This window comes from Dyadobacter sp. BE31 (genome assembly GCF_031457695.1).
In the GTDB taxonomy this organism is placed as follows: Bacteria; Bacteroidota; Bacteroidia; order Cytophagales; family Spirosomataceae; genus Dyadobacter.
Genome location: NZ_JAVDXA010000002.1, coordinates 749,727 through 807,397, shown reverse-complemented (window position 1 = coordinate 807,397; position 57,671 = coordinate 749,727). Strand labels below are relative to the sequence as shown.

Sequence of the window (57,671 nt, the reverse complement as noted above, 5' to 3'; positions counted from 1 at the left end):
GTGTCGTTTCAGGCTAAAAAACGGGAGCAGGAGGCATATCTGCAATGGCAGACCAGCTCCGAAACCAACAGTGACCGCTTCGAGGTCGAGCGCAGCAGCGACGGCAGGCACTGGCACTACCTCGGCGGGGTGGCGGCCAAAGGCAACGAAGCAACCATTACCGACTACTCCTATACCGACGCCCTTCCACTAGCCGGTACCAATATGTACCGGCTTAAAATGATTGATCGGGAAGTGAACGGTCGGGCCGGGGACGGTCGGGCCCCTTTCTCATACAGCCGCATTGCCGTGCTGCATTTTGACGGGGAAAAGATGGCAGTCTATCCAAACCCTGTCATCGATGTCCCGGTGGTTCATTTAAAAGGATTGAAACCCGAAAACATCCGGAACATCAGGGTGTTCGATACGCGTGGAACACTTTTGGTAAGACCTGTTATGCAGCATGGCGGCATCGACATCCGTGGACTGGCGCCCGGAACTTACACGGTTGAAATCGAAACGACCGGCGGCAACCGGCAAAGCGTTCAACTCGCAGTGACGCAATAATTTTAAAAACGGCAATACTCAACGTTCATAAGGCAGGGGCAAGCAGGATTGAATTCAGACAAATGTTTCAGATATTCGCCGGTGACTTATTTCACCGGCCATCTGACTCAGCTGGTACGGATCAATCTACGCTTGTCCTTTTTCATTCCTATGTCCACAAATCTCTGGCTGGCTGCTGTTAAACGCATTCTGGCATTGTCGCAAACCGGCCTGGCCTTCCAACCCGGCGAATACGACCGCGAACGTTACGAGGAAATCCGGCAGATCAGCCTCGACCTGCTCGCCCACATCAGCAATGCGCCCGTAGAACAGATTATCAGCCTGCTGCCCCACGAGATAGGCTATGTGACGCCGAAGGTCGATATCCGCGCCGTGATTTTCCGGGGCACCGATGAAATATTAATGGTGCAGGAAAAAATCGACAACGACCGCTGGACATTGCCCGGCGGCTGGGCGGATGTGGGCTACACGCCGTTTCAAGTGGCGGTAAAAGAAGTATTCGAGGAAACCGGCCTGCACGTGGAAGCCGTACGGCTGCTGGCGGTATTGGATAAAAGCAAACACGACCACCCCGAGGAGCCCTGGTATGTTTACAAATTCTTCATCCTATGCCGCATTACCGGCGGCGAAATCCTGGAACAAACCAACGAAACTTCCGGAGTGGGCTGGGTGAAGTTCGATCAATTGTCCGGATTGGATTTGTCGGTTAACCGGGTTACCTATTCGCAGATCGCCCAGCTGCTTCCCTTTGCGGCCGATCCGGGTTTGCCGGTTTTATGTGACTGAAAGGTGATGAAACATTTCCTGAAAACCTTGAAGCAAATTTAAAAACGGCCTCTTTTTAAATTAATATAAAAACCTCAAAAACAAATAGTTAAATACAAATCCGTTCCATTTAAAATTTAAAAACATTTGGTACGGATTCGAAAATAGTTTGCCCGGAGAGCCGGTAGCTTCGTCAGAAATTAATTCAACAATCATGACAAGCAAAAAGGTAATCTTCTGGGCATTCACAGTCGCGCTGGGCGGTTTTTTATTCGGTTTTGATACGGCGGTCATTTCGGGCGCGGAGAAATCGATCCAGCAGCTGTGGGGCCTCACTACGGTGCAGCACGGGTTCACAGTTTCCATCGCATTGATCGGCACCGTCCTCGGATCGCTCACAGGCGCTATCCCCTCCGAGCGTTACGGGCGTAAGTACACGCTCTTCGCTATCGCTGTCCTTTACCTGCTGTCATCGATCGGCTCGGCACTCGCCTCCGACTGGATTTCCTTTCTCATTTTCCGCTTCCTCGGCGGCATCGGCGTCGGCATTTCGTCGGTTACCGCTCCATTATATATATCCGAAATTTCCCCTGCCAATTCGCGCGGGCGGCTGGTAGCGATGTTCCAGTTTAATGTGGTACTGGGCATTCTGATCGCCTACCTGTCCAACTTCCTGCTGGTAGGCATGGGCGACAACGACTGGCGCTGGATGCTGGGTGTGCAGGCCGTTCCTTCATTGATTTTCCTGGTGGCCATCCTTTTTGTACCCGAAAGCCCCCGCTGGCTCATCGTGAAACGCGGTCGGGTGGAAGAAGCTCGGCAGATCTTGTCCATCGCCAATGGCGGCATCGACGTGAGCGGCATTGTATCCGACATTCAGAATTCGGCTAGCGCGAGCACCCAGTCTAACAGCAGCGCTTCCATTTTTTCATCCCAATACAAATTACCGCTCGTACTGGCGCTGCTTTTTGCCTTTTTCAACCAGGTTTCGGGCATCAACGCGATCATCTATTACGCGCCGCGCATTTTTGAAATGGCCGGGTTGGGCAAAAGTTCGGCACTATTGTCGTCCGCCGGTGTGGGCCTGGTCAATTTCTGCTTCACGTTCATTGCCATTAACCTCATCGACCGTTTCGGTCGCCGCACGCTGATGTTCATCGGTTCGTTCGGGCTGATCGCCACTTTGGGGCTGGTAGCGCAGGCATTTTACAGCGGTAACCTGGGCGGATACGCGGTGCCGGTGTACCTGTTCATTTACATTGCCTTCTTCGCATTGTCGCAAGGCGCGGTAATATGGGTATTTATTTCTGAGATTTTCCCTAACCAGGTGCGCGCAGCGGGGCAGTCGATGGGCAGCTTCATGCACTGGCTGCTGGCGGCGGTAATCGCCTTCACATTCCCGTACATCGCCGAAACGCTCGGCGGCGGCAACACCTTCATGATCTTCTGCGGTATGATGGTACTCCAACTGCTGTTCGTCTGGAAGCTCATGCCCGAAACGAAGGGCACCTCCCTCGAACAGATCGAAAAGACATTAATCCTTCACTAAAATCTCCACTTTAAACGATTACATATGACACCGAAACTGACTGTTTTTGGAGAAGTGCTCTGGGACGTGCTGCCCGATGCACGCCTGGCGGGCGGGGCTACCATGAACGTCGCCGCACACCTGCAGCGCTACGGCATGGACGTGGCCTTCATCAGCCGCGTCGGACACGACGAGCTGGGCGCGGAGCTGCTCACATTCATGGCGCAGCATGGCCTCGATACCCAATGGGTGCAAACCGGCGAAACGCATTTGACCGGCATTGCCAAAGCCAACGTGTCGGACAGCAACGAGGTTACCTACAAAATCCTGCACCCCGTGGCCTGGGACTACATTCAGTTCGACGCGGCCGCTGCACAGCAGGTTGCTGAAAGCGATTTCTTCGTGTACGGCACGCTCGCCGCACGTGACCGCACCTCGCGCGAGACGCTCCTGCGCTACCTAACCCCTGCGCCAGTCCGCGTATTCGACGTGAACCTGCGCCCGCCGCATTACTCGCGCGAGCAAGTACTGGAACTGCTTGGCTTTGCCAGCATTGTCAAAATGAACGAGCATGAGCTCCGCGAGGTAACTGGCTGGCTTACGACCTTCGAAAACGAAAAACAGGCCATGGCGTACATCCTCGACCGCTTCAAACTCGATATGTTCGTGCTCACGTGCGGAGCGGAAGGCGCCATGGTGCTTACCGGCAGCGGGGAATTCCACCAGCATCCGGGATTTACGGTGGAAGTGGCCGATACCATCGGCAGCGGCGACGCATTCCTCGGCGCATTCCTCTACCAGACCGCCACGGGTCATCCGCTTGCCGAATCCCTCGAATTTGCCTGCGCCGCCGGTGCATTCGTAGCCGGTAAGGCCGGTGCATTGCCCACGTTCAGCGAAACCGACATTCAGGAGTTTATTCACGCACAGCGGCTGCTGCCTATAATCCACTGATTACCAATTCACGCTCTTTAATCGAAAACATTATGAGAAAAATTTTACTGCTGGTGGCCCTCGCGGTCGCCTGCGTGGTGCAACTGCCCGCTCACGCGCAAAACAGGGCACAGATCAAGGGCGTCGTCAAGAGTACCGACGGCGAGCCGCTTCCCGGTGTGAATGTTCTTGAAAAAGGGACTTCCAATGGTGCCGTTACCGATGTTTCGGGTGCTTACACTGTATCGCCTGCTGCAAATGCGACATTGGTATTCTCCTACATTGGAATGCAAACGAAAGAAGTAGCCGTAGGCAACCAGACGACCATTAACGTTACCCTCGATTACGACCAGAAAAGCCTCAACGAGGTGGTAGTAGTGGGTTATACTTCTTCCAAAAAAGAGGACCTCACCGGCGCCATTGCCGTGGTGGATATGGCGCCCTTGAAAAACATCAGCTCCGGTAATCCGATGCAGGCATTACAGGGTCGCGTGCCGGGTTTGTACATCGAAAAAACCGGCTCGCCGAATGGTACCAACTCCCGGATCCTCATCCGCGGCGCCAACACCCTCGGCAATACCGATCCGCTCTACATCATCGACGGCGTGCCTACCAAGCGGCCGGAGGTGTTCCAGGGGCTGAACCCGAACTCGATCGAGTCGATCCAGGTGCTGAAAGATGCTTCGGCATCGTCCATTTACGGATCGCGGGCTTCCAACGGGGTGATTATCATTACCACCAAAAACGGCGCAAATAGCAACGGCAAGATCAATATCGACTTCAATACCAGCATTTCGACGCAATCGGAGAAGTATGCGCGATTCAAAATGCTGAATGCGGTGGATCGCGGGCGTGCATTGTGGCAGGCATCGGTGAACGATAAAGTGAATCCCGAGGATGGCTACGGCGCATTGTACCAGTTCGACTGGAATAAGGATTTCACGAACCCCATATTAAATGGTGTAAAAGTACAGCCGCTCGTGGGAGGCAACGCCAACATGCCCGCAGGCGATACCGACTGGCAGAAGGTAATGTACAAAACCGGCATCGTGACCAACAACGAGCTTACGATTTCGGGCGGCAATGGTACTTCTTCATTGCAGATTAATTTGGGTTATTACAAAAACACCGGAATGCTCCGCTATACCGACTACGACAAGATCAGCGGGCGCATCAACGGCCTTACCAGCGCATTCGACGGTAAACTGAAAATCGGGGCGAACATGCAGCTTGCCTCTTCCAACGAAACCCTCGCTTCCACGGACATCGGCGGCGCGGCTACACCCGGCCTGGCGGTTACTCTGGCGCCTACCATTCCGGTGTATGCCAAGGACGGTTCCTGGGGCGGTGCCATCGGCTCGGGCTACTCCGACCGCAATAACCCGCTCCACATGCAGGAGATCAACAAGTGGGACAATGCACACCGGCTTACGCTGTTCGGTAATGTGTTTGTGGAAATCCAGCCATTCAAAAACTTCTTCCTCAAAACCAGTCTCGGTGCCGATAATGCGGCCTACCGCTTCAAAAACATTGAACAATCCTTCGAAGAAGGCTCATTCGGCCGTGCTAATAACAGCCTGACGATCGACCAGAACCGCTACCTGAGCATTACCTGGTCCAACACCGCCCGTTACAACCTCGACCTAGGCAACAACCATTTCAAGTTCCTGGCGGGTATCGAAGCCATTAAAAACGACTCCGATTTTGAAATAGCCAGAAAAGAAGGCTTTGCCGTGCAAACCAAGGAGTATTTTGTATTGAATGCAGGTACTGGCAATACTAACGTGACCGGTTCCGGCTCCGGCAGCAGGCTGCTTTCGCAGTTTGCCCGCATCGATTATGGCTTCTCGGACCGCTACCTGGCCGCAATCACCATCCGTCGTGACGGCTCTTCCCGCTTCGGCTCCGCGAATGCTTACGGTATTTTCCCGGCGGCTTCGGTGGGCTGGCGCATCGATAAGGAGCAGTTCTTCAAAGGCGTAACCAAGATAAGCAATCTGAAACTGCGGGCCGGGGTCGGCAGAGTTGGTAACCAGGAGATCGGTGACCTCGCCCGCTTTGGATTGTACGATACCCGCTACGGTGCGCGGCAATCGCAGTTCCCGAACGGCCATAACAGCTTTTTCGACCAGTTCTATAACATCGGTACCGCCTACGACCTCAACGGCGCCAACACCGGCAACCTGCCTTCCGGCTTCGTATCGATCCAGGGTGCGAACCCTAATTTGAAGTGGGAAACTACCGATGAAGCCAACTTCGGGCTCGATTTCGGGCTGTTCGACGGCATGATCCAGGGCTCGTTCGACTACTTTACCCGCAAAACCAGCGATATCCTGATCACCCCGCCGGTAGCTTCGGCCGTGGGCGAAGGGCAGCTGCGGGTATTGAATGGCGCGGCCAAGTCAAACAGAGGTTTTGAATTCTCGGCAGGCTACTACGCTCGGCCAAAAGGCGATTTCACCTACAATGTGATGGCCGGTGTGAGCCGCTTCCGCGACAAGATCACCGCCCTGCCCGAGGAAGTGCGTGCAGCCTACCCGGGTAATGCGATCCAAACGATCCTCGGCCATTCCCAGTTCGATTTGTTCGGTTATAAAACCAATGGTCTCTTCCAGAACCAGGCCGAAGTGGACGCCGCTCCCACGCAGGTGGGCGCAGGCCCGGGCCGCATCCGCTATGTGGACACGAACGGCGACAACCGCATCGACGACCTCGACCGTGTCTTTTTCGGCACTACTTTGCCGGCATTTGAATATAATTTGAAAGTGGAGGCATTCTACAAGTCGTTCGACTTCTCGATCTTCGGATCGGGCATCGCAGGCCGGAAGGGTTTCGATATTTATACCTTCTATAACAACTTCATCCGCGGCCGCGAGAATGTAGGCCCGGGCGTATTCGATGCCTGGTCGCCGACCAACACGGGTTCCAAAATCCCTGCCTTGTCGCTTTCCGATGCCAACAACGAGACGCGTTCTTCGGATTATTTCAATGTAAACACTTCCTATTTCAAACTGCGCAACATCCAGCTGGGCTACGCGCTAAGTTCGGAACTGATCCAGAAAATCAAACTGCAACGCGTGCGGATGTACCTGATGGCCGAAAACCTGTTCCTCATCAAATCGAAGCAGTTTAGCGGTCCTGATCCGGAGCGGACAGACATTAATGCCATCCCGATCCCCCGGACATTCACATTTGGTTTGAACATTTCTTTCTAATCCTGAAAAAGCGCATTGTTATGAAAAGCAAATACATATTCGGTCTGATCGCCAGCGGCACGTTGCTGATCACCACCTCCTGTAACGATTTCCTCGACTACCAGCCCCAGGGGCTGCTGTCGTCGGAGAATATCAAATCGGCCTCCGCAGCGGAATCGCTCGTGACGGCGGCCTATGCCGGCATCGGCAACGACGAAATGATCGGCCCCATGACGAGCATGTGGGTGTACGGCAGCGTACGCTCGGATGACGCCTACAAGGGCGGCGGCGGCGTGTCCGACGTGGCGGAAATAGATTTTTACGAGCACTACAACCTCACCCGCCCCGACTTCGGCTGGATGCACCCCTACACATGGGAGAATTTTTACAAAGCCATTTCCCGCGCCAATGCCGCGCTCACGAGCCTCAATTCGTTGACCGACGCGGAGTTTCCGCTCCGTGCTACCCGCATTGCCGAAATGCGCTTCCTCCGGGGGCACTCGCATTTTATGCTCAAAATGTTGTTCAAGAATGTGCCTTACATCGATGAAAAACTGTCGAGCGACGACATTCTGAAAGAGTCGAACGTACGGTATAACAACGACGAGCTTTGGAATAAAATCGGGGAAGATTTTCAGTTTGCGGTCGACAACCTGCCGCAAAAACAGGCGCAGATCGGGCGGGCCAATAAGCTCTCAGCCTCCGCTTACCTGGCGAAATTGCGCCTTTTCCAGGCCTATGAGCAGGATGCCAACCACAAAGTGACGGGCATTAACAAAAATCGCTTGCAGGAAGTGGTAACCCTCACCCAGGCCGTCATCGCATCCGGCCAGTACAGCCTGCAACCCGATTTCGCCGAGAATTTCATTGCTGAAACCGAGAACGGCCCCGAATCCATTTTCGCAATCCAGTACTCGATCAACGATGGTACCGCGGCTGGCCGCCTTAGCTACGTGACCGGCCTAAATTACCCGCACGGCGCACCGCAATACGGCTGCTGCGGCTTCCACCAGCCGAGCCAGAACCTGGCTAATGCCTACCGCACCGATGCGAATGGCTTGCCGCTGTTCGAGACATTCAATGACAAAAATGTGGATTTCAACAGCGAAACCGTCGATCCGCGCGTGGACCACACCATCGGTATCGACGGCCACCCTTACAAATACGACGCCACCAAGCCATTCAGCAACAGCTGGGTGCGCGACCCGGGTGTGTATGGATTTTTTCATACGATGAAAGAACAGCAGTTGGCTACCAGTTCGTCGTATCATAAAGAAGGACCGTTTATCGGAAGCTCCAAGAATATTGACATTATCCGCTACGACGACGTGTTATTAATGCAAGCCGAAGCGTATATTGAACTTGGACAGCATGCGCTGGCGTTGCCGCTCATCAACCAGATCCGCAAACGCGCGGCGGCGAGCACCGGACGGTTGAAAAAGACGGATGGGACATTGCCTTCTAAATACAATATCAAAGAATACAGTGCATCCGGCTGGACGCAGGATTACGCCAGAAAGGCGCTCCGCTGGGAAAGAAGGCTCGAATTTGCAACCGAAAGCCCCCGTTTCTTCGACCTCGTACGCTGGGGCATTGCCGAGCAAACGCTGAATGCTTATCTTGAAAAGGAGAAAGTAAGAAGGCCATTCCTCGCGACGGCGAAATTCACTGCTGGAAGAGATGAATACCTACCCATTCCGCAGCGGGAGATCAGCTTTACGAAGGGGCTTTATGTTCAGAATCCTGGTTACTAAATTTAAATATGAAAAAAATCTCACTACTCGCCGCACTGCTACTCGCTTACGTCGCAAACGCCCAGGACGTCCCTGAAAAGTACCGTCCCCAGTTCCATTTCTCTCCGAAAGCGCACTGGATGAACGATCCTAACGGGATGCTGTTTCACAACGGCACTTACCATTTGTTCTACCAATATTACCCCGAGGCCAAAATATGGGGCCCCATGCACTGGGGCCATGCCACGAGCAAGGATATGGTGCATTGGAAAGAACAGCCCATTGCACTCTATCCCGACAACCTCGGCTACATTTTCTCCGGCAGCGCTGTGGCCGATGTGAACAATACCTCCGGGTTCGGGAAGGACGGCAAAACACCGCTGGTAGCGATTTTTACACACCATAACCCTGTTTTAGAAAAGCAAAAAACCGGCCGCCACGAGTACCAGAGCATTGCATACAGCCTCGACGACGGTGTTACCTGGACCAAATACAGCGGCAACCCGGTGCTCCCCAACCCGGGCATCACCGATTTCCGCGACCCGAAAGTGCGCTGGTATGAGCCTCAGAAAAAGTGGATCATGACGCTCGCAACCAAAGACCGCATTACGTTCTACTCCTCCCCCGACCTCAAAAGCTGGTCGAAAGAAAGCGAGTTCGGGGCCGATGCGGGCGCGCACGGAGGCGTGTGGGAGTGCCCCGACCTGCTCCCGCTCACGCACGAGGGCAAGCAGGTGTGGCTGCTGATCGTCAATATCAACCCGGGCGGCCCCAATAAGGGCTCTGCGGGGCAGTATTTCCTTGGCGATTTCGATGGAAAAACATTCACCGCGTATTCCAAAGAAACCAAATGGCTCGACTGGGGTGCCGATAATTATGCCGCCGTCACCTTCTCCAACACCGGCAACCGATCTCTGCTGATGGGCTGGATGAGCAACTGGCAATATGCCAATCAGGTACCTACCGACCCCTGGCGCAGCGCCAACACCATTTCCCGCGAACTGGGTCTCAAAACCGTGGGTAAGGAGCTGTACCTGACCTCCGTGCCGGCCAGGGAACTGGAAAGCATTAAGGGTGAAGGTTATTCCAAAAAGAACCTGACCGTGAAAGCACCGGTCGACCTGGCGCCTAAGGGCGGCAATGCATCGGGCTTATTCAGGCTCGACCTCAAAACCGCAACTGCCGGCGATTTTGAACTCGTGTTGTCCAACAAAACCGGCAATGAGCTCCTGATCGGCTACGACAAGGCAAGCAATCAATATTACATCGACCGCTCAAAATCAGGCAAAATCGATTTCGAAGCGGGTTTCGGGCAAAAACATACGGCACCGAGGTTATCCAAAGACGGTAAAATTGCCTTGACGCTCGTCGCTGATGTTGCATCCGTGGAGCTTTTCGCGGATGGCGGACTTACCGTGATGACGGATATTTTCTTCGCCGACACGCCGCTTTCCGATCTGACTATCAAGTCCGCAAAGGGCATTCAGGTGGAGGAAGTGCAGTACCATGTATTGAAACCCTCGATCGAGTAGCCACCAGGCCGTAAATAGAGCTGCCGTGGTAGTATCCCCGGCAGCTCTATTTTGTATTATATTTGAAATACAATTTATCCTATGAGATTCGCGCTGATCGCTTTCCTGTTGCTGACTTTGTTTGCGGGCTGTGCCGAAAAACAGGGAGATGCGTATGTCATCGGGTTCTCCCAATGCACCGGCGACGATGAATGGCGGCGTGCCATGCTCGACGGTATGCAGCGCGAGCTTGCATTTCATAACAATGCAAAACTAATTTTCAAGGATGCACATGCCAATAGCGCGGTGCAGGTGAAGCAGATCGAAGAACTGCTCCAAAGCGGCATTCAGCTGCTGATTGTTTCGCCCAACGAGTCTGACCCGCTTACCCCGGTGATTGAGAAGGCCTATCGAAAAGGTATTCCCGTAGTGGTGGTCGACAGGCGCACATCTTCGCCTTATTACACGGCTTACGTGGGCGGGGACAATTACCAGGTAGGCAAAACCGTGGGTGAATATGCCGCCACATTGCTGGGCGGCAAGGGCAAGATGATCGAAGTTACCGGCCTGCCCCGCTCCTCGCCTGCCTCCGACCGCCACCGCGGCCTCGTGGACGCGCTCGCCACCCGGCCGGGCATTCAGCGCGTGGCGACATTGAATGGCCAGTGGGAAAAGGATATTGCCAAAAAAGAACTTCGTAAAGCCCTTCCCAATTTCCCTGACCTCGACCTCATCTTTGCGCAGAATGAGGTAATGGCCAAAGGCGCGCGGGAGGTTTGCAACGAAATTTTCCCCGAACGCAAGATCCGCGTGATCGGCGTCGACGGGCTACCGGGGCAATTCGGGGATATTCAAATGGTGTACGACGGCCAGATTACCGCCACGGCACTTTACCCGACCGGTGGCGAGGAAGCCGCCAGGGTGGCGATGAATATTCTGCAAAAACAGCCCTACCAGAAAGAGAACCTGCTGCAAACCGCCATTATCGACTCGTCGAATGTGCGGATGATCAAAATGCAGACCGACAAGATGATCTCCCAGCAGAACGACATCGAACGCCAGCAGGCGCGGATCGACGAACAGCTGGAAATCTACCACACCCAGCGCGGGCTGCTGTACGTCATGACCGGCCTGTTCATCGTTTCGATCATTCTGGGCTCGGTTGCATTGTATTCGTTGATTGAGAACAAGAAGATCAACAAAGAGCTGAATTCCAAAAACACTGAAATCCTCATCCAACGCAACCGCATTCAGGACATCGCCGAAAAAGCACAGGAAGCGACCGAATCCAAATTCAGGTTTTTCACCAATATTTCACACGAATTCAGGACGCCGCTGACGCTCATTCTGGCGCCTGTGGAAGAGCTTTTAAAGCAAAAAAACGAGAGCGCGGCCGTTAAAAAGAACCTCTCCCTGGTCCAAAAGAATGCCAGGCGGCTGCTGTGGCTCGTCAACCAGCTCATGGATTTCCGCAAGATCGAGAGCGGCAAGATCCGCTTGCAGGTGACGGAAAACGACATTGTAGCGTTCATCAGCGAGTTGATGCTGCCATTTGAACAGGTGGCTAAAAAACGAAGGATCGATTTCCGGCTGATCACCCCACTTAGCCGGTTGAATGTCTGGTTTGACCGCGATATGATGGACAAAGTGTTGTTCAACCTGCTTTCGAATGCATTTAAGTTCACCGCCGACTGGGGGCATATCTACATTCATATCAGCCAATCGGCCGATGAAGTGACCTTCAAAGTACAAGATAACGGCTCAGGGCTCAGCGAGGCTGATATGGCAGGGGCATTTGAAATGTTTTATCAAGGGAAAAACTCCATTAAAGGTACCGGTCTCGGCTTACCGCTTTCGCGCGAGTTTGTGGAATTGCACCAGGGCACCATCGCCGCCGACGGCAAAAAAGGCGAAGGCGCCACATTCACCGTTACATTACCGCTCGGAAACGCCCATTTCCAGCAAGAAGACATTGCCGATCCCGCTGCCGGCACCATCGAAAAGTCGGTTGCCTGGACGGACACCGGAGCGGATACACCCGTTCAAACCGCGCTCACTGACCCCAAAGATCTCCCCACTGTGGTAGTGATCGAGGATAATGAAGATTTGCTCGGTTTCATGACAGCCCTTTTACAAAACCAATACGAGATTGTAACGGCTACCGACGGCAAGGCCGGGCTGGATCAATGCTTCGACACCGTCCCCGACCTGGTTATCTGCGACGTGATGCTGCCTAGCATGGACGGCTTGCAGATCACATCCACCCTCAAAGCCGATATGCGTACCTCACACATCCCCGTGATCCTGCTCACCGCCAAAAATACGCCTGAACAGCAGGTCGAGGGCATGCAGGCACGCGCGGACATGTACATGACCAAGCCATTCAGCCCCCAATTTTTACAGGAAAGCATGCGTAGCCTGCTGACCAACAGACAACTGCTGCAATCCGCACAAGTGGGTCGGAATATCGGAGACACCGAAACCGGGCTGTCCCGTCTCGATAAGAAGTTCGTCAACGAGCTGCGCGCGCTCATCGTTTCGCGCCTCGGCGACCCTACCCTCACCGTGGAATCCATCGGCAAGGAAATGGGCCTGTCGCGCGTGCAGCTTTTCCGCAAAACAAAAGCCCTGCTCGGCGGCGGCACCAACGACCTCATTCTTAACCTCCGCCTTGAAAAGGCCTGCACCCTGCTCCGCAACCCCGACCTCACCGTCGCAGAAATTGCCGACCAGACCGGATTTACCTCTCAGAGCTATTTTTCCACGGTTTTCAAAACCCGGTTTGGCGTATCGCCGAAGGATTGGCGGTTGGTGAAGAGTTGAGAAAGAATTAGAAAAGGCTCAAAAAAAGCGCAGAATCCGACCGTTGTCAGATCTGCGCTTTTCTTCAACTTCTATAAGTAACCGTTTACAGTCCCTTGGCTGGGATCTCGGTCAATGGCGGTACGTTGTTCTGGAAGCCGTTGTAACCTTTGTTCTGGTTGATCCGTCCCTGGGTGTTTCCATCGATTGCCGGTTGCGGAACTGGCCAGAGCACGTGGTATGGGCTCATGGTGTACTCGTCGGCATGCCGTGTTTTAACACCTTTGTTATAGAAATCGCTTTTCTCCATGATGCGGTCATAGAAATAGTTGTTCTCGGAGAAAGATGCCATGTTATAAATCTTACCGTTCGGTGCGGGTTTGCCGGTCATCGCGAAAATATACGCAACACGGGTCAGCTCGGTCTTGCGCGGCTCTTCGAAATACAACTCACGCGCACGCTCGTCGAGTACGGTACCGATGTTTACATCCGCAGGCTTGTAAGGATCGCAGTTGGCACGGGTGCGCACGGCATTGATATCCTTCGCAGCATTCACCATGTCGCCTTTCCAAGCATAGGCTTCCGCGCGGAGCAGGTAGGTTTCCGCCAAACGGAACACGTACCAGTCGGTGTTACCACCGTTTGGCTGTACTTTCAAAGGATCCTCGATGTACAGTTTATAGCTCGGCCAGTCGAACCAGCAGCGGATTGTGTCAATCGTCAGTAGCGCACCGGCGTCGTTCCTTAGTTGAAGGTGCTTGCCGTAGTACGGGTCGTTCAGCTTCGATTTCAAATCCGGGTGGTTGTAAAGAATATCCTCCATCCGGGTCCAGTTACCGGGAGCGTGGCGAAGGTCTTTTTTATCATCCCAAACACCTTCCTGCGAATAGTAGGTCGGGCGTACGCGACCGATGCCGCGACCAAGGGTAGTCACCTGATCGATCTCGATCTTTGCCACATCGCTGGTTCCGCGGTTTCCAGCCGGGGTAGTGATGTTGTTATGCCAGAACGGAACGGTATTACGCATCAGCTGAATACCGCCGTCGATGTTACCGTCGATGCTCACGCGGTCGATTACCATCATGAGGCCTTCCGTGTTGGCTCCGATGGACTTGTTGGCCGGGCGGTGCAAATCCCAGATCACATTGCGATCAGGATTGTTGACGTCCACCCCGAAGCGGGACGTCATGAGCTTGTGTGTTCCGCCGTCGATCACATTGCTGGCCGATTTGATGGCATCGTCGAACAAGCCGAGGGCGAGGTTCACTTTGGTCAGCAAATGGCTCACCGAACCTTTATTAACCGTCCCCTTATCCGTAACGGCAGGCACCCATTTTTCGGCAAATTCGAGGTCTTCCTTCATTTTTTTCAGGATCACCTCACGCTTGGTCGTTTGAAAATCCAGTTTCGGGCCCACGATCTCGTCCAGGATCAGCGGAACATCCCCGAATTGCTGCGTAAGCCGGTAGTACCGCGCCGCACGGTGGAAGTAAGCGGCTCCAAGCAATGCGTTTTTCTCGGCATCGTCCTTATAGTTGGTAGGCTGATTGATCCTTGAAATCACCACATTAGCATATTTCACCCCTTTAAAACCTTCGCTCCAGTACCAGCCTATTTTGTTGTAGTCGCCGCTGTTAAGCTGGGCATCCGGCGTAATCAGCAGGTTCAGGTTCTGTGCCGGCCCCGACTTGTCGGTGGTACCCTCCACGGCGATATCCGAGAAAATCGATTCGGTCACCATCGGAGGCGCGTCGCCGTACCATTCCAGGCGCATATTCCTTTCGCAGGCTACAATCGCCGCCCGTAAACCGCCGACGTCGTTGAACGTTTCGTCCGGGTTATAGAACGACAATGGTTCCGGCGCCAGCCAGCCATCCTTGCAGCTCACGACCGTCAATCCCATCAGCACGCAGGATACGGTCAGAATTCTTTTTGATTTTTGATATATGGTATTCATTTTGACTCGATTGGGATAATGGCTATTAAAGGGTAATATCGACGCCCATCGTAAAAATGCGCGGGCTCGGAACTGAATAGGTCAGGTTCTGATTCGTTGCACCGTTGGTACCGTTTTCAGGATCCCAGAATTTCCAGTTGGATATAAACCCGATATTTCTCACGTTGGCATAAAGGCGCAGGTTCTGGACCGAAATGCGCTGTACCAGGTTTTTCGGAATGGTATAGGCCACCGCAAAGCTCTCGAAACGCACGAAAGATTTGCTTTGATAAACGCTATACCCAGTGGCCGACCCCTCGCTCGAATAAAGTCTCGCCCATTCGTTGTTCCGGTTTTCGGCAGTCCAGTAAGGGAACACATAGGAGCTGCTGCGATCCGGGAAGCCCGGGCGGTTCTTCATCTGGTTGAATTCCCCTTTTTGCCCAACATAAGAATACACCATGAACGACACGTCGAAGTTCTTGAACAGGTTGAATTCGTTACGCAGCGTGAAACGTGCACGCGGGCTCTGATATCCCTGGAAGACCTTGTCGTCGTTGGTAAACTTGCCGTCGTTGTTCACGTCGAGGATCTTGTGGTCGCCCGGCTTCACGCCGTATCTTTTGGCTTCCTCGGCCTCTTCCACCTGCCACACGCCGATCACCTTGTAGTTCCAGATCTCGTCGATCGCATGCCCGATAAACCATTTGTTGGTAATATCGTCGGCCTCGCGCTCGCCCGTTACATTGCCGGCAGCATCTTTGATCGCCGTTTTATTGCCGTAAAGGTGTACAATCTTGTTACGGTTCATCTGCACGTTCAAGGTCGACCGCCACGAGAAATTGTCTCTCTTCATGTTGTTCGAGTTCAGGCTCAGTTCGAGACCCTTGTTGTCGATCTGGCCAAGGTTGTCGAGTACGAAATCAAAGCCGAGTACGTTCGGCAATGCACGTTTCACGAGCAGGTCGCGGGTGGACGACTTATACAATTCCAGGCTACCGTCGATCTTGTTATTGAAAAACCCGAAATCGATACCGAAGTTGAGTGAGTTGGTACGCTCCCATTTGAGGTTCGGGTTTTGCATGCGGTCAACATACAGCTGGCTCACCTGGTACACCGTTCCGCCGGAGTTCACGTGCAGGTACTTGCCGGTGGCGAGGTTAGCCAGTGCATCGTAGCGCCCGATGTCCCGGTTTCCGTTGCTACCGTACGACAAGCGCAGTTTACCGTAGTTCAGCCAGTTGATTTTAATGAAAGGCTCGTCGGTAAATACCCAGCCCAACGCCGCGGAAGCGAACGTCGCACGCGGGTTTTTCTGTCCGAATGCCGAATACCCGTCACGGCGCGTCGACAACGTCAGCATATAACGGTCTTTGAAAGTATAGTACAAACGGGCCATCAACGCGTCGGCGGTGCTGGTCTGGTCGTCGCTCCACATTACCGGCGCATTACCGGCGCTGATGTTGTGATAGCCCAGGAAGTCGTTTGGCGCAAACCCCTTGTTCGAAACGCTGTCGCTCCACGAGCGGTATCTTTCCCTGTTGGCAAGCAAGGTCACGTCGAAGCTGTGTTTTTCGGCAAATGTCTTGTTCCATTTCAGGATATTATCGATCTGCCAGCTGAAAAACCGTGAATCCGCACGCGACGCCCTGCCGCCTTCCGCTGCCCAATCCATACTTTTGGACGACTCGGCATTATAGCGGTGGTACACTTCATAACGCGGAGTGAAATTGGCCTGATAAGTAATGCCGAACGGCAATGCCACTTTCGCAAAAATCACATTGTTGATCGTGATCGACCCCTTATCGCGGTCGGTGAAACTGCGTGCATAGTAAGGGTGGTTACCGCCGCTGGCTTCGTCGTTGGGGCGCCACTTATACGTCCCGTCCGCATTAAATTCCGATCCCCACGGCGACAAATTCGGCGCGAGATCGATATTCACCGGCACCTGGCTTTCGTCGCGGTCGGCGAATTGGGTATTAAGGCCCACGGTCAGGAATTTGTTAACCTTTCCTTCGAGGTTTACACGGGCACGCACGGTGCTGTACGCGTCACCCACGACAATCCCCTGGTTGTTCAGGTAACCTAATGACATGTAGTACGATACCTTATCGTTTCTACCCGAAAGGCTCAGCGTATGGTCCTGACGGAAACCCTTCTGGAAGATTTTGGAATACCAGTCGACGCTCTTTCCATCCTTGTAATTTTGAATTTCGGCCGGCTGCATGTTCAATCGCTGCAACCAAACGGTAGTCGGGTCGCCCTTGTCTGCGCCAAGCCATTGGTCCAGGGTTACGCCCGCGGGTAGGTTGTTAGGATTGGTGAAGCGCCAGGGGTCGGTCGTTGCGTTGATGTTCCGCATTACCTCCTGCCGCCAGGAGATAAACCCATCGGGGCTTAGTACCGGCTGATTTTTAGCCACTTCCGCAAAACCGACGTTGCTATTGATATTGATGATCGTCTTTCCTTCCTTCCCTTTTTTGGTGGTAACGAGGATTACCCCGCTGGCGGCCTTCGCACCAAAAACCGCCGCCGAACTCGCATCTTTGAGGACGTCGATCGTCTCGATATCGTTCGGGTTAATGTCTTCTAATCCGCCATAGTAGATCGCCCCGTCGAGTACGACCAGCGGGCTGCTCCCTGCGCCGAGGGAGTTGGTTCCGCGTACGGCCACATTACCGCCGCCTTTTGCCGAGGCCGAAAAACCGACATTCATACCCGGAATATTTCCACGAAGCACATCCTGCACCGACTGCGGGTTTTCATTTTCGAGCTTCGTCGCATTCACCTGCGACACAGCGCCGGTTAAGTCACGCTTTTTCGCAGTACCATAGCCCACCACGACCACTTCATCGAGTGTCTTCTGATCACTGCCAAGTTCCACGTCGATAATGCTGGCATTACCGGCCTGTTTTTCCTGGGTAACAAAACCCACGGCCGAGAACACCAGCACATCGGTTTCGGATTTGATCTGAATCTGGAATTTTCCTTCCGCGTCCGTCGTGGTACCATTGGTAGTACCTTTCACAACGACCGTCACACCGGGGATCGGGGACTTATCGTCCTTGGCAAGCACCTGGCCTGTAATGGTCTTGTCCACACTGTGGCGGCCAACTTTGGTAAGTGGCCGGGCCAGGGACTCCGGGAACGCCGTAGCGGGCCGTAGCAACAAGAGCAGGCACCCCGCTGCACAAAAAAGAGACTGGGTAGATCCTCTTTTCATAGTTAGTAAGATTGGTTAAAATTGGGTTTAGCATCGCCTCTCTACGATGTTAAGATTTCATGACGGAATTGAATTTCTTCCACCCCGACACCAATTCGTCATATTTTTTCCAAAATGCTTACAAAATACTGATAATCAAGGCTTCACAAGTGTGTGCACGCAAACAGTAACTGCCTGTCTACCTTCTCAATCGAATCCGATACCCAGGCGGCAGCACGCGGCCAAAAAAAATCCTGAAAAACATGTTTTTTTGCCTATTTTGCCGCCCATTTAAACACATCTGTTATTAAAACCACTATGAAACGTTTCCTCTTTTCGCTCGCAGCCACATTATTTCTGTTTGCAGGAGCATCCAATGCATTTGCACAAGGCCTTTCGGTCGAAAGCCTGCTCGACAAGGCAGTATCACTGACACAAAAAGGGGACAAAGCCGGGACGGCTGATGCGCTTACCCAGGGGGTTTCTGCTTTGGAAAAAGAGGCCAAATCCTCCGACGGCAGCCTGAAAGACAAGCTGCTGGGCAAGGCGGGCGACCTCAAAAGCATGATCCCGCTGGCTTCGTCGGGCAAGCTCTCGGGTGGTACGCTGGGCAAGGTAGTTAACGCCGTAAAAATGCTGATCGGCGCCAATCGTATCAGCGGATTGCTCGGAAAAGGCGAATCGGGTCTGTTGGGCAACGCGGCAGGACTTACAAGCAGTCTCGGGCTGATCAAGGCGGGAAGCTCTATTTTGGGCGGTTCCAACGAAACCAAACTGAACGGATTGCTGGGCGAAGCTACCAAAACTGTTTCCGGACTAGACAAGAAGGGCCCGGCAGCCAAATTGGCGGCAGCGGCATCGTCGAAGCAACTGGGCAGCATCGTAAGCCTCGTTAGCTCGGCGCTCTAATATCAATGCTCAGTCGGCGTGAGCCGGGGGCCGAACGGCCTGACAATGTTCCGAATAGCGTTTACAGCTACCCGTCAACTTCTGGCGGGTAGCTTAGTTTTTAGCCACAATGGCACTCCGGTACACCTTCGGCGACATTTTATTGATCTTCTTAAAGCACCGGTTGAAATAGGAAATATTGGTATAACCGCATTCCAGCGCGATTTGCGTTACAGGCAAATCCGATTGCTGCAATAGCTTGCAGGCAAACCCGATACGCACCTCATTGAGGAAATCGGAGAAGGTACGGTTGGTCAGCGTTTTGAAAAAGCGGCAAAAAGAGTGCAGCTGCAAACCCGCTACCGACGCGGCCTGTTGCAGGGTAATATCTTCCTTGAAATTCTGCTGGATGAAATGCATCAGCTTCGGCACGCGGCCGGAGGTCTGGCTCGTGTAGTTGGCCATAGGGTCCGGGAGGTTGAGCCAAACGAGCTCCTCCGGGTCGACCAGTTGATCGAGAATTTGCAGGAACGACGCCAGCATGCCCACATGGCGGTTCTGCTGCGCGTGCATTTGCTTTAAAATATGGATAATGAGCTCCTTTTTCTCCCCGCAAATACGGATCCCCCGCTCCGACTCTCTGAAAAATTGTCTCAACTCCTGGGTGTCCGTGAGCGCACTCAAATGCTCGCAGATAAGCTCGGGATTAATGTAAAGCGCCAGTGAAATGGCTTCGGAAGCCGGTTCGTCCGGTTTGGATTCGCTGTACCAGACGTGGGGCACATTCGGGCCGACGAACGTGAGGTCGCCTTCCTCAAACCGCTCGATCGAATGGCCGATAATGCGGGTGCCCGAGCCGGAAACCACATACACCAGCTGGCATTCCTTATGGAAATGAAAATCGGTCGAAAAGTACGGTCTCACGATCTTCTTGACCACAAATGGCTTCTGCGAGGGCGCAAATTCCGGCAGCAAGGTGTAGGTCGCTTTCATAGGTTAGGGAGCTTAAAAAAGTTACGCAAACATAGTACTACAAGTTATCAATCCGCCATTAACTTACAGGACTTATCACGCATAATTTTGTACAAATTCAGCAGCAAACCAAGTAAGCAAAATATTGACATCCAAATTCTCCAAACCATTTTTAACATTATATTAAAATAAAACACCGATAAGTATCCCTTTTAAACACTATCACAAGCTTTTACCATTTCGCGTTACCAGCCAGGTCAACCCAAATCAACACTGGTATCATATTGACATCCCGCAAAACATGTACATTACCTCCATTGAAATAAAAGACAAGCGGTTCAATCTCCCCGACGGCGTCGGCTCGGACGCTACGCACACCACGCCGCAATATGCCTACGCCGTTTGCTGCCTGCGTACCGATTCCCCTGTGACGGGCATTGGCCTGGCATTCACTCTCGGCGCAGGCACCGATCTGGTTTGCAAAGCCATTGATTACATTTCTGTCGCATTGAAAGGCCGGGAAATCGAAGAACTGATGGCCGACTTCGGTAATGAATACCGGCGGATCGCCGATTCGCCCTCTCTTCGCTGGCTCGGGCCTCACAAGGGCGTGATACACCTTGCATTGGCGGCCGTCGTGAATGCGTGTTATGACCTCTGGGCTAAATCGCGGCAGGTACCGTTGTGGCAGCTTCTGCTCGATCTCACGCCCGCACAGCTTGTGAACACGCTCGATCTCAGCTATTTCGAAGAAGTCCTCACCCGCGACCAGGCCATTGCATTGCTCGAAAACCAATTGCCTGCCAGGAACGAACGTACCGGCGTACTTTCGACGGGTTACAAGGGTTACGACACATCGGTAGGCTGGTTCAACTATCCGGATGAAAAGATCGTCGCAAATACGCGCAAGGCGATGGACAACGGTTTCAATGCCATGAAACTCAAAGTGGGGTCCGACGATCCCGGGCGCGATATCCGCCGGGCGGCGCTCATCCGCCAGACCGCCGGCGACACCGCGACCATTATGGTCGATGCCAACCAGAAATGGAACCTGCCGCAGGCATTGTATGTGTGTGAAAAGCTTGGTGACATTAACCCTTTCTGGATTGAAGAGCCCACGCATCCTGACGATGTGATCGGCCACCAGGCCATAGCACGTGCTATTGCCCCTTTCAAGGTGGCTACGGGCGAGCATATTCCTAACAAAGTGATTTTCAAAAACTTTTTACAGGCCAAGGCAATGGATTTCTGCCAGGTCGATGCAGTGCGCGTCGGCGGCGTGTCGGAATTCCTCACGATCAGCCTGTTAGCGCGCCAAATGGGCGTTCCCGTGGTGCCGCATGTGGGTGATATGGGGCAGATCCACCAGCACCTGGTGCTGTTCAACCACATCGGTATGGGGCACGAGCATTTGTTTTTGGAGCATATTCCCCATTTGCGGCCGTATTTTGTACAACCCGCGGAGATTACCGGCGGCTATTATCAGGTACCGCAAGTGCCCGGCAGCAGCAGCGATTTGAAAGACTGACGCAAACAGGAACAGCATTATGAATCTGATCAATAAAACGATATTCATCACCGGCGGGGCCTCGGGCATCGGGCGCGAGTGCGTAACCGCCTACCTCCGTGCAGGCGCCCGCGTGAGCGTGCTCGACCGTAATGAAAATGCATTGAACGAGCTGAAAGCGCAGTTCAGCAGCGACGCGTTGCTTGTACTACCGGGTGACGTGCGGCAACAGGAGCATATCAAAACCGCCATCGAAAAAACGGTAGCCGCATTCGGCAGCCTGCATGTGATCCACAACAATGCCGGCATTGCCAGCCCATCGAAGCCGCTGCATGAAACTTCGGAGGATGAGTGGAACAGCCTTTTCGATATCAACCTGAAAAGTGTTTACTACACCACGAAATACGGCCTGGAATACCTCCGACAAACACGGGGCAATATCCTCAACACGAGCAGTATGGTGGGCGAAATCGGCCAGGACAACCATGCCGCGTATGTGGCAAGCAAGGGCGGCATGAGCGCACTGACGAAGGCCATGGCACTGGATTATGCTCCCCTGGGCATCCGCGTGAATGCGGTGTGCCCTGCGGGCGTGTGGACGCCCATGCTGCGGCAATGGGCAGGCGAGCAACCGAATGCGGGCGAAATAGCGCAGTACCTCGACGACATCCATCCGCTGGGCCATTGCCCGGAAGGTGACGTGATCGCCGATGTGGCCGTGTTCCTCGTTTCGGATGCGGCGCGGTTTGTAACAGGGTGTATTATGCCCGTGAGCGGCGGGGCCGAATTAGGTTATAGAAGATAAATATGGCAACAAAAAGAACCTGTATGGCCCTGGGCCTGGTCGACAACGCCGAGCTCATCGCGTCGTACGAGCACTATCACCAACCCGGAAACATCTGGCCCGAAATCCCGGCCGGTATCCGCGACGCGGGTATTTCGGATATGCAGATCTACCGCATCGGACCGCATTTGTTTATGATAGTCGAGCACGACGACAGTACCGATCTCCCAACCGCATTCAACAAAATGGCTACTCTGCCCCGGCAGGGCGAATGGGCCGCGTGGATGGGCACTTTCCAGCAAAAACTGCCCGAAGCCGCCGCCGACGAGCATTGGGCCACGATGAAACCTGTGTTTTTACTCAACGACCATTTGCAATGAAAAACAGCAAAGCCGTAGTGGTCCCGCTGCTGGTCGTGATGAGCCTGATGTTTATCTGGAACCTCAGCCGGAATATCAACGACGTACTGATACCGCATTTGAAACGTGCCTGCCAGCTCTCCGACTTCCAGTCGTCGCTGGTGCAATCGGCGTTTTTTGGCGGGTATTTTCTGCTGGCATTGCCGGTGGGGCAGTTTATCGGCCGGTTCGGTTACAAGGCGGGCATGGTCACCGGGCTCCTCACCGCGGCGGTGGGCGCGTTCCTGTTCTTCCCCGCTGCCGATACCCGGTATTACCCGCTGTTCCTGGCTGCATTGTTCATCATGGCGGCCGGATTCACCTTCCTGGAAGTGACCGCCACACCCTACATTTCCGTGCTCGGTGATCCGGAACGCGCTTCCAGCCGACTAAGCCTCGCCTCGGCCGTGGGCTCGGCGGGTGCAACGCTGGGGCCTTTCATAGGCAGCCGCTTTTTGCTGCATGCCACGGAAGTTACTCCGGAGACGGTCGCCGGGTTCGACGCCGTGCAGCTCGGCAGTTATCTGAATGCCGAAGCCCAGCTCGTCAAAACGCCCTATCTGAGCCTCGGCGGGTTGTTCCTGGCGATCGGAATGCTGTTGTATTTTATTAAACTACCCAAAATAGAAGGCGAAGACGGGCACGCCGGCAGCATTCGCGACATCCTGAAATTTCGCCATACCGTGCTCGGGGCGCTGGGTGTGTTCTGCTACCTCGGGGCCGAAGTGGGCATCGTGAGTTTTTTGATCCGCTACGCAAAGGCATCGGGCATTCCACGGCTTACCGAGCAAAGTGCGGCATTATTTATCACATTATATATGGCATTGGTGCTCACGGGACGGCTGGCAGGGGCATTTTTGCTTCGCAAGGCCAATCCACCAGTGATCCTCGCCTTCTGCTCGGTGGCGGCGCTGGTACTGGTGGGCATTTCCATGACGAGTACGGGTTATGTGTCGGTGTACGCATTGTCGCTGGTGGGGTTATTCACGTCCGTGATGTACCCTATCCTGTTCACGCTCAGTATTAAAAATTTAGGGATTTATACCAAAACAGGCTCCTCGCTGATCATCATGAGCATCGTAGGCGGGGCTGTGATACCACCGGTCATGGGACTGCTGTCCGATGGTTTTGGAATACAAAAAGCATTTGTCGTGCCTGTGCTGTGCTTCGCCTACCTCGTGTATTATGCACGCGCAGGCCACGTCATAGCGCACGCAAGCACAACACAGGTTTAAAGCATGGATTTGAATTTTAGGATGATGAAAAAAAACTTATTGACATTACTACTATTGGCAGCACTCGTCCTGCCGGGATTCTCTCAAACAGAAATACCCAAAGCACAGCGCCTGAAATGGTGGCAAGATGCAAAAATGGGCCTTTTTATACACTGGGGACCGGTTTCACGCATTGGCAAGGAAATCAGCTGGTCGCGGGAAGGATACGGCAAGGCTCAATACGACTCGCTTTACCGTGGCTTCAATCCTACCCGCTTCAATGCCAAAGAATGGGTGGCGCTTGCGAAGGCTTCGGGCATGAAATACATGGTACTCACCGCCAAGCATCACGACGGCTTCTCGCTTTTTGACACCAAAACCAATAACTACAACATCATGCACACGCCATTCGGCCGCGATGTGTGCAAAGAGCTCGCCCAGGCCGCGCACGAGGCTAATATGCCCATCGGCTGGTATTTTTCCGTGGCCGACTGGAAAGACCCCGATTGCCGTAACCCGCAAACCAACGGCGTGTTTGCCGAACGGGCACTGGAACAGGTACGCGAGCTGCTGAGCAACTACGGCAAGATCAGCCTGCTCTGGATCGATTACGAAGGCTGGCCGACGCCGGTTGAACCTAAAAAAGTATACGACCTCGCGCGCAAGCTCCAACCGGAAATCATCATCAACAACCGCCTCGAACCATTTACACCCGATGAGTCGCACGCCTATGTGGGCAAGTATGCGGACTATGCGACTCCCGAGGGCTTCGTAGCGGGCTATGGTAAGGTCCCCTGGGAGACCTGCACCAACATGGGCCACCAATGGGCGTGGCGGTTCGGCGACAAGCCCCGCGATTTGAAGGAATCGGTGCATACCTTGCTCCGGTGTGTGGGCGGAAATGGCAACCTGCTCTTCAACATCGGCCCCGACAGCACGGGCGTGTTCCCGGCCAATTTTGCTGCGAGGGCCCGCGAAATGGGCGACTGGATTGCGCAAAATCACACCGCCATTTACAATACCAAAGGTGGCGTGTTCACTCCCGCACCCGATTATGTAAGCTCCTATCGCGGGAAACAGGTGTTTGTGCATTTGCTGAATGCGGGCAAAACGACACTTGCATTACCGGCCATTCCAGCCAAAATACGAAGCGCGAAGTTGCTGGACGGCACGCCGGTTCAGTTCACCCAAACCAACAAGAGCATTAGCCTCACCTACCCTTCCGGAAAGATCGACCCGGTTGCCACCGTTGCCGTACTGACACTCGACAAAGACGCGTCGACCATCGCGCCGACCGTGCCTCTGCCCGTCACCGGCTCTCTCGCGTACGCACACAAAGCCACGGCTTCGAGCGCGGTGGGCCAGTTCTACCACGATCCCGCTGCTGCATTTGACGACAATCCGAAAACAGCCTGGAAGATCGGGCGCCGTAAAGACGTCGATTTCTCGAAATATTATGGCAAGAACCTGCATTACCAGTCGCCGGAAATTATGGCATTGTACGAACCGACCGGCTGGCTGGAAGTGGACCTGGGCAAGCCCGAGACCGTAGGCCGCATTAAGCTCGGCGAGTCCAAATACGGGCAATCGGAAATCAGGAAGTTTGAGGTGTTGTATTTAAAAGGAAATGAATGGGTTTCACTCGCGCAGGACACCAAAATGGGTGATTGGGACAAGACCGTAGCCCCTGTGAAAGCGCAAAAATTCAGGTTGGCTATTCAGGATTACCACGGCTATTTCGGAGTGAACGAGTTTCAACTATTCCCTCCGGCTCCCTAACCGGGGCATCCGGCCCTGAATGAAAAAAGCACACGTCTCTGATTGAAACGTGTGCTTTGATATCCTGGTCTGAAACCGTCAGGCCAGGATTTTTTGCAGGTTTTTATAACAAGTTTCCACGGTTTCGATGCCCGGTGCGAGATCGTATTCCACAAAGAAATATTTCAACCCGGCGATTTGCGCAGCTTCAAAAATCCGCTTGAACTCGACTACACCGGTTCCGACGGCGGTAATGGTCGAAAGGTCGGCTTTGATATCCTTCACGTGCCAGAGCGGGAAACGGCCCGGATGCTCCTTGAACAACGCGACGGGGTCCTTTTTGGCTTTGGTAGCCCAGGCCAGGTCGAGCTCCATTTTCACGAGGTCCTTATCGGTTTGGGACAACACGAGTTCATAAGGCGTTTTACCGCCGTCCACCGGGTCGAACTCGGTAGCATGGTTATGGTAGGCGAATTGCAGGCCCGCCTTTTTCGCGGCTTCCCCGGTTTTCTGAAACACTTCAATAGAGCTCTTGATCTCGTCGGTCGTGCCTACGGGCGTGCTCGCGCATACGAGGTAGCTCAGGCCGGCCGAAGCCGCGTCGTCCACCAATTCCTGATAATTGTCGCGGAGGTTTTTCATCGGCGGAATGGTAATGGGCTTGCCGTCGGAGCCGGTGGGCAGCTTGCGTCCGGGAGGCATTTTAAAGGGAGCGCCCAATGCGTGGTGCGCGCGCCAGGTCATGCCGAGGCCTTCCACCAATGCTTTGAACTCCTTCGGCTCATAGCCATAGTACTTGCCCCGCGTGCTGAATGCGGATTCGATTTCCTTGTACCCGATTTTGGCGATTTGCTCCAATGTACCTTTCGGGTCGGTATTCATTTTTTCAAAAACCGTAAAAAGCTGGATACCGGCCGGCTTTTCTGCGAGCGTTACGCCTGCCTGACGGGCCGCTTCGGCAAGCGAAGGCAGCATGAAAGTACCGGCAGCCAATGCGCCCGCGCGGGTAAGGAAGTCTCTTCTGTTTATGTTTTTACGCATTATTTCCTTGGTTTGAGGTTAATTTTTAAACTTGATTTTGGAAAAAGACATCAGCGGCTCGATCGGCTTGGCGTCTGCGTTCCGGAATACGAGGTAGATATCCTGCTTGCCGGTGGTAGGTTGCAGGCCAATGCGGACCGGCGGCTGGGCGAAGCGGTTACGCGGTGCCGCAGCAGGCGCTTTGGGAGCGGCAGCGGCTCCCGTAGAAGAGCCGCCAGCAGCAGGAGCCGCTTCTTTTTTGGCGCCATTTTCCAATTCAGCCATCATTTTAGCCATGTCCACCGGTTTGGCTACGGCCAGTTTTTGCTGGCCGATCAGCGTTCCGGTCGGTGAGCCGAGGCGGACTTCAATGGTACCTCCTACGCTGCCTTCGCGTTGCTGGGCAGCGGCATTCAATTCTAGGGAATCAATACCGGTGAGGTCGACGGACGGGAATGCGATATAGCTGTTTTCAAATGCGACTACGGCAAAACCTTGCCCTGCCACGCCCAATGCTTTGGTTTCAACACCTTTTGTAACCGGCGCTTCGGCTGCATTCAGTTCCGGGCTGCGAAGGACGATCATTTCCTCGGTGGTTTGGGCCGGAACAGATTTGGTTGTTCCAACCGGCCGATCGGTATAGGCCGCGCGGATAATCACGGAACCTTTGCCGTTATCCGTTTTCGGGATTTGCGGCGTGTATTTTCCTTCCAAAGGCAATGTCGAAAGCGTCTTTTCCGTGCTGTTGAGGATGTATTTCACGATAACCTCCACATCAGCCACCGGAAGTGCAGGGTGTGCGGCCATCGCTACTTCGCCCCAAACGCCCGATCCGCCTTCCCGTACCTTTTTCACGAGCTTATCCAACGCGCCGGGATCGGCTTTGTATTTGTTGGAAACGTCCGCAAATGAAGGCCCTACCGATTTGGTGTTCGGCTGGTGGCACACTTTGCAATCGCTTTTATTCATCAAGGCCTGAGCTACGGCAAATTGCGTGGTAGCGTCGACACTGCGCTGGCTTTGCGCAACTTCCGCATAATCGAAGCCCTCCGCGGTGTAATCGATGCTCACAGCTACCTGATTGGCCTTGATTTTGCCGTCGGCGGTACTGCCATCTTCCTTATCCGAAATGCCTACCGCATAGCCGATAGGTTTGTTTGGAAAGAAAAATGTGCTGTTACCATCCAGTTTGATCGCCACTTTCGGCGGCTCGTTGCCCGCGATAATGCGTACGGACTGGCTGTTGCTGGCACCTTTGGAGTCGGTCACCGTGAGCGTGGCGGTGTAAACGCCTGCCTTATCGAATTTCACCTTCGGGTTTTCGGTAGCGAATACCTTCGGAGCAATGCCCGGACTGGTTACTTTCCAGCTGTATTTCAATGCGTCGTTATCAAAATCCTTCGTGCCTTTGGAGGACAAAACGGTTTCAAACGGCACAGTTCCGCCTTTTTTCTCTGCCGACGCCGCTACCACCGGTTTACGGTTGCCGCCGTTGTATTCGATACGCACCAGCCGCGAGTTATCGCTTTTGCGGAACCAGTTGCTGCCGTATTCGAGGATGTACAAATCGCCATCCGGCCCGAATTTGATATCGATCGGTTGTACCGGGTGATAGCTCGGCAGCACACGCTCCATCGATTCATAATCGCCCTGTGCATTCATGGTAATAGCCATGATCCAACCGCGGGAGAAGTCGGCGGCGATCCATTTGTTCTCATAATAGGCCGGCCAGGGTCTTTTAGGTGCTTTGAAATCGGAACGGTGGTAAACCGGGCCGCCCGTCGCGCTGCGCGAGCCTGAGCCGACTAGCGGGAATTTCTCGGACACGCCATAAGGATAGTAAATGAAGCTCGGCGCCGTCGGGAACAGCTCTTTCAAACCGGTATTGTTCGGCGAAGTATTCACCAGATTTTTCGGGTCCTTTTTCTCCCCCGGTTTGTTATTGGCATAATCAAAAACCGGGAAGGCCTGATCGTTACCCACAAACCACGGCCAGCCGAAGTTACCCGGCTTGCGCGCCTGGTTCAGCTCGTCGTACCCTCTTGGCCCGATCTCGGAATCCTCGTTCGCATCGGGGCCCACTTCGCCCCAGTAAATGTAGCCTGTCTTACTGTCCACCGAAATGCGCCACGGGTTGCGGTGGCCCATTGAGTAGATCTCCGGGCGGGTTTTGGCGGTGCCTTTCGGGTAAAGGTTACCTTCCGGAATGGTGTAGGAACCATCCGCCTCAGGGTGAATGCGGAGGATTTTACCTCTCAGATCATTGGTATTACCCGCATGTCCCTGATCGTCCCAGCTTTCGCGCCCGGGGCGTTCGTCGGTTTGCGCGGCTTTGTCGTTACCGGTGTTGTTGCCGACCGTCAGGAAGAGGTTACCATCTTTATCCCAGGTCATGCCGCCGCCGGTGTGGCAGCATACTTCGCGCTGGGTGGTCACTTCGAGCATCACTTTCTTTGTACTTTCCACGAGCTGGTCATCCACAAGGTCCCAGCGGGCGAGAATGTGTTTTTTCTCGGTCGGATGGGCGTAGTAGAGGTAAATCCAGTGGTTTTTGGCAAAGTTCGGGTCTAGGGTAATGCCCATTAACCCTTCTTCCGCCTCACGGGAAACACCTTCCTTGCTCACATACTTGGTATTAACCGGAATGGTCGTGATCAGCTCGGTCGTTTTCGTCGACGGATTGTATTTTTTCAAAGCGCCTTTCCGCTCGATAATGTAGGAACTGCCGTCGGGCAACACTTCGAATGCCATCGGTTCGTCGAGGTTGTCGGCCAGGACCACCGGCGTAAAACGGCTTTCGTCAGGCTTGGTGACGGTGTCCTGTATCGTAAATGCAGCGAGGGCGGCGACCGTAATCAACTTGGCCGACCAGCGGACCGTAGAGATGAGGCTTTTGCGCGGGATAGGTTTGAGCATAGATATGTACATCAAAGTGAACCATTTAATATATGACTTTCATTGAATGCGCATCAAAAGCGGAAAGCAGGGGATTCCTCCCCCACCCTCCTTTTCATCCATCAGTATTAAAACTCGTAAGACAACGAGAGCCAAAAACTCCTCGGGAGAATTGTGCGTCCCGGCATCATTGTACCTTTTTCCACGGCGGCGAAGTTGCGGAACTGGTCGCCGCGCACATCACCTTCCGTCAACACTCTTGCATTGAGCAGGTTATCTACCCAGAAACGGGTATTGATCGCCTTGGTAAAATTGTAACCCGCACCACCTTTCATGAGCACATAGGCCGGCAGTTTATAGCTGTCGCTCGGAGACGTAAAACGCGATCCGATGTAGTTCCCTGCCAGGTAGATGTTGAACTTCTTGTAGTCGTAAGTGGCCGACAGTTCGGTATTGAAAACCGGGACACGCTCGGTACGCTTGCCTGTAAAGCTGTAAGTGGTATCGCCCAGGATCGCCATGATAGCCGAGTTCGTGTTGGTATTCGCCGTATAATCGGTGTATTTCGAATCCTGTAAGGTACCTGTCCAGCGGAGGCTCAGGGCCTTCGTCAGCTTGTAGGATGCCTCGAACTCGGCGCTGTAAGTACGGGTCGAGCCGAATGCAACGAGAACCTGGTTACCCGAGGAAATGGTCGGTACGGTGATGGACAACGACACATTCTTGATCGCGGAATAGCTGGCAGAAGCAAACAGTGAAAAGTCGTTTTTTGCATACTTCACCCCCACTTCACCCAGGTACACAGGACGTTTCTTGATCTTCGCGGGATCGTACGCGGTGGCGTTGTAATCCGCGATGGTAGGCGCATTGTAGGCACGGGTAGCGCGTGCGAAGAGTGCCGCCTGGTTATTGATTTTGTAGTTCAAACCCGCCGTGGCCGCCCAGTTAGTGATTGTTTCGGAATAATCGGTGTAACCGGCGATCGTCAGGCCTGCACCCTTGGTATAATCCGGCGTGCCGTCGGCTTTGAATGCGTAGAACGGACGGCGACCATCCACATTCTGATTATCGACGCGCGCACCGAGGTCGAGACGCCATTTCGGGTTCAATGTGATCTCGTCGGATGCGTAGGCAGACAATGTACGCGTGTCGCCAATGACCGTCGCCAGGTTTGTGGCCGTGATTTTCGCACCCGTCGGCGAGGTCAGCAATCTCTTAGGGTTTTCTTTGAACTCCTGCTGGTAGGAGAAGTTGTAGTTAGGCCCGTCGTTGCGGTTAAACTGGTGAATACCTACACCGAAGCCCACATTATGGTTGCTGATCGACTTTTTAAAATCCAGATAATCCACAATCTGCACATCCTTACCCTGCTGGCCGATGCCGGTCACATTCACAATCCGGTCTCCCGCTTTCAAACCGGCCTCAGAGCCATCCAGGTAATAGTAAGGTGTCGATCCGTTGTAGGTTATAATGCTGGCCGGGATACCCGCTGTCACGGTCCGGTTGGTGTGCTGATAGCGGAAATTGTTGTTCACTTCCCAACCGTTGTCAAGCAGGTAGTTGAACTGGAAACCGCCCGAGCCTTGCTTGGTGTGAATACCGTCGGCGAAATCATAGTTACGCGTCACGCCGTTGGCATCGGTATAGCTGAATTTCGTATCAATAGTCGCCAGCGACTGGGTTACCATGTCGAAATTGCCGGATTTGGTAGGTTTGCCGGTGCCGTCGTAAGGATAGAAGCTGGTCAGCATCCATTGCACCTTGTCGTTCAGATACTTTCCATAAACCCGCACGAAGCCTTTCTGGTTTTTGAAATTGAAAGTCATATTGCCTTTCAACTGACCGCCCTGGTTGGCTGTGTAGCCGGGAGGCACAATGCCTTTGTCGGTGCGGAAAAAGCCGCCGATGTTGTAGCGGATCTGGTCGCTTACTTTTCCGCCGACGTTACCATCGAGGCGGTAGAGGCCTTGTGAAAGACCGGTAGTGGCTTTGAACTTGCCGTAAGTCTTGTCCGCGCCGGTGTAGCTCAGGTTGTTGATCACCGCGCCCGGCGTGTTGGCCATTACGATCGACGCATTACCACCACGTACCGCTTCGATGTTTTTAATGGTCAAATCGGTTTTATAGTACTGATCCACAGAAGGAATGGAGTTGAAACCCGTCGGTAAAACCGGCAGGCCATCTTCCATGATCCCGAGGAAAATGTAGCCGCCCTGCTGCGGGAAACCGCGCACCCACACGTTGCCGGGCCCGTCGCCACCAGTACTTTCCACCGTCAGACCTGGGATCGCTTTCAAAAGGTCGGTACTGTTCAACGGCGCGCGGGTTTGAATGTCTTTATTATTGATTGTGGTGATTGCCACACTGCTTTCGATCTTTTTCTTCGGGTTACCGCCCGTCACGACGATTTCCTGCAATTGCAGAATGTCGTCTTTCATCTCGATATTCAGCTGTACATCCTGGCCGGCTACCTGTATTTCCTTTTTAATAGCCGTGAAACCAATGCTCGTCACGTTCAACGTATAGCTACCGTCGGGAACGTCGGTGAAGCTGTACGTTCCGTTAATGTCCGTCACGACGCCGAGGTTGTTGTAGCTCAGTATCACCGTCACGCCGCTGAGCGTCTCGCCCGAGACGTCGGTGATCTTCCCCGATACCGTGTACCCTGCGGCCCGGCTCCGGATGCTCGTCGCCGGGCTAGCCGCCGATTTATCCGACCGGCTGATGATGATCAGGTTGTCGGTCACCCGGTAATGCAGCCCGAGCGGTTTCAATGTTTCATCCAGTACTTTATATAATGGTTTTTGCGTCGCCTTCACACTCACCTTCCGATCGCTGCCGATCATTTTGGCGCTGTACACGAATTTTCCGTTCACTTGTTTTTCCAGATTTCCGAGCACATTTTCAATGCCTTGCTCCTGGATATCCACGGTCACTTTCTTGGACAAAAGCGCCTGCGCCTGGCCATCCGTCGCTTTGGCTGTACCAAGCGCCCACAATCCCACAAGTAAAAACTGGCACAGCGATATCCGCATGACTCTGAAAATAAATTGAAACTTAAAAGCTTCTTTCATACATTTGACTGTTTTATTGAGGTTAGATTTTGATAAAACAATCCCCGTTATCCTTCTTTGGACGGATAGTATTTGCGGTCGAAAACAAATATGGGGATTCATGAGGGTCGGGCATGTTGGTAGCATTGTCCGACTCTTTTTTTGTGGTTACTTTCTTCTATATACGCATCGGCATCCGGGTTTGAATGGGTTTAAAAGGGTTTTCTAACTTTTACAGCCTTTACTATAAATGACGATCTTGCCGTCGAGCACTTCATACCGCGCCTCAATCACCTCACAGAGAATACTCAGCTTGCTGAACATCGGCTGCCCGGCCAGCGACGCCGTTACGGGGCATCCCTTCATAACATCACGGTCGAAAATGATGTCGATCTGGTATGCCTCCTCGATGTCGGCAAGCACGGCCGAAGCAGGCGCATTAACAAATTCAAAAGTTTTCGGATGGTCCGAAGGCACGATTTCCGGCTTATCGCTCAGCGTTCTGCGCATTTCGCTGCTGGCATGTTCGAAGATGAGCTTCTGATTGGGCGTCAACACCATGCCGTTGGGCATTTTGGACTGCACATTCCTGCGTGCCACGAATTCTTTTTGTTTAAAAACCGACACCTTTCCTTCCCGCACCTCTACCAACGTCTTGTCCGAAGCATCCCGGGCCCGCACAAAGAAACTGGTACCAAGCACTTTCGTCACCAGGTCCGTCGTATGCACCAGGAAAGGCCTTTTAGGATCCTTAGCCACCTGGAAATACGCATCGCCCGACAGATACACCGTACGCTGGTCGGCGGGAAATGTTTCAGCGAAGCTCAATCTGGATTGCGGGTACAATACCACCTGCGTGCCGTCCGTGAGCTTGATCACCTGCTGTTTCCCGGAGGTATTCACCCGTTCGACAAGCTCCTTGCCCGATACAAGCCCGTTATAACCATTATTGGAGCGATAATACTGCCATCCTACCCACCCGAGGCCAATCGCCAACACCGCGCAAGCCGCCACTTTCATCCAAATATCTACATACCACGGCCTGCCCGAAGGCATCTTCCGCACAACACCTGACCCACTGACCACATCTGACTCCCTGACAACACCTGACTCCATACCAACTAACTCAGTGACAACACCTGACCCACTGACAATACCTGGCTCCCTTCTTCCATCCTCCCTTTCGTCCTTCCTCCCTACCTTCAATATCTGCCTCTTCTCCGCCCTCACACGTTCCAAAAGCCCCTGTATTTCGAGGTCGATCTCCGCCTCGTCGATATCGGCGCGATAATGCCGGTAGACGCTGTCGAGCAGTTTGCGGGCGCTTTGAATATCACCCGCCTGGGCGGGGTTCTCATCGAGATATTGCTGCCAGAATACTGCATCGGCGCCCCCCCGATGCCGCACCCAGCCCTGGAAACGGGCATCGAGAACGAAATCTTCAAGGGTGTATTCCTGGTACTGATCCATGTTATAATTGTTTTCTAATTATACATAGGCAGGGAGCGTGTTGGAATAATCAAAATATTTCAAAATTTTTTTTAAAAGAGCTAAATGGCGCGAAGGTCAACCTTCGCGACTTGCTATTCGCAGGCCTCTGGCCGATCAGTAATGCAAAAACGACATGGCGTTAGGGACCGGCCAGAGGCCTGCGAATTGTGCGTGCAAAGCGGGAGCTTTGCACCAGCGCAGACGAGCGACTACAAACGATCCTTCAATTCCTGAATGGTACGATATAGCAAATTGGCGACGGCCGGCCGGGAGATCCCCATCACCTGCGCAATGGCCTCGTTGTCCATACTTTCGAAAAAGCGGAGGTAGATGACCTCCTGCTGGCGGCGCGTAAGGAGGTTGATTTGCTGGTTGAGGGTTTTGAGCATCGCTTCGTTGGTTTCGATTTCGATGATATGCTCTTCGATGGAAGCGTCGCCGCTGGCTTCGGCGGAAAAATCGAGCTCTTCCCCCTCGCTGATCCATTGCTGGCGCTGGCTTTCGCGGTAAATTTTCCGGCGAAGCGATTTGAGCAGGTAGAATTTCACAAATGCCGTATCCCCGATTGTCTCGCGCTTGGCCCAGAGTTCCATGAAAAGGTCCTGGATGCAGTCTTTGACAAACTCCCGGTCAAGAGAAAACTTCGATCCGTAGCTGAAAAGGCTTTTGTAGTAATGCCGGGCAATCTGCCCGAAAGCGTCGTCATCCCCCGCACGAAACGACTTCCACAAGTCGGCGTCATCAGCATTGTTTTCGGGATGGGATTGCATTCAGGAGAGGTACGTCAGTTCTATCGGAACTGCAATCCTACGCCTTTTTATATAATTAAACAATTTTTATTTTGGGTGAAAGGGGGAAAGGGAGGCCGGCCGACCGCCGACCATAGACCGCCGACCATGGTTTATGATCTATGGTCTATCGTCTATGGTCATCGACCGTCGGCGGTCATCGGTCGGCGGTCATTTCGGATACGCCGCATGGCTCTTCACCTTCATTATCTGCCGCAAATGCCTGTCCGTGTGTCCCCATTGGTAAATGAGCACCTGGTGCATATTACGTGGCTCGGGGGTGCCGGTAAACTCGAAAATAGCCCTCATGTCGGCTTCGCTCTTGCGTATGAAGGACAGGTTTTGTTCCCTTCCGCGGAGGAAGAACGTCAGGTTATCCTTTCCCGTAATGAACCCTGTCGGCGCGGCGATTTCCGCGGCTTTGTGGGGGTTGGGTTCCATGATAAATTCCTGGTAGTAGCTGTCGGGCCGCGTGGTTTTAAGGAGTTCCGGCTGCGGCTTGTTACGGGTACCAATGCTGAGTTCCCGCGACCAGACGATCTCCCAAAGCGCGAGGTGCTCGACGATCTCGCCTATGGACCATCGATCGGGCGACTCGCGGAATGCCCATTGCTCCGGCGTGAGGTTTTCGGTCTCCTTCACCACGGCATCGCGTGTGCGGATCAAGTGGTCGATGGTAGCCTGCTTGTCAGCCGCAGTCCAGAGCTTTTCCTGACCGAAGCATTGAAAGGCTGCACAGAGCCAAACCAATGTAAAAAATGTGTTGATTTTCATAGCTTTTGTTTTGTAAACACCTGTTCCGCGACGAATGGCCCGCTACTTTTTAAGCACTGCCGCAACCACCGCCCGGAATTCGGGTGCAATGCTATTCCATTTTACCTGGTCTGGCAATTTTGATTATCCTACGGAGAAAATTAGGGGATATTTACTGGGTTTCTGTGATTTAACGGAGGAAAGGGAGAATGGAGGAAAGGGAGGATGGAGGAAAGGGATCGTACCAGCATCACATCTGACAATACCTGACTATACTTGACAAAACTCCCTTTCCTCCTTTCCTCCCTTTCCTCCTTTCTCCCTTTCCTCCCTTTAATCCCTACTCAAATACGGCGGCAGAATGGGCCGTATCGTCGGGTTGTCTAGCAGGCTGCGCAGGCGGATGGAATCCGGGTAAGGTATTTCAAATTGGGGCTGAACGAGCACAGCGGGGTTACCGGTTTTCAGGTATTTGCGCACGTTTGTTTCCTGCTTCATTGATAGGTCATAGGTTTGGTGCACAGCGAGCATGTCGCGCTTGCGGCGCGTGATGTGTCCCATGATGAATACGATAAAAAAGACGGCTCCGAGCCAGGTTATACGCTTGTTTTTAAACGTAACCTCAATGAAACGCGCTGCGAACCAGGCATTACCAATCAGTCCGGGGGTAAAAAGCTCGGAGTGGCGCGAGGATACTCCGCCCATCTCCTGCCCGCGCCCGTACGCGATGGCGAGCGTCTGCGCGAGCGACCATATGACGCACCCGGCCATGAACAGGTCTGCGCAGGAGAGCGTCCGGTTGCGCAAAAGCCAGGGTACCATCGCCAGGCCCGGTATCCACAAAACAATCGCAGCCGGCCAGCTCTTCGACACCGGCCATGCCAGTATGAACCGCAGTGCTTTCCGCATATCCGAAAGATTGCGGGCGCGGTAAATATGGTTTGCTTCGATCTGCGGCATAATGGAATACCCTATTATGGCAAGGCCCACCAGCACAACCGCCAGCCCCACGTGTTTCCCGTTGATTTCCCGCTTTTGAAAGCCTTGCAATGCATACACGCCCGCAGCGGCGAGGGGTGTAAAGATCCCGGAAGCCATGGTAAGCACGCTCAGCCACGAGAGCACAAGCACACCGGCCATCGCCAGGAGGCTGTCGGGATACAACGCGGCGAGGATGATCGCTAAAAGTGTGAAGGTGATCAGAAAATAGAACTGGCTCTGGAAACCCACCAGCACGTTTTCAAATGCGAAAGGAAGGGCAAACTGAGCAATGATGGCGATCAGCACCAGCCAACGGGCACCGTACAATGCCTTCTGACGCATTAAAAACAGCAGGAAAATGAGCGGGATACAGGCTGCCACCAGGATATTCACCCGTGCCTCGATCAGGTTGTCCCACACACCCGTAATGTTAAAAATCAACAGCGACAGCAACCGCGTCGGCAAAATACGGTGCTCATTGTGCGGGTCCCAGAGATAGTCGATATGCAGGCGTCCTTCGATCCACGGCCTCAGAAGGTGGTCGCCCTCCGCATCCCACTGGTCCCAGAAGGGCAGCGGGATGGCGTAAGTTTCGACAAGGTACAGACGCGCTGCCGCGATCAGCAGCAGGGTTGCAAGCAAGGCAAGGATATTTCTTGTAGACATAAATGTTTTAGGGACTGTCTGCGCTACCGGAAAATCCGTGCCAGCCAGCCGCTTATCTGCTGATAGTTATCTTTCGGGCAACCGATGTGCCATCGGCATTCCGGATTTGAATAATGTAAGTTCCCGGCACCAATTTGCCCACCGAAATGCCCTCACCGTCGATTTGGGCGGTTTCGTGCACAAGCTGGCCGGCAGTATTACGGATTTCAACCGCCGCAATTTGGTTGGAATCCGTTGTTTTGATAAAAATTTTCTCGGTTACCGGGTTCGGGAACGCCACGAATTCTGCCCCATTCTCACCCAACAAGTTACGGATGCTACTGTACGCAAAAGTGCCGTCCTGATCGACCATTTTTAACCGGTAATAAATGTTCCCGGCCGCCAGCCGACTGTCCCAATGTGTATAGTGGAGCACTGCATTGCTTTCCTTCGCCGCCTGTCGCGTCCCGATCGTCGTCCAATCCTTCGCGTTCAGGCTTTTTTGTATTTCAAAATGGGAAGTGTTGGTTTCCGCGGAAGTTGTCCATTGCAGGAATGCCTGGTTTTCGACTTTGGAAACGCTGAATGAGGCCAGAGTAACGGGCAGCGCCGGACCTTGTTGGAAAATGTAAACGGTTCCGGGACTAAATACATCGAGTTCTCCGGCTTCCCGCGCGAGGCCAAAGGCGCCCACAAAAAGGGTGGAGCCGCTTAATGCCACGGATCTCCCGAAGTTATCACCTCCGACGCGTAAAGAAGGCGATAACCTTTGGACGGGTATCCACTGACCGCCATTGGCAACATCCCTTTTGAAAAGGTACGCCCCTCCCGCCCCAGAGATGAAATTTTGGCCCTGACCATCTAAATCTTCAGAACTGCTACCCACCACGGCAAAGTCGCCGCTAATCTTTACCTTGTTTCCAAACCATGAATCCGCAGTCCTCGTTGTGGCAGTGAGCTTAAGTACCTGGCCCCAGACATCTGTGCCTCCCTCGTCTTTCGAAAAGATATAGGCTGCTCCGGCGTCGGCCACGTAGTTTAATTCGTCCTGGTCTTCATCTTCGAAGGGCGCGCTGACGATTACGTTATTACCTGAAATATCCACATCAGCACCGAACCAATCCTGCACTGCACGCACAGTCGGCGCGATCTTCTTTACCTGCCCCCAGTTGTCGGCTCCGCCCTGGTCTTTTCGATAAATATATGCGGCCCCTGTATAAGACAATGGTACTAATTCGGATGCATCCTGCCGCTCGCCGGGTGCCCCTACAACGAACAAATCACCTTCGATGGCTACCGAAACACCAAAGCTATCGCCCAATTCCCTGAGTGCCGGAGCAATTTTCCTGACTAAACCCCAATTATCTGCACCGCCTAAGTTCTTCTCATAAATGTACGCGGCACCTGCATTATCGACAAAATTTGCGTCGTTCACATCGAAGTCGTCATTTCGGGCTCCCACCACCACAAAATCTCCGCTGATATCGACCGCTTCTCCGAAACTGTCGCCGGGATTGATGGTGCGAGTCTGAATGCTCTTCACCAATCCCCAGGCGCCTGCACCTCCCTGGTCACGCTTAAAAATGTGCGCGAGACCCACGTATCGACCCTCGACTGCCATTGCACCTGTTTCGCCCACCACTACGTAATCGCCGCTGATTGCCGCCGAAGCACCGAACCTCGCGTAGGCATTACGCACCGGGGCTGTAAGTTTTGCAGCGGGCTTCCACTCACCAGCTTCTTTGATGAGCACATAAACACTTCCTGCCATCGGCTTATAATCGCCGCCGGCAGCGTCGTAGGCGTCGTCGGGCGCACTTACGACTGCGTAGTTACCCGAGATACCAACACTTTGACCGTAATACATGCTCGGGACCGCGGCGGAATTACCATTAGGATATTTCGCGAGCAGTTTCTGGACCTGGCTCCAATCCTGGGCATTTGACGACGTCGGCAGAGCAAAAAAAATCGCGCAGGCGAGCAAGCCCGAGCGTATTGAACGTAAAAAATCAATCATGTAACAAACCGGATAGAGTTGGATGAGTAGTATCAGTCAAAATTAGGTTGTAACTGTTACATTACAAAAAGGCTATACAACAGAAAGCGGGTTGGCTCCCAGAACCAACCCGCCGTTTTTTCCTCATAGTACTGGGCTACATTTTGTTAACCACGGTAACAATGCTGCGGCCTTTCACCAGAAACTTCCCTCCCGAGCCAATCATCTTCAAAGGCGCGAGATCGCTCTGGGCCGAAGTCTCGTAGGCCTTCGCCGCACCCGCTTGCTGCCCCGATCCGAGAGCCAGCTGAACTTCTTTTTCCTCATTATCGCTGTTGACGATCACGGTCACCAGCTCATTATTGGTATTTAAATAGGAAGAAACCAGTAGCGCGTCGGTACCCAGACTGCTGGAAGCCTCCACGCGCCTCGCACCCGGACGTACGAAACGGCTGAAATTACCCAACGCCCAAAGCATTTTGGACGACTGGTACTGGCCGTCGGTCTTGCTTTTATCAATATAAACCAATCCATCCTTGTAGTCATAAGGCGAAACGGAAATCCACCAGTGCCAGGTCGTTGCATTCGCATTAACGAGGTCGTTATGGATCACCCTGGCAATGTACAGCCCGGAAGTAATGCTCAAATCCCGGCCCTCGCCTTTGATTTCACCCTCATTATCCCCCAATATACAGTATTCCGTTTGCCAGTATTCCAGCCCTGGTACGGCCGCTACTGCGTTGGCCAGTTGCTTGCGCTTCTCGACGGCGGTTTTATAAGGAGAAGTGGTGAAATAGCTGTGCGCCGAAATCGCCGGGACTACGTTGGGAAGGTTACCAATGTAGTCGGTGCTGTTTTTGTCAAAAAAGGCCGTAATCTGGCTTGCACGCCCGGGGCGGTTATGCTCCGAATAGAGGTACTCGATTTGCCCGGCTTCCGCGACATTGATTTGGGTTGGAAGATTTTTCTTCAAAAGTGCCGCGCTCAGGGATCGCGTGATAGCCGCTACCTGGTTGTTGAAATAGGGCGTCCCCTCCTGCCCTCCATCACTCCAATCCCATTGCGGCTCGTTCGCAGGGCTCACATATTGAAACGTAATCCCCGTTTTCTTGCGGACGCCATCGATCACATCCGCCAGGTATCCCGCAAACTTATCGAACTGCTGTGAAGCGAGATTCGGCTGACCATTGGTTGCAAAGCCTTTTCCGTTGGTCGTAAACTGCACCGGCGGCGTGTTCGGAAAAAGCAGGAATTCTTTCACGCCACGTTCTTTTGCTGCGTTCAGAAACCACATTTGCCCGGCTTGCTTGTTCCAGTCGTAGCCGCCGTCAGCGGCGAAAAAGGATTCGGCGCGGCGCCATTCGTCGCGGATACCGCTGGCTTCGCCCTGCTCGGTGGTACCTCCGCCGGCATTAAACCGCCAGAGCGACAGCCCGATGCCCTTTAGATGGCCGTCCGCCAGGGTGTCGGTGCTGAAAAGCAGGTCGGCAATACCGTTTTTCTTCGCCAGCGGCCAATTGCCCGCAAACTGGCAGGCCCAGGCATCGGAGCCGCCGAAATTCCGGATCGTCTGGTACTTTTTCGACGGGTCAATGCGGATCGTCACGGCCGGGCCGCCGGCCGGGCCCACAGTTTCGACAACGGGCTCGCCGCCATTGCAGCTTACGGACGCAGCCATAAGGAGCCCAAGGAATAGCGTTCCCAGGTGTTGAGAGTTTTGCATGAAATGGTCTGTCAGGGAATGGATAGAAAAAGAACTCCCGGCGACTGAGGCACCGGGAGCGAGGATTGCATTAATAACCAGGATTTTGTTCGAGCTGGTTGTTCGATGCCTGGATCTCGGTGCGCGGGATCGGCAGCCAGTACTGTTTGTCGGCAAAGGCGCGACCTGTCAGCGCTTCCTTCCGGGTGTAGGTAAACGTGCTGCCGCTCTTGCCCACTTCCACGCCGTAAGCAGGTTTGTTTTCGACCGTGCCGGCGATTTTCCAGCGGCGTACATCGTAGAAGCGATGCTCCTCGAATGCCAACTCAATGCGACGCTCGTTACGGATACGCTCGCGCATTTGCGCCTGCGTGAGGCCCGCAGGCAATGCAGGCATGCCCACGCCCGTGCGCTGGCGGATCGCATTCACAGCCGCATACACGCTCGCATCCGGGCCTGAAGCCTCATTTTGCGCCTCCGCGTAGTTCAGCAATATTTCGGCGTAACGGAAGTAAATCCAGGTTTGTGTACCAGCCACATCCCACGGGTTATCGATCGGCAGGTTATCGTTCATGAATTTTTTCAGGTAATAGCCGGTCTTCGAAGTATTCCAGTTGGAAGGGCCGTCTTTGCTATCCTTGCCGCCCGGCGTAAACGTTTCCACGGTACTGCCGCGGTACGGTGCGCCGTTGTACAGAACGGTAGCATAAAAACGCGGGTCACGGTTTTTATACGGATTTTTCGCGTCGTAGCTGGTATTAGCGTCGGTAATGCGCGTACCATCCATCATTTCGTAGTCGTCCACGAGGTTTTGCGTCGGCACGTTGCCACCCCATGCGTTATAGCCGTTCGGGCCGTTCGAGATTTCCAGACACACGTGGCGTGCTCCTACCGCATATAAGCGCCCGAAGATGATCTCCTGGTTGTCGGTAGTCGTGAAAAGATTGCCGTAACCACCGGTGTAGAGGCTATATTTATTCAAATCCATCACCGCTTTCGCTGCCGCGGCCGCTTGTTGCCAGGTACCGGCATTGTAAAGCGGGCTGGCAGCGTACAATGCGAGGCGCGCCTTCAATGCCAATGCAGCGCCTTTCGTAGCACGGCCGAGCTTCCAGGTACTGTTGTCGTTCGACGCCGGCAGCAATGCGGCCGCTTCGTCGAGCTGTGCAATGGCATAGTCGAGGCCAGCCTTGATCTCTGCCCGCTGGAAAAGCTCGGGGCCTGTGAGGTTGTCGCTCACTTCATACACTTTATCACCCAGCAGCACCACTTTGCCGTAGTTACGGATCAGGTCATGGTAGCGGAATGCGCGGATAAACTGCAATTCACCTTTCAACCGGCTGCGGCGGCCGGCGCTCATCGGCACGCCGTCGATATTCGCCAGGGCGTAGTTAATTTCACGGATGCTGCGGTAGCTGCGGCCCCAGAATGTACCCGCAATACCGGTGTTCTCCGGCGCGATTTGCCCCCGCTGGATCAGCCAGGTGTTGTCGTCGTTGTTATAAATGGATTCATCGGTAACCGACGACCACATTGCATATTCGAAACCGCGGCCAAAGCCCGGCAATGTTCCTTCCGCTTCCTTATCGGTCAGGCGAACGCCCATGTAGCGGTTGGTAACGTATGCTTCAAAAAGCACGGAATCGGAGAGAATGGACGCATCGGATACACGGTCGGTGGGCACTACGTCCAGGAAGTTCTGGTCGCACGCAGACAGCGAAAGCATCATCGCCGCGGCCAGGGCTGGTAAGGTGAAGCTCTTTATTTTCATGTTAAGCATGATTTCCATTAAAATTTGATGTTGAGGCCCAGGTTCAGGATGCGCTGCTGCGGGTAGAACTGGCCGCTTGGATTGTTACCTTCCGGATCGTAATCCTTCACGCCGGTAATCGTAAACAGGTTGAATGCGCTCGCATATACGCGCAGCGACGAAATTTTCAGCCTCGTCAATGCGTCCTTAGGCAGCGTATAGCCCAGCTCCACGTTTTTCAGACGGACAAACGACGAGTTGTTCAACCAAAAATTATTGGCATACAAACCGCCATTGATCGACGAAGAAGCACGGGTATCCACGCGAGGGTATGAGCCGTCGGGGTTGCTCGGGCTCCAACGGTTGTCGGCCCAGCTGCTGTAAAAGTTTCCTACCTGGCCCGATTCAGGCAATACATACTGGCTCACCATGCCCTGGCCGGAAAATACCACCGCCAGGTCGAATGCATCGTAACCTGCATTGAAAGTCAGACCGTAGGTAAGCAAGGGCACATTGCCGTATTTGCTGCGCACCTGGTCGTCGGCGGTGATCTTGCCGTCCTTGTTGTAGTCTTCGAGGATCAGGTCACCCGGCTGCGCGCCCTGCACGTGCGGGTACGCGTCCAGATCCGCTTGTGAGCGGAAAATTCCGAGGGTATTGTACAGCAGGTTGGTATAAAGCGGCCCGCCTGTCTGCCGTTGGTAGTCCAGTGCGCCCGGCGCTTCGTCGATGAAAATCACCTTGCTTTTGGCATAGGTAATGTTTCCGGAAATGTTGTAGCGGAACTTGCCGTTGTGGTTGTAGCCCAATGTCGCTTCCACTCCGGTGTTGTTCACTTTTCCAAGGTTCTCGTCAGGCACCAACGGGGTATTGTCGTTGGTTTTGTATGGGTTTACGATACCCGAAGTATTTGGAATAGAAGCATTTCTCGCTGCAAGGATATCCGACCTCTTCTGGTTGAAATAGATCACCTCGATATTGAAGTTTTTCAGGAACACTGCATTCAAACCAATATCCAGCTTCTTGGAAGTTTCCCAGGTAATGTTCGGGTTGGCCAGCTTGGTAAGGTCGATACCCGGCGAAATCACATTGTTACCCAGCACATACTGGTTCACGAACGAGTAGTTGTTGTAGAACTGAAACTGGCCCACATTATCATTACCCAATGTTCCGTAAGAAGCACGGAATTTAAGGTCGTCGATGAAATTGACGCTGTTTTTGAACCAATCCTCTTCCGAAATGCGGTAACCTGCTGAAACCGACGGGAAGAAGCCATACTGCTTGCCTTTCGGGAAAACCGACGAGCCATCCACACGCGCCTGCACTTCGGCCAGGTATTTCTCATTGTAGTTGTATGCCAAACGGCCGATGTAGCTGCGGCGGGTGAAGTTGAAACTGCTTCCGGAGTTATTCTTGTCGGTAGCCGCCGCGCCGCCTTGCGAAAGTTCGGGGGTAGATGCCGTAGGGAAATTGATCCGCGTTGCCCCGAATTTGGCCTCATTACGTTTGTTCTGCTCGTAAGCGACAAATGCGTTGATATTGTGCTTACCAATCGTTTTGAGGTAGTTCAAACGGAGGTTTTGCGTGATGTTGGTGATGTTGAGCTGCGACTGGTCAATGGACGCCGCACCTGCCGAGCCACCGGTAACCACTCCTGTGTAAGCGCCGGTTGTCTTGTTGTAGTTATAAAGCGTGTAAGGAATGCTGAACGACTTCGAGAAGTTGAACGACTTGTCCACCGAATAAAAACCATCTACCGAAAGGCCATCCACAAACGGCAGATTATAGCTCGCCCGCAGGATACCGTTGAAAATCGAAGTAGGGTTGCTCACGGTACCACCCATATTGGTTCCCAGCACTACGGGGTTCTGGTTCTCAACGCCGGTCGAATAATAGCCGTTAGGATATTGCGCGATCACAGTTGGGTAAGCGCGGTAAATCGAACGGAAGGTATTTCCCGCCGAAGAAATCGGGAAAGCGCGGTTTTCCTGACGACCGGAAAGCCCGAGGCTAACTTTGAAATCCTTGGTCACGTTGGCGTCGATATTCGAGCGGAAATTGTACTGCTTGTATTTCGTCGCACCATTTTTATACAACCCATCCTGGTAAATCGTCCCCAGCGACACGTAGTACTTCACGTTGTCCGTACCGCCGTTGATAGCCAGGTTATGCTGGTTTTGCAATGCGAAGTTTTTGAGCGCCTCCTTTTGCCAGTCGGTGTTCGGGTAATTCAGTGGGTCGGAACCGTTGCGGAACTTCTCGATTTCCTCCGCCGTGTAATGCTGGTTCATCCCGCCCGACGGATTGTTATAGTAATCGATTTCGTTCATGATCGTCGCATAGGTAGGCGCATCCGCAAGCTTGGGCAGGCGTGTAGCCGACGAAAAACCCTGGTTGAAGCTGTAAGAAATGACCGGCTTACCTGTCGTACCGCGTTTGGTGGTAACGAGGATCACCCCGTTGGCCGCGCGGCTTCCATAAACCGCCGCCGAAGCGTCTTTCAGGATCGAAATACTCTCAATATCGTTCGGATCGAGGCGATCGAGCCCTCCTACCTGGCCGGGAATACCGTCCACAACAATGAGTACGTCGTTGTTACCCGTCGTCGCAAAACCGCGCACGGTGTAGCTCGAACCATCATAACCCGGCTCGCCGCCGCGGTTGTTGGCTACAAAGCCCGAAAAACGGCCTGCCAGGGAGTTCGAAAGGTTGGGTTGCGGGCTTTTCACAATGTCTGACCCTTTCACTTCCGAAACAGAGCCCGTCAATGTGGCTTTTTTCTGCGTACCGTAACCCACGACTACGATCTCGTCCAGGGTTTTATCATTGGGAGCGAGTTTCACGTCCAGTTGAGAACGGTTACCCACCACAATTTCCTGGTTCAGATAACCGATGTACGTGAACACCAGGGTTCCATTGCCATCCGGCAGGTTGAGCGAATACTTCCCGTCCACATCGGTAGTGGTACCGGTGGAAGTGCCTTTCAGGATCACACTCGCACCGGGCAGGCCTTCGCCTGTTTCGGAAGTGACCGTACCCTTCACGTTAAAAGTGCCTTGCGCAAACGCTGAAAGGGAGGTTAAGGCGAAGAGCAGCAAAAAACACGTCACCTGAAAGGCGGCGCGGATGTCTACACGTGGGGCCATTCGAAACGCTGGCCCGTCACCTCTGTAAAAAGTTTTTTTCATACAGCTGTAAAAGTTGAATAATTGATGCCGATCAGTTCACAGGGCCAGCAGGCGGCTATTCTTGATTTAGTCATAAACCGGACTGCCCGCTCGCCGCTTTTATAAATTGATCAATCAAAAGTAGGACTATTTCAACCCGGCCATAGGGGGACATTTTCGCATTAAAGAGGGGGTGAATTCACAAAAAATGCCCGATTCTGTTGGAATCAGGCATGAAAAGCTGGGGATACTCCAATAAAGAGCCGACTCACACGGACTTTTTCCGGAAAAGGTCCTTGTCGATCGTGCTCCGCTCGTGGAAGGGCTTTCTGAATTTTTTCACATAATCCGAAGGCTTCATGCCAAACAGTTTCTGGAAATGCTCGCGGAAATAGCGGATGTCGTTGATGCCGACGCTGAATGCCGTTTCGCTGATCGTAATGTCGGTCGTGATAAGCAGCTGGGCCGCCTTCCGCAGGCGGATAAATCTTACAAAACTGGTAGCCGACTGCCCTGAAATCGACTTAATGCGGTTGTAAAGCGTAGAATGGCTCATTCCGATCTCGGCAGCAAGCACCTTAACATTGAAACCGGAGTCGGTAATGTGGTTCTCAACAATGCGGATACACTCGGTCAGGAACTCCTTATACTCGACTGAAATCTTGAAATCGCTCGTCTGCAAGGTGATTTCATTGTAAAAATACCTTTGGAGATCGTTGCGGTTGCGGAGGATCGAGGCCACTCTCGCCACCAGAATGTCCTTATCAAACGGCTTGCTGATGTAGTCGTCGGCACCGCCCTCGATGCCTTTCAGGCGCACGTCCTGCGAGGTGCTGGCCGTGAGCAGTATCACCGGAATGTGGCTCAATGCCATATCGAGCTTCATTTGCCTGCACAATTCGATGCCCGAAGTGCCGCCCATCATCACATCGCTGATCACAATATCGGGCAAATGATTCCGGACGAGTTCCAGCCCCTCCTCCCCGCTTCCGGCGTCGAACATTTTGTACTTTCCCGAGAAAATGGAGCTCAGGTACTGCCTGATTTCCGGGTCGTCGTCCACTACGAGCATGGTATGGCTTTCGGTCGAAGGCTCCTTCATGTCGAGCAGTTCGCTTTGCCAGTCGGGGAACGCGGGAGCCTTCACCGGCATTACCCCTTCCGAAAGCTCTTCCAGCAATACGGAGCCGCGTGTTTCACTTCCGCGGGCATAGGATACAAGATCAGGATGCGCCTTCCAGAGCAGTACGTGAAAGGTAGTCCCATGGTCCAGTTCCGATTCATACCGCAGCCGCCCGAAATGGTTCTCCACGAATGTTTTGGCCAGGTACAATCCAATGCCAAAACCTCCCTTTGCTGCGAAACGGCGGTCGGCATATTGGTGGAAAACTTTGAAAATATCTTCCCCCGCATCCGTCGGGATCCCGGGCCCGGTGTCGCTCACAACGATTTCCACTTGTTCAGCCAGGTCGTTCACCTGCACATGGACAGTCCCGTGCTCGGGCGTGAATTTCAATGCATTGGAAATGAGGTTAAAAATGGCTATTTCGGTTTTTTCCCAGTCGCAAACCACTTCCAGCTCGGTCTCGGGCAATGCCAGTTCGTAGTGAATGTGTTTTTGCTCCGCCTGGTGCAGGAAACATTGGAAAACCTCGGTAACCAGTTGCTGAAAGTTATGCGCGGCCGGTTTGAGCTGGTCGGTCTGCTGGTCGGCCTTGCGGAAGAGCAGCAGTTGATCCACGAGGCTGAGCAGGCGTTTGGCATTGCGGTAAATGATATGCATGTTGGCGGTGGCCGCCGACGAGCCGTCGGCAGATGGCGACACCGACGGGACGTCAGCGCCAACGGCGCTTTGCATCATCTCCCGTATTGGATTGATAATCAACGTCAGCGGCGTACGGAACTCATGCGACACATTTGTAAAAAAGGACAACTTCTTCTCGTTCAGCTCCATTTGCTGGCGTGTCTCCATCTGCGCGAGCTGCACATCGTACTTCATTTTTTCCTGCCCCAGCTTGTATTGCTGGTAGTAATAAAGCACGAGTCCGATCGTCAGGATATAGAGCAAATAGGCCCACCAGCTGTAATACCACGGTGGCATAACGCGGATCGGCAGCGACGCATAGTCTTCAAACCAGATGCCGTCCTGATTGGCCACCTTCACCTTAAATTCATAATTCCCGGACGGGAGGTAACGGTAAGTCGCCGAGCGCTCATTTTCCACGTAGTTCCAGTCTTTGTCCAGCCCTTCGAGCATATACGCGTAGCGTGTGAGCTCGGGATACGCGTAGTTCAATGCGGTGTAGTCGATGGAAAAAACGGGTTGGTCGGGCTTGATTGAAAACCGCCGCTGTTTGCCGAGGTATTCGAACAGTGAAATCGCTTCATTTTCTTTGTCTTTCCCAAATATCCTGATCCCGCTGATCATGACCTTCGGCTGGTAGTGTGATGCCCTCACCTGTTTCGGATCGAAAAGGTTCCAGCCTTCGGTCCCGCCGAAACTCATGAGGCCGCTTTTCGCATTCAATAATGCAGAGCCAGGATTGAATTGACCGCCTTGCAGGCCATGACTGGTATCAAAATTCTCGATCGAACCCATTTTCAGGTCGATCCGCGACAACCCTTTATTCGTGCTTATCCATACTTTGTCCAGGCTTTCCGGCTGGATCGCATTGATAACGTTACTGGCCAAACCGCGCTTTTCATCAAAAAAACGTACATTTTTCGCCCGGGTATCGAACAATAGCAGCCCATTTCCCTCCGACCCGATCCAAAGCCGATCGAGGCCATCCATATATAATGAGAAAACAATGCGATTCGATAAATAGGGCTCCTTACCCGCCGCATTGAACCACGGAACAAACTGCATGGTGCGGGTATTAAGGTAATTGAGCCCGCCGCCGTAGGTACCTATCCAGAGGTTTCCGTATCTGTCCTCCGTAATAGCCCGGACATCGTTCGCATTGATCGAACTGTTGGAAGGAATGAAATTACGGAACCTCCCCGTCCGCTCGTCGAGCAGGCTAAGCCCGCCGCCGTTCGTCCCAACCCAGATATTCCGGCGCCGGTCCTGGTAAATCACCCGTACGTCGTTTTTACCGAGCGAATGCGGGTCCGACGGATCTGCCGCATACCGCTTAAAGCTATCCGTGGCGGGATCATACCGAACCAGTCCCTTGGAATACGTCCCAAACCACAAGCGATCCTGCCTGTCGCGGTGCGCGGCAATAACGGCCCCGTCCGGCAGTTGACCCGGCTGTGCAGAAGCGGCATAATGCTTCAATACCTCGCCGGATGCGGTCGTTTTGTAAATGCCGTCCCCATCCGTACCGAGCCAGAGGTTGCCTTCTTTGTCGGCACACATTCCATAGTAGCGCAAATAGCTTTCGGCGCGGGAATCGATGGTTTTCTGTTCGAACTTCCTGAATTTTTCGGGTATGGCGCTGATCAGATACGTGCCCTCGCCATAAGTGCCGAGCCATACGTTGCGGTCCTTGTCAATATAAAGCGATTGCACCGAGCGCTGGGTAACGCCTTTGTTATCCTTGTCGCGCACTTGCTCGAAAACAAGCGCATCGGGTGACCGCACGGCCATTTGAGACAATGCCAGGCGGTAAACCCCGCCATCCTGCACACCGATCAGCAGGTTCTGTTGCCGGTCTTCTACGAGCGAAAGGTAAATATCGCTGTGATGAAATGTGTTGATATGCAAATCATAAAACCGGTTCTCAGCTCTTTTGAAGAGGATCAGTCCCCGTGAAGATGCAATCCACACATTCCTTAGATGATCTTCGTAAATGGCGTTGATCCGCGACGCCGGCACATTACCCGTATCCACTCCGGCCTTCACGAGCCTGCCGGAAGCGCCGTACTTCCACACCTCGATCCCGCTGTCACGCGAGCCGAGCCAGATCATTCCCTGCGAATCTTCGAAAACATTCAGGATCGAATTCGTGAAAAGCCCGGGCAGCGTTTGCTGGTTATGGTGTGTAAACTGATGGGTTTTGGTGTTGAACGAAGCGAACCCGGAGCCGTTCAGGGCAAGCCAGAGTCGGTCACCTTGGCCCTGACTGATGTCGCTCACATCGTTTCCGGCGCCGCTTTTGTTTTGAAATGGCTTGTACCGGTTGAAATGCTGGCTGGCCGGCACAAACTCGGCGATTCCATCGCGCGAGGAAACCCAAATGGTCCCGTTTTTGTCCCGAACGATAGATTTGACATAGTTTCCCGGCAAGCTGTGCGGGTCGTTGCGGTCGTACTTAAAATTTTTAAATGCAGTACCGTCGAACCGGCTCACGCCGTCGCCCGTGGCAAACCACATCAGGCCGTCGTTATCCTGTGCAATGCTGTTGACGACGCCAAACGACAGGCCTTCCCGGATCGAATAGCGAAGCACCCGCCCGGCGGCGTTGTCCGCAGCATACCCTGCCAGGGCTATGCAGCATAGGCTAAGTGTTAGTAAATTTGAAAATATGCGTTTCAACACCCGCATAACCCGCTTTTCTGACATATTTCCGAACGAAGTGGTCCTTACCCGCCCGGTTTTTTACAGGCGGAACTTCAAATATAACAGAATCGGCGCCGACTATTTAAAGGATACCTTCAACTTCTGCATGGCCTGGTTCCTGAAAAATGCCACCTCTCCCTCGCCCATCCAGTTTATCTCCTGAAAAACATCCATCAGCTCCGTCACATTGCCGATATCCCGGTGGTTCAGGACGCGGATCACATCGCCCGGCTTCATACCTGCGCGGGCTAGAATGCTGTTTTCCGGTACCGATTCCACTACTACGCCCTTCTCATCCGGTAGCCCATATGCCGAGCGGTCGCCCAGGCCGCTGACATTCCGCAGCTTACCGCCCAGCCATGCTGTTTCGGACGTGACCTTGCCATCGGCCACATTTTTGATCACCGGCAACGGAACCTTGGCCGCCTGGCTTTTCAGCTCGGGCGAAACGACGCCAAACTGATCCATTGGAAAATTCACAAACCCGATTTCCAATGCCGGGCTGCCTGGTTTCACCCGGTAGTCGCCTCGAGCAGCATCTTCAAACATCGGATCGCCCGCCAGGCTATGCGCATCGGTACCATTCTGACGGGCCTTTTCCAGCGCCTGCTGGTCGGGGAAAAGGTTGTAGTCCACTTCCTTGCCCCATTCATTCACCCGGATGGGCGCGTAAGGCTTGGTTACGATGTTTTTCCGGAACACATCCCCGCTTCGCGCAAACCATACGTGCGGATGAAAGGAGTTGTTGACCATGATATTGTTCTCCACCACCCGTTGAAAACCTTCGCGCAGTTTCAAACCGCCATTCAGGCATAAATTATTGTAAATGTGATAATTGGAACTACCGTCGTCCAGGTCGATATCCCAGCCGTGATCACAGCGAAAACGGTTGTTGCGGATGATGATCGTCTTGCCGGCGTCGAGCAGGATCAGCTCGGGATGTGCGGCTGTAAGGCTGTCCATCCTTTCGCGCACAGGATGCCAGAAACGGTCACGGCCCCAGGAATTAAACGACCCGTGATCGCCGGTTTCGAGGACGGTATCAAATACATCGTTGAATTCGATCACATGCCCGCCCCACGTGCCCTCACTCACATTAATGCCCGCGCGCGGGATGTTGTAAATGGTGTTATGGCTCACGGTGATCTCCATACTCATCGAAATCTCCACTCCCGCAACCTGCTTCTCTACGCGGCCCAGGCCGTGCATAAGGTTGTCGTAAACCCTGCATTGGGTCGGGTAATTGTTGGTTTTCGGGCCGGGCGTCTTGTCCATGCGGTCGTAAGGCACCGATTGGTTGTACTCAAAACTCGGCGAACGTACCGCGGCAGGATCACCCACAAAGCAAACCGCACTCGCACCGGTTTCGTCGAAATGGCAGCCCGACACCTCGCCGCCCCGGTTGTAATTGCTGAAAAACACGCCATTACCACCTGTCGCATTGAAATGGCATTTCCGGATGGCGCAGTTTTCAGTACCTTCCAGTAACACCGCCCCGCCGCGGTAAATAGCCCAGTCGCTGCGGAGCAGCGGTTCTTTGGTTTCCATAAAAGTGCGGAGGGTATGCGTAAGTTCGAGCCCCTCGATATGGATGTTCCGCACCGGCTTTTCCGCTGAACCGCGGAACTCGAACAAATGTCTGATCTGCGGCGTAAGCACCACGGGCGCATCCGGCGCGTATGCGTAAAGCGTGCGCGAGCCGGTGTCATAATACCATTCGCCGGGTGCGTCGAGCTCTTCCAGCAGGTTTTCGATGAAACGATATTTATCATGCATGCCCATCTGGCGGTTATTCTGGTAACCTCCTTCGAGCGCCAGGGTGGTGTCGCTGCTTTTGCCTGTCACACGGTAATGGTAATCGCCCCATTCGTGCTTGTGCATCGCATGAATGAATGCGCCGTCCGGCTTCTTCCAGGATTTGATTTGGGCTGCGGACAATACGTCCGCCGAATACCCGCCAAAATGGCTCGCCGCCGGGTCAAAATTCGGATAGCGCGCCATGTGCATCTTTTTCTTACCGATAAAGAGCTGGTCGAAAATGTAGTTACCATTAATCGTCGCCTTTTTCACATTCCCTTTGTATTCCAACCATTTAACGGCAACTGCCGCCGCCCCGCTGATGGTTACCTTCTCGCCAGGATAGGACTTGAAGGTAAGCGTCTGCCCTTCGCCGCGGGAATCCTCCGGTCCGAAAACCAAAGGGCCGGAAAGCGGGTAAGTTCCCCTCCGCAGAAAGACGTTAACCGCCCCGCGCACTCCACGTGCTTTATTGCGCGCAGCTTCAAGCGTTGCCAGCGGCTTCTCCCGCGACCCGGGGTTTCGATCGTTACCATCCGGCGCCACGTAAATGTCCGCGGCGAATAATGGGGCCACGAATACCGGGTAAATAATACATAATGCGATCGCTATCAGGCTTGTAATATTTTTACTCATAACTAAAAAACACGGCACCGCATGAATACCGGTCGCAGGACTTTTGCTTAGGGTGAATGGTCGCTTCAATGTAGGAATATAAGCCAATAAATCAACCACTGCCGACGGGAACAAGTGGTTGCCGGACACAGAAATACCCGCAAGATAATTAGCATGTCAACTATGAACAGCGGTTTTTGACACTGGATACGTCAATTATATATTTAAAAATTAATATAAGACGTACAATCGTCCTGACAACTACATAAAAATAAGCCCCCCTCTTCTAACATATGGAATTTACGCTGTTTCTGGATGAGAGCGGAGATCACGGTCTAGACAAAGTAGACCCGGGTTTTCCCGTTTTCACACTTTGCGGGATCATGTTTACCATCTCAGGATACAAACGAATGACAGACTGTCTCAACAGCGTTAAACATCACTTTTGGGGCAAAAAGGAAGTTATTTTTCATTCCAGGGATATTCGAAAGTGTAACAAAGAATTCTCAGTTTTACTTGATTTGGATGTTAAAAGGCAATTTTATGAAAGGCTGAATAGTTGCTTAAAAAATGGTAGTTATCGAATAATAGCTGCTGCAATCGATAAAAACAAACATATCCAAACATACGGGCACATTGCAGATAACCCCTACGAAATCGCCTTGTCCTTTATCATAGAAAGATCCATTTTTCTACTTGACGACGTAAAATCCACTTTCAAAACAATCAAGATAATTATCGAGAAAAGAGGCAAAAAGGAAGACTATCAGCTTGCGAGTCATTTTGAGAAAATCAAAGCGAGGGGAACCGGATTCATATCCCGCGAGCGAATACGGCGATATGACATGAAAATCGAATTCAGGAGCAAAAAAGACAACATAAATGGCCTGCAAATATCGGATCTTATTGCATACCCAATTTCCAACCACGTTATCCACCCGGAACGCGCTAATCCGGCCTTCGATCTTATCGCTGACAAGTTCTATCTAAAGGACGGTAAAAGATATGGTCTTAAAAAATTCCCATAATAAGCAAAAGAGCCATTCCAATCAGGAATGACTCTTTTTGCCGACCGGGGGACACCCCAATCCCAACACAATAATAAAAAAATAGAAGCTAATTTCAAAATCTCTGTTTCAATGACTGGCACGAGTCGTTGAAACAAACTACCAGCCCATATAATAAGTATCGCTCAGCCACGTCGGGCGGGTGAGGTGGAAATGGGATTCGAGCATTTTCTCCGCCTCGCAAAATGCCCCTTCTACCCAGCCTTGTTGATCGGAATAGGCCTCGCCTACGACATAAATGTTTTCGTCGGTATCGGGCTTGCGCATGTAGGGCATGACGTCCCAAACCGCAACACCGGCTTTCCAGGCGTGATACCCGGCACCGAACGGGTCATCGGACCAGTCGCGGAAATAGGTCACGTATGGTTCTGGGATTTCCACCTCGGCACCATGCAGTTCACGCAGTTGGTTCATAATTTCGTTCACCATCAGTTGTGTAGCCTGCTCTCTTTCGAGCGCTTTCAGCTCCGCGAGCGAGGCCGATTCTGCCGCACTCACTTTGAAAAGCACGGTATCGTCCGAAAGCGCCTTCCAGAACGTCTCCGTTTCCATATCCCCGTAGCTGCCCAGCAGCATCGAGTTGTCGTTCTGCGGATCGGTACCGAAATAGTAGCATTGGCGCATCGGAAGGTCGGTGATCGAATGTCCGGAATCGATGCCCAGCTTTTTCCACCACGGCTCCCGGAAGCCCATCAGTATTTTGAATGCAGGCTCCATGATCACCGAGCGGATATTGCGGTCGAGGACGGTGTTTTCGTTGGAATTGAAAAAAAAGTTCTGCTGATCGAGCAGTTCGAGCGACTTCCGCGGCATACCCAATATAATATGATTGGCATAGGCATGCCAGATCTGGTTGGCCGGAATGTTCAGGAACGTGAGCTCATAGCGGTAGTGCTCCCGCTGGTCGTGGCCTTTCGAGAAAGTCAGCAGCTTGTTTTCCGACCAGATACACGCCCCCGGAATGCCCATGTATTGGTTCGCCAGCGCATACGCAATGCAGTCATAGCCTTCCTCGATGGTTTTGTAAGTAACATCAGCCGAAAAATCGCCTACCATATAAGGAAATGCTTCCGCAGCATTCCAGTTGATCGTGTTGGAATAATATCCCCCTGCATTGGCCACGAAATTGTACCCTTCCTGCGAAACCTGGTCCTTGATAAGGTTCCAGAAGCCGAGGTCGTTCACTTTGCGGCCGTCGTAAGGTGAACCTGGAAAATGGTAAGTGAGGTTGGGCTTCACCTGGTCCCAGTTTTCGCTGGTCAGTTTGAATTCGTAGTCATACTCGCCTTTTTGAACAGCCAGGCCGGGAAAGTTGCTCACAAACCAGGGATCGGCCATTAGTACATCGTAGATGATCTTGTTGAAAAGCTGGTCGGAGCTGAAACCAATGTCGTCGTCGTTGAGATAGTAGCGGGTTACCAGTCTCTCTCCTTTGTCCTGCGCCACATTCCAGGCATTCTGTTTGAAATGCTGCTTGCGCAGGTAAAAAAGCAGGTCGGCAGGATTTCCCATAGGGAAAGGTACGGGTGTCATGTGGTCTTTGAGCACGGGAGTACGTTTGCTCAGGTCTTTTTCGGTCAGCGGATAACCTTCGATGAGCGTCGTCACGATTTCCTGCGAGGTGAGGTAACGCATGCCCCCCAATTCTCCCCAGAAATTCATTCCCGGCAAGATCACCGATTCGAGCCGCCCGCCGAGCCGCTCGCTCATGTCGAAGATCTGGACCTGGTCGCCGGTGTACTTGCCCACATCGGTAAGACGGAAGGCGCTGTACAAACCCGAGGTTCCCGCACCGATGATCGCGACTTCCGTCTGCAAGCCGGGCTTCATCCCATTGTTTAGTGGCGTGTTTTTATTCATGTTGATGGTTTTAAATGGCTTTGAAATAATTGTAACCCAGCTTGAACGGTGAAATATCAAACGTAGAATGGCCGTCGAGCGCCAGCTCGGTCAGTATTTTGCCCAAAAACGGCGTAAACTTGGCCGCCCAGCCGGTAGCGTACACCACGATGTTCTGATGATTAGGCACATAAGGAGGCGCAAAGTCGATGAGCAATTCCTTGTCCGGGATCCTGCTCAACGCAATCAGGCACGTGGAAGTGAAATAAGGCGTCGGATCGAGGCCCGTCATGTGGTCGCGGACCCAGGCGGCCGTGTAAGCGAGCTCCTGCGGGTTAGGCACGAGCGTGCGCTGCTCGGGGCTCGTAAGCGGATCGATCACAAAATCGGGCGCCACGCGGATATACTCCGGATGATCCCAATCCACGCCCGGGAAACCATAAAACTGGTTGCCATTCGAGCCGATCGCATTCTGGAATACAAACCACGTCGGGTACTGGATCTTCGGATCGGTCTTTTTGAAATAGCACGAGGACATATTCCAGTAAGTCGCTTCGATCGTAAATCCGAGCAGGTTAATCACGCCATCGATATACGGGCCAGGTACCAGCACCAGTTTTTCACTCGTAAAAACCCCTTTCGGCGTGGTTACGTTAAACAGTTTCCCGTCCTGCTCGATGCCCGTCACGGGCGACTCGTCCCGCAGCGTCGTGTACGGGTCACGCTCACAGGCCTGGTACAGGGTTTCGATCGTCGCGCGGAAATCGATGCTGGCGCCGTCGGCCTGAAAAAGCCCCGTGTAGGTCTCCGGCAGATCCCGGAAGTGGTATTGCACCTCAATTTCCTTTGCGGTAAGGCTGGTATAGGGCACATTCAATGCTTTGAGCGCTTGCTCCGCCTCGGCGATGTTGCCCTCGGTGGAATGCACCGACGGGTCGCCAAACCAGAGCGTGCCCACTTTGTCGAGCAAGGTCCTGGGCGTAAGGGTTTGGAGCTCGTCCCAATAGGGCTGCGCGTCCAGCGCCATTTGAACCATATATTCCTCGGGGTACGGAATGCGGTATTGCCGCGAAACGCCCGCCGAGCTGCCCAGCTGGTTTTTGAAGTTGAACTGTTCCAGAACCAGTGTTTTCGCTTTTCGTTTTCCCAGATGGTAACCGGTGGAGAGGCCAATCGCCCCTCCCCCGACCACGATCACATCAAAATGATGATCTGCTGGTTGCGCCATGGATATCCTATTTATTGTGAAGGTTTTAGGAATTGCTTATTGTTTCACCAGCGTATTGATATTCACATGCGGCCACTCAATCAGTTTTGACGGGTCATGGAACTGCGGGATGAATTCGATGATGGAGTTCTGCGAGTATTGCAGTTGCAGGAACGAGCCGCCGGTGTTGGGGTTCTTTACGGTTTCGATCCAGAACGTCGCCTCGAAGCTCGTCGTGTTGGCATTTTGAACGATGAACGGAATGTTGGTAATACCGCCCTTATTGGCTGTACTGACCGAAATCGTAGTCGTCGAAGTAATCGTTTGGCCGGCTATTGCATCGCGCAGCGTGGCGTTCGGGTTCACCTTGTTGAAACCTTCCAGCGGCGTCAGGTAAGGATCGGTGTAACCCAGCGGCTTGGAGCCCGGACCCGTGATGGGCAATGTGCTGATATCCGGAATGGTGGGTGCACCAGGCGTTACCGACGACCCGCCCAACGCCAGCAATGAATCTCCGTGCGGTACCGAAGCCTGGCGTGCAATGCTGAACTCGTCCGGGCAATCCTGCAACAGCAGCCAGGTTCCGTTTTCGGCATGGAGTAAGCTGCCGTCGACATTGCTGTGAATGGAAAGGCTGTACAGCAGCGTCGGCACCTGCTGTACGATGTGCGTTCCGCGGTTGGGTGTGGGCGTGCTCAATGGCGTCACGGTGAGCGTTTCGGTGTAT

General features: G+C 53.3%; 34 protein-coding genes (2 of these 34 cut by a window edge). 15 read left to right on the top strand and 19 right to left on the bottom strand.

What is annotated here, in order from left to right; all coding sequences use genetic code 11:
• The 8 genes from J2Y43_RS12045 to J2Y43_RS12010 all read left to right on the top strand — a co-directional run.
• On the top strand, positions 1 to 546 hold the end of the coding sequence (locus tag J2Y43_RS12045; RefSeq protein WP_309982758.1) for a right-handed parallel beta-helix repeat-containing protein. It extends 3,117 nt beyond the left edge of the window; 546 of the gene's 3,663 nt are visible here — the last part of the coding sequence; its start codon lies beyond the left edge, outside the window; its stop codon occupies positions 544 to 546.
• Between the two features lie 150 nt (positions 547 to 696).
• Positions 697 to 1,332 carry an NUDIX hydrolase gene (locus J2Y43_RS12040; protein ID WP_309982756.1) on the top strand — a complete coding sequence of 212 codons (636 nt, stop codon included), beginning with the start codon at positions 697 to 699 and terminating at the stop codon, positions 1,330 to 1,332.
• Between the two features lie 193 nt (positions 1,333 to 1,525).
• A complete protein-coding gene (locus J2Y43_RS12035; protein ID WP_409014417.1) occupies positions 1,526 to 2,860 on the top strand; it encodes a sugar porter family MFS transporter in 1,335 nt (444 codons plus the stop codon).
• A 24-nt stretch (positions 2,861 to 2,884) separates the two neighbouring features.
• Positions 2,885 to 3,793: a carbohydrate kinase gene (locus J2Y43_RS12030; RefSeq protein WP_309982754.1), complete on the top strand. Its 909-nt coding sequence runs from the start codon at positions 2,885 to 2,887 to the stop codon at positions 3,791 to 3,793.
• Positions 3,794 to 3,825: 32 nt separating this feature from the next.
• Positions 3,826 to 6,987: a TonB-dependent receptor gene (locus J2Y43_RS12025; RefSeq protein ID WP_309982751.1), complete on the top strand. Its 3,162-nt coding sequence runs from the start codon at positions 3,826 to 3,828 to the stop codon at positions 6,985 to 6,987.
• 20 nt (positions 6,988 to 7,007) lie between these two features.
• Complete coding sequence (locus J2Y43_RS12020) at positions 7,008 to 8,720, top strand: RagB/SusD family nutrient uptake outer membrane protein (protein ID WP_309982749.1); 1,713 nt, start codon at positions 7,008 to 7,010, stop codon at positions 8,718 to 8,720.
• Between the two features lie 8 nt (positions 8,721 to 8,728).
• Positions 8,729 to 10,231, top strand: a complete 1,503-nt coding sequence (locus J2Y43_RS12015; protein ID WP_309982746.1) for a glycoside hydrolase family 32 protein — start codon at positions 8,729 to 8,731, stop codon at positions 10,229 to 10,231.
• Between the two features lie 81 nt (positions 10,232 to 10,312).
• Positions 10,313 to 13,033, top strand: coding sequence for a substrate-binding domain-containing protein (locus J2Y43_RS12010; RefSeq protein ID WP_309982743.1), 2,721 nt, complete (start codon positions 10,313 to 10,315; stop codon positions 13,031 to 13,033).
• Between the two features lie 85 nt (positions 13,034 to 13,118).
• On the opposite strand, the gene J2Y43_RS12005 is transcribed toward J2Y43_RS12010, so the two are convergent.
• On the bottom strand, positions 13,119 to 14,969 hold the full coding sequence (locus J2Y43_RS12005) for a RagB/SusD family nutrient uptake outer membrane protein (RefSeq protein ID WP_309982741.1): 1,851 nt from the start codon (positions 14,967 to 14,969) through the stop codon (positions 13,119 to 13,121).
• A gap of 25 nt (positions 14,970 to 14,994) precedes the next feature.
• Positions 14,995 to 18,171, bottom strand: coding sequence for a SusC/RagA family TonB-linked outer membrane protein (locus J2Y43_RS12000; RefSeq protein ID WP_309982739.1), 3,177 nt, complete (start codon positions 18,169 to 18,171; stop codon positions 14,995 to 14,997).
• 297 nt (positions 18,172 to 18,468) lie between these two features.
• Between J2Y43_RS12000 and J2Y43_RS11995 the strand changes: the two genes are divergently transcribed.
• The gene (locus J2Y43_RS11995; protein WP_309982736.1) at positions 18,469 to 19,059 is read left to right on the top strand and encodes a hypothetical protein; all 591 of its coding nucleotides are present in this window, start codon (positions 18,469 to 18,471) and stop codon (positions 19,057 to 19,059) included.
• A 93-nt stretch (positions 19,060 to 19,152) separates the two neighbouring features.
• Here the strand turns inward: J2Y43_RS11995 and J2Y43_RS11990 are convergent, their stop codons facing one another.
• The gene (locus tag J2Y43_RS11990; protein WP_309982734.1) at positions 19,153 to 20,031 is read right to left on the bottom strand and encodes an AraC family transcriptional regulator; all 879 of its coding nucleotides are present in this window, start codon (positions 20,029 to 20,031) and stop codon (positions 19,153 to 19,155) included.
• A 280-nt stretch (positions 20,032 to 20,311) separates the two neighbouring features.
• Between J2Y43_RS11990 and J2Y43_RS11985 the strand changes: the two genes are divergently transcribed.
• From J2Y43_RS11985 to J2Y43_RS11965, 5 genes are read left to right on the top strand one after another with little or no spacing between them, the layout of a single operon-like run.
• Positions 20,312 to 21,538: an enolase C-terminal domain-like protein gene (locus tag J2Y43_RS11985; RefSeq protein ID WP_309982732.1), complete on the top strand. Its 1,227-nt coding sequence runs from the start codon at positions 20,312 to 20,314 to the stop codon at positions 21,536 to 21,538.
• A 19-nt stretch (positions 21,539 to 21,557) separates the two neighbouring features.
• On the top strand, positions 21,558 to 22,322 hold the full coding sequence (locus J2Y43_RS11980) for an SDR family oxidoreductase (RefSeq protein ID WP_309982730.1): 765 nt from the start codon (positions 21,558 to 21,560) through the stop codon (positions 22,320 to 22,322).
• A gap of 2 nt (positions 22,323 to 22,324) precedes the next feature.
• A complete protein-coding gene (locus J2Y43_RS11975; RefSeq protein ID WP_309982728.1) occupies positions 22,325 to 22,681 on the top strand; it encodes an L-rhamnose mutarotase in 357 nt (118 codons plus the stop codon).
• Entirely contained in the window at positions 22,678 to 23,934 is a 1,257-nt protein-coding gene (gene fucP / locus J2Y43_RS11970; protein ID WP_309982726.1) for an L-fucose:H+ symporter permease, read from the top strand. The genes J2Y43_RS11975 and fucP overlap by 4 nt, the downstream gene beginning before the upstream one ends.
• A gap of 39 nt (positions 23,935 to 23,973) precedes the next feature.
• Positions 23,974 to 25,692, top strand: a complete 1,719-nt coding sequence (locus J2Y43_RS11965; RefSeq protein ID WP_309982724.1) for an alpha-L-fucosidase — start codon at positions 23,974 to 23,976, stop codon at positions 25,690 to 25,692.
• A gap of 78 nt (positions 25,693 to 25,770) precedes the next feature.
• On the opposite strand, the gene J2Y43_RS11960 is transcribed toward J2Y43_RS11965, so the two are convergent.
• From J2Y43_RS11960 to J2Y43_RS11900, 13 genes are all read right to left on the bottom strand, one after another.
• The gene (locus J2Y43_RS11960; RefSeq protein WP_309982722.1) at positions 25,771 to 26,712 is read right to left on the bottom strand and encodes a sugar phosphate isomerase/epimerase; all 942 of its coding nucleotides are present in this window, start codon (positions 26,710 to 26,712) and stop codon (positions 25,771 to 25,773) included.
• Between the two features lie 18 nt (positions 26,713 to 26,730).
• Positions 26,731 to 29,619, bottom strand: coding sequence for a PQQ-dependent sugar dehydrogenase (locus J2Y43_RS11955; RefSeq protein ID WP_310226535.1), 2,889 nt, complete (start codon positions 29,617 to 29,619; stop codon positions 26,731 to 26,733).
• 95 nt (positions 29,620 to 29,714) lie between these two features.
• Complete coding sequence (locus J2Y43_RS11950) at positions 29,715 to 32,660, bottom strand: TonB-dependent receptor (RefSeq protein ID WP_309982718.1); 2,946 nt, start codon at positions 32,658 to 32,660, stop codon at positions 29,715 to 29,717.
• A 204-nt stretch (positions 32,661 to 32,864) separates the two neighbouring features.
• Positions 32,865 to 34,109 (bottom strand): FecR family protein, encoded by a 1,245-nt coding sequence (locus J2Y43_RS11945; protein WP_309982716.1) that lies wholly within the window; start codon positions 34,107 to 34,109, stop codon positions 32,865 to 32,867.
• A gap of 230 nt (positions 34,110 to 34,339) precedes the next feature.
• Positions 34,340 to 34,900 (bottom strand): sigma-70 family RNA polymerase sigma factor, encoded by a 561-nt coding sequence (locus tag J2Y43_RS11940; RefSeq protein WP_309982713.1) that lies wholly within the window; start codon positions 34,898 to 34,900, stop codon positions 34,340 to 34,342.
• A 189-nt stretch (positions 34,901 to 35,089) separates the two neighbouring features.
• On the bottom strand, positions 35,090 to 35,692 hold the full coding sequence (locus J2Y43_RS11935) for a DinB family protein (RefSeq protein ID WP_309982711.1): 603 nt from the start codon (positions 35,690 to 35,692) through the stop codon (positions 35,090 to 35,092).
• Between the two features lie 312 nt (positions 35,693 to 36,004).
• Complete coding sequence (locus J2Y43_RS11930; RefSeq protein WP_309982709.1) at positions 36,005 to 37,318, bottom strand: hypothetical protein; 1,314 nt, start codon at positions 37,316 to 37,318, stop codon at positions 36,005 to 36,007.
• Between the two features lie 52 nt (positions 37,319 to 37,370).
• Positions 37,371 to 39,314, bottom strand: coding sequence for a T9SS type A sorting domain-containing protein (locus tag J2Y43_RS11925; protein WP_309982707.1), 1,944 nt, complete (start codon positions 39,312 to 39,314; stop codon positions 37,371 to 37,373).
• Between the two features lie 136 nt (positions 39,315 to 39,450).
• Positions 39,451 to 41,016, bottom strand: coding sequence for a glycoside hydrolase family 30 protein (locus tag J2Y43_RS11920; RefSeq protein WP_309982705.1), 1,566 nt, complete (start codon positions 41,014 to 41,016; stop codon positions 39,451 to 39,453).
• Between the two features lie 70 nt (positions 41,017 to 41,086).
• A complete protein-coding gene (locus tag J2Y43_RS11915) occupies positions 41,087 to 42,766 on the bottom strand; it encodes a RagB/SusD family nutrient uptake outer membrane protein (protein WP_309982703.1) in 1,680 nt (559 codons plus the stop codon).
• A 17-nt stretch (positions 42,767 to 42,783) separates the two neighbouring features.
• Positions 42,784 to 45,933, bottom strand: coding sequence for a TonB-dependent receptor (locus J2Y43_RS11910; RefSeq protein WP_309982701.1), 3,150 nt, complete (start codon positions 45,931 to 45,933; stop codon positions 42,784 to 42,786).
• Positions 45,934 to 46,180: 247 nt separating this feature from the next.
• Complete coding sequence (locus tag J2Y43_RS11905; RefSeq protein ID WP_309982699.1) at positions 46,181 to 50,422, bottom strand: two-component regulator propeller domain-containing protein; 4,242 nt, start codon at positions 50,420 to 50,422, stop codon at positions 46,181 to 46,183.
• Between the two features lie 75 nt (positions 50,423 to 50,497).
• Entirely contained in the window at positions 50,498 to 52,852 is a 2,355-nt protein-coding gene (locus J2Y43_RS11900; RefSeq protein WP_309982697.1) for a right-handed parallel beta-helix repeat-containing protein, read from the bottom strand.
• Positions 52,853 to 53,124: 272 nt separating this feature from the next.
• Here J2Y43_RS11900 and J2Y43_RS11895 point away from each other — a divergent pair, with 272 nt between their 5' ends.
• The gene (locus J2Y43_RS11895) at positions 53,125 to 53,859 is read left to right on the top strand and encodes a DUF3800 domain-containing protein (RefSeq protein ID WP_309982695.1); all 735 of its coding nucleotides are present in this window, start codon (positions 53,125 to 53,127) and stop codon (positions 53,857 to 53,859) included.
• A gap of 138 nt (positions 53,860 to 53,997) precedes the next feature.
• On the opposite strand, the gene J2Y43_RS11890 is transcribed toward J2Y43_RS11895, so the two are convergent.
• The 3 genes in view from J2Y43_RS11890 to J2Y43_RS11880 are tightly spaced (at most 36 nt apart) and all read right to left on the bottom strand, a layout consistent with a single transcriptional unit that may run on beyond the window.
• Positions 53,998 to 55,758 carry an FAD-dependent oxidoreductase gene (locus tag J2Y43_RS11890; protein ID WP_309982693.1) on the bottom strand — a complete coding sequence of 587 codons (1,761 nt, stop codon included), beginning with the start codon at positions 55,756 to 55,758 and terminating at the stop codon, positions 53,998 to 54,000.
• Between the two features lie 10 nt (positions 55,759 to 55,768).
• Positions 55,769 to 56,965, bottom strand: coding sequence for an FAD-dependent oxidoreductase (locus tag J2Y43_RS11885; RefSeq protein WP_309982691.1), 1,197 nt, complete (start codon positions 56,963 to 56,965; stop codon positions 55,769 to 55,771).
• A gap of 36 nt (positions 56,966 to 57,001) precedes the next feature.
• A protein-coding gene (locus J2Y43_RS11880; protein ID WP_309982689.1) for a heme-binding protein crosses the window boundary here: on the bottom strand, positions 57,002 to 57,671 show its 3' portion. 176 nt of this gene lie beyond the right edge of the window; the window shows 670 of its 846 coding nt (coding positions 177–846); its start codon lies beyond the right edge, outside the window — the gene reads right to left on this strand; the stop codon is at positions 57,002 to 57,004.

What these genes read in the sequence shown, in the direction of transcription:
- J2Y43_RS11910 (WP_309982701.1), bottom strand. Translation starts at nt 45,933, where the DNA reads ATGAAAAAAACTTTTTACAGAGGTGACGGGCCAGCGTTTCGAATGGCC.
- J2Y43_RS11890 (WP_309982693.1), bottom strand. Translation starts at nt 55,758, where the DNA reads ATGAATAAAAACACGCCACTAAACAATGGGATGAAGCCCGGCTTGCAG.
- J2Y43_RS12035 (WP_409014417.1), top strand. Translation starts at nt 1,526, where the DNA reads ATGACAAGCAAAAAGGTAATCTTCTGGGCATTCACAGTCGCGCTGGGC.
- J2Y43_RS11945 (WP_309982716.1), bottom strand. Translation starts at nt 34,109, where the DNA reads ATGGATCAGTACCAGGAATACACCCTTGAAGATTTCGTTCTCGATGCC.
- J2Y43_RS11885 (WP_309982691.1), bottom strand. Translation starts at nt 56,965, where the DNA reads ATGGCGCAACCAGCAGATCATCATTTTGATGTGATCGTGGTCGGGGGA.
- J2Y43_RS11900 (WP_309982697.1), bottom strand. Translation starts at nt 52,852, where the DNA reads ATGAGTAAAAATATTACAAGCCTGATAGCGATCGCATTATGTATTATT.
- J2Y43_RS11975 (WP_309982728.1), top strand. Translation starts at nt 22,325, where the DNA reads ATGGCAACAAAAAGAACCTGTATGGCCCTGGGCCTGGTCGACAACGCC.
- J2Y43_RS12025 (WP_309982751.1), top strand. Translation starts at nt 3,826, where the DNA reads ATGAGAAAAATTTTACTGCTGGTGGCCCTCGCGGTCGCCTGCGTGGTG.
- J2Y43_RS11985 (WP_309982732.1), top strand. Translation starts at nt 20,312, where the DNA reads ATGTACATTACCTCCATTGAAATAAAAGACAAGCGGTTCAATCTCCCC.
- J2Y43_RS11960 (WP_309982722.1), bottom strand. Translation starts at nt 26,712, where the DNA reads ATGCGTAAAAACATAAACAGAAGAGACTTCCTTACCCGCGCGGGCGCA.
- J2Y43_RS12005 (WP_309982741.1), bottom strand. Translation starts at nt 14,969, where the DNA reads ATGAATACCATATATCAAAAATCAAAAAGAATTCTGACCGTATCCTGC.
- J2Y43_RS11895 (WP_309982695.1), top strand. Translation starts at nt 53,125, where the DNA reads ATGGAATTTACGCTGTTTCTGGATGAGAGCGGAGATCACGGTCTAGAC.
- J2Y43_RS11995 (WP_309982736.1), top strand. Translation starts at nt 18,469, where the DNA reads ATGAAACGTTTCCTCTTTTCGCTCGCAGCCACATTATTTCTGTTTGCA.
- J2Y43_RS12020 (WP_309982749.1), top strand. Translation starts at nt 7,008, where the DNA reads ATGAAAAGCAAATACATATTCGGTCTGATCGCCAGCGGCACGTTGCTG.
- J2Y43_RS11935 (WP_309982711.1), bottom strand. Translation starts at nt 35,692, where the DNA reads ATGAAAATCAACACATTTTTTACATTGGTTTGGCTCTGTGCAGCCTTT.
- fucP (WP_309982726.1), top strand. Translation starts at nt 22,678, where the DNA reads ATGAAAAACAGCAAAGCCGTAGTGGTCCCGCTGCTGGTCGTGATGAGC.
- J2Y43_RS12030 (WP_309982754.1), top strand. Translation starts at nt 2,885, where the DNA reads ATGACACCGAAACTGACTGTTTTTGGAGAAGTGCTCTGGGACGTGCTG.
- J2Y43_RS11915 (WP_309982703.1), bottom strand. Translation starts at nt 42,766, where the DNA reads ATGAAAATAAAGAGCTTCACCTTACCAGCCCTGGCCGCGGCGATGATG.
- J2Y43_RS11905 (WP_309982699.1), bottom strand. Translation starts at nt 50,422, where the DNA reads ATGTCAGAAAAGCGGGTTATGCGGGTGTTGAAACGCATATTTTCAAAT.
- J2Y43_RS11930 (WP_309982709.1), bottom strand. Translation starts at nt 37,318, where the DNA reads ATGTCTACAAGAAATATCCTTGCCTTGCTTGCAACCCTGCTGCTGATC.
- J2Y43_RS11955 (WP_310226535.1), bottom strand. Translation starts at nt 29,619, where the DNA reads ATGTACATATCTATGCTCAAACCTATCCCGCGCAAAAGCCTCATCTCT.
- J2Y43_RS11920 (WP_309982705.1), bottom strand. Translation starts at nt 41,016, where the DNA reads ATGCAAAACTCTCAACACCTGGGAACGCTATTCCTTGGGCTCCTTATG.
- J2Y43_RS12010 (WP_309982743.1), top strand. Translation starts at nt 10,313, where the DNA reads ATGAGATTCGCGCTGATCGCTTTCCTGTTGCTGACTTTGTTTGCGGGC.
- J2Y43_RS11980 (WP_309982730.1), top strand. Translation starts at nt 21,558, where the DNA reads ATGAATCTGATCAATAAAACGATATTCATCACCGGCGGGGCCTCGGGC.
- J2Y43_RS11950 (WP_309982718.1), bottom strand. Translation starts at nt 32,660, where the DNA reads ATGAAAGAAGCTTTTAAGTTTCAATTTATTTTCAGAGTCATGCGGATA.
- J2Y43_RS12015 (WP_309982746.1), top strand. Translation starts at nt 8,729, where the DNA reads ATGAAAAAAATCTCACTACTCGCCGCACTGCTACTCGCTTACGTCGCA.
- J2Y43_RS12040 (WP_309982756.1), top strand. Translation starts at nt 697, where the DNA reads ATGTCCACAAATCTCTGGCTGGCTGCTGTTAAACGCATTCTGGCATTG.
- J2Y43_RS11990 (WP_309982734.1), bottom strand. Translation starts at nt 20,031, where the DNA reads ATGAAAGCGACCTACACCTTGCTGCCGGAATTTGCGCCCTCGCAGAAG.
- J2Y43_RS12000 (WP_309982739.1), bottom strand. Translation starts at nt 18,171, where the DNA reads ATGAAAAGAGGATCTACCCAGTCTCTTTTTTGTGCAGCGGGGTGCCTG.
- J2Y43_RS11925 (WP_309982707.1), bottom strand. Translation starts at nt 39,314, where the DNA reads ATGATTGATTTTTTACGTTCAATACGCTCGGGCTTGCTCGCCTGCGCG.
- J2Y43_RS11940 (WP_309982713.1), bottom strand. Translation starts at nt 34,900, where the DNA reads ATGCAATCCCATCCCGAAAACAATGCTGATGACGCCGACTTGTGGAAG.